General features: G+C 42.2%; 49 protein-coding genes (1 of these 49 running past the window's edge). 42 read left to right on the forward strand and 7 right to left on the reverse strand.

Annotated elements, in window-relative coordinates; translation table 11 throughout:
* On the forward strand, positions 1–225 hold a 225-nt coding region (locus GC093_RS11265), incomplete at its 5' end, for a tyrosine-type recombinase/integrase (protein ID WP_171651978.1).
* Between the two features lie 464 nt (positions 226–689).
* Here the strand turns inward: GC093_RS11265 and GC093_RS11270 are convergent.
* Positions 690–1,028: a helix-turn-helix domain-containing protein gene (locus GC093_RS11270; protein ID WP_171651979.1), complete on the reverse strand. Its 339-nt coding sequence runs from the start codon at positions 1,026–1,028 to the stop codon at positions 690–692.
* A 370-nt stretch (positions 1,029–1,398) separates the two neighbouring features.
* Between GC093_RS11270 and GC093_RS11275 the strand changes: the two genes are divergently transcribed.
* From GC093_RS11275 to GC093_RS11335, 13 genes are all read left to right on the forward strand, one after another.
* The gene (locus tag GC093_RS11275; protein ID WP_171651980.1) at positions 1,399–1,680 is read left to right on the forward strand and encodes a hypothetical protein; all 282 of its coding nucleotides are present in this window, start codon (positions 1,399–1,401) and stop codon (positions 1,678–1,680) included.
* A gap of 419 nt (positions 1,681–2,099) precedes the next feature.
* Entirely contained in the window at positions 2,100–2,981 is an 882-nt protein-coding gene (locus GC093_RS11280) for a TnsA endonuclease N-terminal domain-containing protein (RefSeq protein ID WP_171651981.1), read from the forward strand.
* Between the two features lie 12 nt (positions 2,982–2,993).
* The gene (locus tag GC093_RS11285) at positions 2,994–5,180 is read left to right on the forward strand and encodes a TnsB C-terminal domain-containing protein (RefSeq protein ID WP_171651982.1); all 2,187 of its coding nucleotides are present in this window, start codon (positions 2,994–2,996) and stop codon (positions 5,178–5,180) included.
* A gap of 19 nt (positions 5,181–5,199) precedes the next feature.
* Positions 5,200–6,879, forward strand: a complete 1,680-nt coding sequence (locus tag GC093_RS11290; protein WP_171651983.1) for an ATP-binding protein — start codon at positions 5,200–5,202, stop codon at positions 6,877–6,879.
* A 232-nt stretch (positions 6,880–7,111) separates the two neighbouring features.
* Entirely contained in the window at positions 7,112–8,920 is a 1,809-nt protein-coding gene (locus tag GC093_RS11295) for a TnsD family Tn7-like transposition protein (protein WP_171651984.1), read from the forward strand.
* 419 nt (positions 8,921–9,339) lie between these two features.
* Positions 9,340–10,329 carry a hypothetical protein gene (locus tag GC093_RS11300; protein WP_171651985.1) on the forward strand — a complete coding sequence of 330 codons (990 nt, stop codon included), beginning with the start codon at positions 9,340–9,342 and terminating at the stop codon, positions 10,327–10,329.
* A 51-nt stretch (positions 10,330–10,380) separates the two neighbouring features.
* Entirely contained in the window at positions 10,381–12,666 is a 2,286-nt protein-coding gene (locus GC093_RS11305; RefSeq protein WP_312886507.1) for a hypothetical protein, read from the forward strand.
* 62 nt (positions 12,667–12,728) lie between these two features.
* Positions 12,729–13,400 carry a TadE/TadG family type IV pilus assembly protein gene (locus GC093_RS11310; RefSeq protein WP_171651986.1) on the forward strand — a complete coding sequence of 224 codons (672 nt, stop codon included), beginning with the start codon at positions 12,729–12,731 and terminating at the stop codon, positions 13,398–13,400.
* A complete protein-coding gene (locus tag GC093_RS11315; protein ID WP_171651987.1) occupies positions 13,400–13,915 on the forward strand; it encodes an A24 family peptidase in 516 nt (171 codons plus the stop codon). Before GC093_RS11310 ends, GC093_RS11315 begins: the two co-directional genes overlap by 1 nt.
* A gap of 18 nt (positions 13,916–13,933) precedes the next feature.
* Complete coding sequence (locus GC093_RS11320) at positions 13,934–15,616, forward strand: DUF6382 and FHA domain-containing protein (RefSeq protein WP_171651988.1); 1,683 nt, start codon at positions 13,934–13,936, stop codon at positions 15,614–15,616.
* A gap of 2 nt (positions 15,617–15,618) precedes the next feature.
* Positions 15,619–16,491 carry a PP2C family protein-serine/threonine phosphatase gene (locus GC093_RS11325; RefSeq protein ID WP_171651989.1) on the forward strand — a complete coding sequence of 291 codons (873 nt, stop codon included), beginning with the start codon at positions 15,619–15,621 and terminating at the stop codon, positions 16,489–16,491.
* Between the two features lie 81 nt (positions 16,492–16,572).
* Positions 16,573–18,135, forward strand: a complete 1,563-nt coding sequence (locus GC093_RS11330; protein WP_171651990.1) for an ABC-F family ATP-binding cassette domain-containing protein — start codon at positions 16,573–16,575, stop codon at positions 18,133–18,135.
* Positions 18,136–18,158: 23 nt separating this feature from the next.
* Positions 18,159–18,449 (forward strand): Dabb family protein, encoded by a 291-nt coding sequence (locus GC093_RS11335; RefSeq protein ID WP_171651991.1) that lies wholly within the window; start codon positions 18,159–18,161, stop codon positions 18,447–18,449.
* 37 nt (positions 18,450–18,486) lie between these two features.
* On the opposite strand, the gene GC093_RS11340 is transcribed toward GC093_RS11335, so the two are convergent.
* Positions 18,487–18,918, reverse strand: a complete 432-nt coding sequence (locus tag GC093_RS11340; RefSeq protein WP_171651992.1) for a DUF2269 family protein — start codon at positions 18,916–18,918, stop codon at positions 18,487–18,489.
* Between the two features lie 111 nt (positions 18,919–19,029).
* The gene (locus GC093_RS11345; RefSeq protein WP_171651993.1) at positions 19,030–19,359 is read right to left on the reverse strand and encodes an ASCH domain-containing protein; all 330 of its coding nucleotides are present in this window, start codon (positions 19,357–19,359) and stop codon (positions 19,030–19,032) included.
* A gap of 160 nt (positions 19,360–19,519) precedes the next feature.
* On the opposite strand from GC093_RS11345, the gene GC093_RS11350 reads away from it, so the two are divergent.
* From GC093_RS11350 to GC093_RS11360, 3 genes are all read left to right on the forward strand, one after another.
* Complete coding sequence (locus tag GC093_RS11350; protein WP_171651994.1) at positions 19,520–20,587, forward strand: M42 family metallopeptidase; 1,068 nt, start codon at positions 19,520–19,522, stop codon at positions 20,585–20,587.
* A 3-nt stretch (positions 20,588–20,590) separates the two neighbouring features.
* Complete coding sequence (locus GC093_RS11355) at positions 20,591–22,534, forward strand: ABC-F family ATP-binding cassette domain-containing protein (RefSeq protein WP_171651995.1); 1,944 nt, start codon at positions 20,591–20,593, stop codon at positions 22,532–22,534.
* Positions 22,535–22,825: 291 nt separating this feature from the next.
* Positions 22,826–24,439: an ABC-F family ATP-binding cassette domain-containing protein gene (locus tag GC093_RS11360; RefSeq protein WP_171651996.1), complete on the forward strand. Its 1,614-nt coding sequence runs from the start codon at positions 22,826–22,828 to the stop codon at positions 24,437–24,439.
* 152 nt (positions 24,440–24,591) lie between these two features.
* Here the strand turns inward: GC093_RS11360 and GC093_RS11365 are convergent, their stop codons facing one another.
* On the reverse strand, positions 24,592–24,804 hold the full coding sequence (locus GC093_RS11365; RefSeq protein WP_171651997.1) for a hypothetical protein: 213 nt from the start codon (positions 24,802–24,804) through the stop codon (positions 24,592–24,594).
* A 103-nt stretch (positions 24,805–24,907) separates the two neighbouring features.
* Between GC093_RS11365 and GC093_RS11370 the strand changes: the two genes are divergently transcribed.
* The 9 genes from GC093_RS11370 to GC093_RS11410 all read left to right on the forward strand — a co-directional run bounded on the left by GC093_RS11370 (position 24,908) and on the right by GC093_RS11410 (position 31,859).
* Positions 24,908–25,432 (forward strand): hypothetical protein, encoded by a 525-nt coding sequence (locus GC093_RS11370; protein ID WP_171651998.1) that lies wholly within the window; start codon positions 24,908–24,910, stop codon positions 25,430–25,432.
* A gap of 83 nt (positions 25,433–25,515) precedes the next feature.
* Positions 25,516–25,830: a thioredoxin family protein gene (locus tag GC093_RS11375; RefSeq protein ID WP_171651999.1), complete on the forward strand. Its 315-nt coding sequence runs from the start codon at positions 25,516–25,518 to the stop codon at positions 25,828–25,830.
* A 101-nt stretch (positions 25,831–25,931) separates the two neighbouring features.
* Entirely contained in the window at positions 25,932–26,315 is a 384-nt protein-coding gene (kapB, locus tag GC093_RS11380) for a kinase-associated lipoprotein KapB (protein ID WP_171652000.1), read from the forward strand.
* A 90-nt stretch (positions 26,316–26,405) separates the two neighbouring features.
* Positions 26,406–27,776 (forward strand): ATP-binding protein, encoded by a 1,371-nt coding sequence (locus GC093_RS11385; RefSeq protein ID WP_171652001.1) that lies wholly within the window; start codon positions 26,406–26,408, stop codon positions 27,774–27,776.
* Positions 27,773–28,426 carry a response regulator transcription factor gene (locus GC093_RS11390; protein WP_171652002.1) on the forward strand — a complete coding sequence of 218 codons (654 nt, stop codon included), beginning with the start codon at positions 27,773–27,775 and terminating at the stop codon, positions 28,424–28,426. Before GC093_RS11385 ends, GC093_RS11390 begins: the two co-directional genes overlap by 4 nt.
* A gap of 117 nt (positions 28,427–28,543) precedes the next feature.
* Positions 28,544–29,620, forward strand: a complete 1,077-nt coding sequence (locus GC093_RS11395) for a Gfo/Idh/MocA family protein (RefSeq protein ID WP_171652003.1) — start codon at positions 28,544–28,546, stop codon at positions 29,618–29,620.
* Between the two features lie 7 nt (positions 29,621–29,627).
* Complete coding sequence (locus GC093_RS11400) at positions 29,628–30,290, forward strand: trimeric intracellular cation channel family protein (protein ID WP_171652004.1); 663 nt, start codon at positions 29,628–29,630, stop codon at positions 30,288–30,290.
* Between the two features lie 36 nt (positions 30,291–30,326).
* Positions 30,327–30,821, forward strand: coding sequence for a hypothetical protein (locus GC093_RS11405; RefSeq protein ID WP_171652005.1), 495 nt, complete (start codon positions 30,327–30,329; stop codon positions 30,819–30,821).
* A gap of 303 nt (positions 30,822–31,124) precedes the next feature.
* Positions 31,125–31,859: a YhcN/YlaJ family sporulation lipoprotein gene (locus GC093_RS11410; RefSeq protein WP_216624595.1), complete on the forward strand. Its 735-nt coding sequence runs from the start codon at positions 31,125–31,127 to the stop codon at positions 31,857–31,859.
* Between the two features lie 179 nt (positions 31,860–32,038).
* Here GC093_RS11410 and GC093_RS11415 read toward each other — a convergent pair whose 3' ends face one another.
* On the reverse strand, positions 32,039–32,725 hold the full coding sequence (locus GC093_RS11415) for a response regulator transcription factor (RefSeq protein ID WP_171652006.1): 687 nt from the start codon (positions 32,723–32,725) through the stop codon (positions 32,039–32,041).
* Positions 32,726–32,942: 217 nt separating this feature from the next.
* Between GC093_RS11415 and GC093_RS11420 the strand changes: the two genes are divergently transcribed.
* On the forward strand, positions 32,943–33,131 hold the full coding sequence (locus GC093_RS11420; protein WP_171652007.1) for an aspartyl-phosphate phosphatase Spo0E family protein: 189 nt from the start codon (positions 32,943–32,945) through the stop codon (positions 33,129–33,131).
* Between the two features lie 176 nt (positions 33,132–33,307).
* Here GC093_RS11420 and GC093_RS11425 read toward each other — a convergent pair whose 3' ends face one another.
* Positions 33,308–33,643, reverse strand: a complete 336-nt coding sequence (locus GC093_RS11425; RefSeq protein WP_171652008.1) for a winged helix-turn-helix transcriptional regulator — start codon at positions 33,641–33,643, stop codon at positions 33,308–33,310.
* 313 nt (positions 33,644–33,956) lie between these two features.
* Here GC093_RS11425 and purT point away from each other — a divergent pair, with 313 nt between their 5' ends.
* From purT to GC093_RS11490, 13 genes are all read left to right on the forward strand, one after another.
* Entirely contained in the window at positions 33,957–35,129 is a 1,173-nt protein-coding gene (purT, locus tag GC093_RS11430) for a formate-dependent phosphoribosylglycinamide formyltransferase (RefSeq protein ID WP_171652009.1), read from the forward strand.
* 61 nt (positions 35,130–35,190) lie between these two features.
* Positions 35,191–35,979, forward strand: coding sequence for a TIGR00266 family protein (locus tag GC093_RS11435; RefSeq protein ID WP_171652010.1), 789 nt, complete (start codon positions 35,191–35,193; stop codon positions 35,977–35,979).
* A 111-nt stretch (positions 35,980–36,090) separates the two neighbouring features.
* Positions 36,091–36,363: a hypothetical protein gene (locus GC093_RS11440; protein WP_171652011.1), complete on the forward strand. Its 273-nt coding sequence runs from the start codon at positions 36,091–36,093 to the stop codon at positions 36,361–36,363.
* Positions 36,364–36,463: 100 nt separating this feature from the next.
* Entirely contained in the window at positions 36,464–38,176 is a 1,713-nt protein-coding gene (locus GC093_RS11445; RefSeq protein ID WP_171652012.1) for a sensor histidine kinase, read from the forward strand.
* 3 nt (positions 38,177–38,179) lie between these two features.
* Positions 38,180–39,757, forward strand: coding sequence for a response regulator transcription factor (locus GC093_RS11450; RefSeq protein ID WP_171652013.1), 1,578 nt, complete (start codon positions 38,180–38,182; stop codon positions 39,755–39,757).
* Positions 39,758–39,849: 92 nt separating this feature from the next.
* Entirely contained in the window at positions 39,850–40,560 is a 711-nt protein-coding gene (locus tag GC093_RS11455) for an ABC transporter ATP-binding protein (protein WP_171652014.1), read from the forward strand.
* Positions 40,544–41,587 carry an efflux RND transporter periplasmic adaptor subunit gene (locus tag GC093_RS11460; protein WP_376768643.1) on the forward strand — a complete coding sequence of 348 codons (1,044 nt, stop codon included), beginning with the start codon at positions 40,544–40,546 and terminating at the stop codon, positions 41,585–41,587. Before GC093_RS11455 ends, GC093_RS11460 begins: the two co-directional genes overlap by 17 nt.
* A gap of 11 nt (positions 41,588–41,598) precedes the next feature.
* Positions 41,599–44,514: an FtsX-like permease family protein gene (locus GC093_RS11465; RefSeq protein WP_171652016.1), complete on the forward strand. Its 2,916-nt coding sequence runs from the start codon at positions 41,599–41,601 to the stop codon at positions 44,512–44,514.
* 2 nt (positions 44,515–44,516) lie between these two features.
* Positions 44,517–45,410: an ABC transporter ATP-binding protein gene (locus GC093_RS11470; protein ID WP_171652017.1), complete on the forward strand. Its 894-nt coding sequence runs from the start codon at positions 44,517–44,519 to the stop codon at positions 45,408–45,410.
* A 19-nt stretch (positions 45,411–45,429) separates the two neighbouring features.
* Complete coding sequence (locus GC093_RS11475) at positions 45,430–47,550, forward strand: hypothetical protein (RefSeq protein WP_216624596.1); 2,121 nt, start codon at positions 45,430–45,432, stop codon at positions 47,548–47,550.
* Between the two features lie 141 nt (positions 47,551–47,691).
* Complete coding sequence (locus tag GC093_RS11480; protein ID WP_171652019.1) at positions 47,692–48,189, forward strand: metallophosphoesterase family protein; 498 nt, start codon at positions 47,692–47,694, stop codon at positions 48,187–48,189.
* 144 nt (positions 48,190–48,333) lie between these two features.
* Positions 48,334–48,675 (forward strand): bacillithiol system redox-active protein YtxJ, encoded by a 342-nt coding sequence (gene ytxJ, locus GC093_RS11485; RefSeq protein ID WP_171652020.1) that lies wholly within the window; start codon positions 48,334–48,336, stop codon positions 48,673–48,675.
* Between the two features lie 9 nt (positions 48,676–48,684).
* Positions 48,685–49,485: an alpha/beta hydrolase gene (locus GC093_RS11490; protein ID WP_171652021.1), complete on the forward strand. Its 801-nt coding sequence runs from the start codon at positions 48,685–48,687 to the stop codon at positions 49,483–49,485.
* Positions 49,486–49,608: 123 nt separating this feature from the next.
* Here GC093_RS11490 and GC093_RS11495 read toward each other — a convergent pair whose 3' ends face one another.
* Complete coding sequence (locus tag GC093_RS11495; RefSeq protein ID WP_171652059.1) at positions 49,609–54,681, reverse strand: AAA family ATPase; 5,073 nt, start codon at positions 54,679–54,681, stop codon at positions 49,609–49,611.
* Positions 54,682–54,981: 300 nt separating this feature from the next.
* Here GC093_RS11495 and GC093_RS11500 point away from each other — a divergent pair, with 300 nt between their 5' ends.
* Both GC093_RS11500 and GC093_RS11505 read left to right on the forward strand, forming a co-directional pair.
* A complete protein-coding gene (locus GC093_RS11500) occupies positions 54,982–57,123 on the forward strand; it encodes an S-layer homology domain-containing protein (RefSeq protein WP_171652022.1) in 2,142 nt (713 codons plus the stop codon).
* A 162-nt stretch (positions 57,124–57,285) separates the two neighbouring features.
* Positions 57,286–57,671, forward strand: the beginning of a protein-coding gene (locus GC093_RS11505; RefSeq protein ID WP_171652023.1) for a TIGR01777 family oxidoreductase. 514 nt of this gene lie beyond the right edge of the window; only the first 386 of its 900 coding nucleotides appear in the window; the start codon lies at positions 57,286–57,288; the stop codon falls past the right edge of the window.

Consider the following 57,671-nt stretch of genomic DNA (forward strand, 5'->3'; position numbering starts at 1 on the left):
CCAACGATCCGTCACTCATTAAAACTATTGGCAGCACGAGGTGAAGTAGCTGCAAATGTATACCCACATCGGTTTCGGCATACCTATGCTTGTCAACTGTTAGATAATGGTGCTCCATTGGAGTTTATACAAGGGATGCTTGGGCATGAAAAAGCATCAACCACTCAGATATATGCTCAGTTGCGGGGTGAACGACGGAGAGAATTGTATCGACGTTATTTTTAGGATACATGTGAGGATAACGGAAAAGTAGTAATTTTACGAATAAATTCCTTGTGTTGATTGCAAAAGATGACAGGTATCGGTCATGTACTATTGTAAATAATGCGGACTCATTTTTATTGTCCCAAAGATATAGAAAAAAGGATGGAACATCAAAAGTCCTTAACTCTCAAGGGATTTTTCATTTTGGAAGCATAAGTTTGCCATGTTAAATTGGAAGCATAAGCATTCCAAAGCGGCAAAGTTATGGGTTAAGTCACACATGTTCCCATAAAATTATGAATTCATTAAGGTGGTCCATCACGGCAGCAAAACAATTTACGTTGCTTCGTGTTCACAACGTCAAGAGGCTATGTACAATTGCCAAAAAGTTAATCAGAAGATAATTAAAAATTTATATCACGTTAAGTTGACCCAATAATTCGAAAAGAGGTTATCCCACAAATTAGGGATAACCTTATGCAAGCTTATTTACTTCTATAAAACTCAGATAAAATAAATTTTGCCCTCTTTATCTCCTCATTTGATTGACGCATGAGTAAATTAAGAACTTCTTGAAGATCTCTTTGTTTGCTTGTTTGCCCTAAGTCAAGCCCAGCATATCTAAACAGTTCCTGAACTTCAGTATTTAATGCTTCAGCCATTTTTTCAAGATTAAGTAAAGTGATGTTCTTTTCACCACGTTCTACTGCCCCTACGTAAGTAAAATGGAATCCAGACACCTCGGCTAATTGTTCCTGAGTTAAACCACGATCTTTACGAATATCTCTAACTCTAGCACCAACAATTTTTAAAATGTCGCCCATATATTTTACACCTCAATAAAAGTGTAGACAACGGGTAGCAATTGAAACACGATCGTATAAGTATTATAAAACAAAATACTATTTATAAGTATAAAAATGCGTTTGTAAGGGTATTACTATTACTAGATTCATAGAATGTTAATCCAATTTAATGAGGTGATAGGAATGAGCAAAGGTATTCAAATTTGCATTTATTAAATCGAGGGGAATAATAGTTAATAATTTGTTTTACTATGCAATTAGGGAACAGTAATTAGTTTTAACAGGTGAAAACAAATGGACCATGGTTGTTTTCGCTTTGCTGAAAAGTCCTAATCTTCTTTTACTAGATTAATAGAAACCTAAATTCATATAATGAGGTGATTTTGAGATGAAGAAAATATTTACATTTGCATTGGTCACTCCAATGGGTATTTATATCAATGAGCTGTTTTACACATGCCCTAAAGCAATTGAAGGACAGTGGTTCTATCGAGCAGCACTATATGGAACTTGGTTACTACCAGTTATTTACTCAAAGGAGGCTGAAGAAAGCATCAAGGTTATATATGATGGGGAAATATTTGTTGCAAATGTTGTACCGGATACATCAAAGATTTCAATATTTATTATTCGTTCTATTGAGAAAGGGATCTCTCTAATTGGAAAGTGAAACCAACAATGAACTTTTTCCCTAACCTTTATCCAGATGAATTACTATATAGCGTTCTCGCAAGATATCATCATTTAAGAGGATTTATTCACATCCATTTCTTGAGTTGTTGAGATGCGATAATAATATTCCGGCATGGTGAAAAGGATGTATCCATGCTGAACATGCAATACATCCATTAAAGCACTTGCTACTAACGAGACTTTATATGGTTTACTTAATAAATTGAGTTCATTTGCAAATCACAAAATTAAGAGGAGGCCATCAATGTTGGTGGAAATGCTGAATGTCGTCCTCGATAATATAAAGAAAATAAAATTAACTTTGCAAGGGAAAAGATACTTTGATGATCCGTTTACGAGAAATTGTGTTCATTATTATAAACTGATTCTCTTACACAGTCAGGCTAAAAGGCGCACATGAATAAAATTATTTTTACTGGAAAAATTATTCAATATGCACGTATAACAACTGGAGGGTTGACTGCAATGGCAAAATTCAAGTATGCAGTTGATGAAAATACCATAGCGAAGCGATTAAAAGAAGGTAGAGGTAGCGGGACAGGCTCAGCTTATCTCCCATGGATTCGTGTTCATGAAGTACCATCTATAGGGAAATCAAGTATTCGTAGCAGTTGGAAAACGGAACGGGAGCATCACTTCTTATCAAATTTAGAAGCGATGTATTTTTATTTATTGGAATGGGACGATAGTGTCGTCGATATGAGAGAGCAGTTCCCACTTCTACCTAGAGAAGAAACGCAAGCTATTGCAGCTGAACTTGGTATCAAACACCCCGCAGATCCGAAAACCAAGGTCGATATTGTTATGACAACAGACAATGTAATAACCAACTTATCTGAATACGGTCAAGTAATTAAAGCGAGGTCTATTAAATATGAAAATGCACTTAATAAGCGTCGGACTGCAGAAAAGCAATTGATTGAAAAGATTTATTGGTCAAGAAGAGGCGTGGAGTGGAATGTTGTGACGGAAAATTCTATTCACATACCCTTGGTTCAAAATATTCAAATGTTGCATAAATCCAAGAGCAAATTTGGCTTGTTTCCTAATATAGATGAAGTTACTTTGAAATCAATGGAGGAGAAACTAATGAAGCTTTTGCCAGGAAGTAATAAAATTATAGCAAATTTAACAGATGTTATGGACAAATATTATAATGTTCCAGCTAGTACTAGTCTTACACTTTTGAAGCATTTAATTGTTAACAAAAAATTAAATATTGATATGCTTCAATTGTTTAATCCCTGCAAACAAGTCAAAATAACAATTCCGTGCTAAGGGGAATATTAGATGCAATCATTAATTACGAACCAAGTACTGCAATGGGCACCATTTGAAGATAATAACTCTACGTTTGAGCGAATTATATATTTATCTCATATATCAGATCTACTTTATGTAATCGATTTAAATAAGGATGACTTTCCGTTCAAACGATCAATCGAAGATGTAACCACTGCTTTAGTGTCTGATGAAGCTCGAATTGTGAATTACATATCTGAAGCAGAAAAAATGACGTACGAGCTTTTGCCGATTAAACGGAAAAAAGAGTTAGATGAAGCATGGAATTTCCTTAAGGAATATGTAGAAAATGAGCCCTATATTTTCATGAGTGACTATCGTGGTCCTATGGTGAACGAATGTGTTGAAAAATCGTCTTATTCCATGCCTAAGGTGCACAGACTTTTAAAAAAGTATTGGAGGTCAGGGAAGCTAAAGATAGGAATGCTTAATCGATACGATAAAAGTGGGGGGCCTGGAAGTAATAAATTAGCGACTCAAGATACGAAAAAAAGGGGCCGGAAACGAAAAATCACAAAACTCGAACCCGAGAAAGTCGGAGTTAATACGGATGCCACCATTCATAAGCATATGATGGTGGCATATAGGAAATTTCATCTTAGAGAAAAACTTTCATTGCGTGAATCCTTTAAAAAGATGTTACGTACTTTTTTTATAAGCCATTATGAAGAAGAGAACGGGAAATCTAAACCGATTCTCTTGCCAAGGGAACAAAGACCAGAGTTCAAAACTTATTGTTACCATGTAGATAAAGCTAAAAAGTCTAACTTTATCGGTTCTTCATTAGCACTGATTGGTGAACGAAGATTTAACTTGGATAAAAGGGCGAAAATTGGTAATCAGACCAAACAAGCGTTGGTTCCAGGTTCTATATTCCATATTGATTCCACAATTGCTGATTTATATTTAGCAAGTAGCTATCGCGAATTCTTACCAATTGGACGGCCGGTAATTTACAGTGTTATTGATTTGTTCAGTCACTATATTGCTGGACTCTATATTGGATTTGAAAGGTCATACATAGGGGCTGCAATGGCAATATATAACACAGGTTCTTCGAAGGTTGATCTCTGTCAGAGGATTGGAATGACAATTACACCAGAAGAATGGCCCTTGGCTTGCTTACCGAGACAATTTACTGCAGACCGAGGAGAATTGTTAAATACGAAAACAACCGGACTTCGAACTTTACTAGGTATTGATATTGAGTATATGGCGCCATATCGTGCTGATTGGAAGGCGTTGGTTGAAAGTTTTTTTAATGTCTACAATGTCAGTGCAATTTCTCGTTTACCAGGCGAAGTTTCAATTGAAATGCGGCGGAGGGGAGATCCGGATCCAAGATTGAAAGCTGTTTTAACACTAAATGAGTTTTCACAGATCATCTATGACTTAGCCATTTGGCATAACAACTATCACTGGATGGAGGGGTATGCACTAGATGAAGATATGATTGCTGAAGGAGTAAAGCCAATTCCGTGTGATTTATTAGAGTGGGGAATGAAACGAAAGGGGCACTGCTTCAGAAGTTTCGATGAAGAAATTTTAAAGAATAATTTATTACCAACTGAAACAGGCAGAATTACGAATCTAGGTATTAAGTTTAAAGGTATTCACTACAAATGCGAACAAGCAGTTCGAGAAGGATGGTTTGTAGACGGAAATCCTCGTATGGGAAAAAAACTTAATATAGCATTTGATCCGAGGTTTACAGATAAGGTCATTTTAAAGGGGGATAACGGTATTGGTTATCTTCCACTCGATATGGTTGATTCTAATCATCATGCTAAGCAAAAGACTTGGGATGAATTCGAACATATTGAAGAAGTAATTAGTCTAGAAAAAGAGCTGTATAAAGAAGTCGAAGAACAAGCTGAAGCGGAGCGGGGCTATCGCAGGGACAATGTTGTTGAAATGGCTAAAGCGCTTAAACAGGAAAGTGGTTTGAGTAATGCAAAACTAATAGATGGTATTGCAGAGCGTACAGCATTTGAAAAAGAAATGCTACGAAGAACAGAAAACTTTTTACATGTTGAAACGAATAATGAATTACCTGAACAACAAGTTCAAGTTGACAGTACTTCAATTGAACAAGCCGAAGTGATTGCTGAAAATCCAAAAAGGCAATCTTCAGGAAATTCACGACTTCAAGCTTTGTTAGCAGCACAAAACTAAAAATTAGGTGGTGGTAATTATGGAGTCTATTAAAGAAAGGATTTCTTATCTTAGAGGAGCAGATGTTGTAGCCTCCTATAGAAAGGCAGAAATTGCTAAATACCGTGAAAACCCTTTAATCGAAGCGCTACAACCGATACACGATGTTCCTGTGGTTATTAAGAAACTTACCAAGAAAGTTGCATTCCACGATCGTGATAGATCTAGAAATCCAACATTAAGGCTTCATTGTATTTATGATCTTCCGAGGCTCGTACAACCACTTGAAAATCATCTCCGAATAGAGCAAAGCATATCTATATTGATTCGAGATGGTTATGTTGATCGAAATCCTCTCACTGTAAATGGTGTGAGAATTCGAAATGAAGCGGCAGAGAATGTCTCCAAAGCGATGGAAGCCTTTAAAGAAGCAAGGTTAACTTCTCAATCAATATCGTTTGATAAGAAATCTTACAAAACTTCTGGAGGGGGGCTGTCAATAATTGGAGTTTCGGGAATGGGGAAAACAACAGCTATCAATAACATCCTTATGACAATGTATCCCGCACAGGTTATTAGACATGGTCAATATAAGGGACAAAGCATTACCTCCACACAGATCGTTTGGTTAAAACTAGAATGTCCACCAAAAGGTTCGATTAGGGGTCTATGCCTGAATTTCTTTCAAATTCTTAAGGACCTCGTAGGGGATGATCATTATGATATATTCGTAAAAAGAGGTACTGTTGACCAAATGATTCCTACAATGGCCCAATTATGCGCGACATATATGATTGGTGTTCTAATTATTGATGAGATTCAGCACTTAAGTGGAAATACGGATGAAGAAGAACACATGCTAAACTTTTTTGTTACTCTAAAAAATATGCTTGGTGTACCTATTGTCCTTATTGGAACTAACAAAGCATGGGAAATGTTATCGAAAGAATTTAGACAACTCCGGAGGGCTTGTGAGCATTTTGGAGTACTCTTTTGGGAGCGTATGGATTATGGATCATTAGATGCGCCTGTTGATTCAGAAGTAGGTCTTGAATGGAAACTCTTTTTAGGGGCATTGTGGAAGTATCAATGGACTCGTCAGCCAGTTGAATTGAATGAAGTATTAAATCAAGTTATGTACGAATATTCCCAAGGCGTAACGGACATCGCCATTAAGTTATTTATGATTGCTCAGTGGAGGGCAATTAACTCACATGTGGAATCACTTACCCCTCAGATTATCCGAGATGTATTTGAGAATGAACTAAGTGCTTTAAAACCAGTATTGTTAGCGCTTAAGCTTAATGAATATGCAAAGCTTGAAGCCTTAAAAGACATTTATATTAAAGATTTCAAAATTGATAAATTTTTCAATTCGGCTCTCGCTGAATTAGCTAAAAAGGAACTAAAGGCTGGCAAAGCTGCAAAAGAGATTAATTCAAAAATGGATTCTGTAGATATATCATATGAAGCAACTAAATGGTTGATGGAAGCACAAGTTCCTGCAAATCATGCTGAGATAATTGTACGTTCGCTCATTGAGGAAAACAAAAATATTATATTGCCTGAATTAAAGAGTTTAGCTCTTCAAGCTTACGCTAAGATTAAAGTTAAGGTTGAGAAGAGGCAAAGAGTTGAAGTTAAAAATATTGATAAGAAGAAAGTTAGTCAACTGAACTTTGATATCAAAGAAGATGTTTTAGCAGCTGGTAGCTTATAAGATGTAAGAGCGAATGAAAAGCTGGATTGGCCATATTCAATGTCTTCGAGAAGCTGGGTAACATACATCAAACGTAGATGGGCCACCAATAAATGAGTGGTCTCTTTTAATTTATCGTTCTCAAGGCATGGCATGTATCTCAAGCCGGTGCAAGTTACAAACCGGGGATAATCTCCTGGAAAATGGAAATAATATGAAGGGAGTTTATTGCTAAAGGAGATATTAAGTTAAGATGAATTTTTTTGTAACGACTTACAATGATGAAGATATTAGAAGTATAGTTATAAGAATGCATATGCTTTCAGCAAAAACTCAATTTAGTGATACCATTAGGTCATTATTTAATCGGAGCTCTGGTAAAACTACTGTGTTTCCAGAGAACTTAGATTATTTTGTGAATAACATTTTTGAAAACAATAATTCTAAATATACTTTAGAATATTTTATAAACCGGCATACTTATGTTCCTATAATAAGAACTTTCAAGGATAAAGAAGTATATATAAAAATTTTGAGTTATTTTCAAGGTAAAAGATCATCTACTATCTTTTTTAGTTTATTGTTTTCTTTCCTTAAAGATGAAATTTCATTTTGCCCGCAATGCCTTATTGAAGATTATCATAATGGGGATATATATATACATCGGATGCATCAGTTTAAAAATATAAACAAGTGTGCTATCCATGGAATTGATTTAAAATCGAGATGCCCCGGATGTAATAGGATGCTAGCCACAGAGACTTCACAAATATATAAGTTAGAATGTCAGTGTGGATTTGATTTTGAGAATTCCAGTCAAGTTAAAATGTGTACACTGAGTGAGTATGAAAAAATACTATTAGATAAAGTGGATTACTTGTTGAATAATGAGAAATTATTGTTTTCGGAAGATATTTCTGACCGATATCGCGCATTTGCATTTGAGAGAGGTTTCATAAATAGTTCAGGCAAATTTCTTAATAAGTTGATACTTCAAGAAGTGAATTATATATTAAGTAAATTGAATATGGATCTACTAGATATTTCGAATAAAACGCAATATTTAACTCATATCTCAGGAGATTTAATTGTACATTTGTGCATAATGGAAGTTTTATTCGGAGAAGCTGCTGGTTTTTTTGAAAATAATCTTCCCGAAATTGCAATGGAAATTCCGTATGGTAGTGGACCATGGAATTGTCAAAATAAATATTGCGATTTTTTTGAGGAACCAATTATTAAAAAATGCAAACGTAGTAAAACTAAATCGAAAGATATAAATACAATATTGGAATGTCCAATTTGTAAATTTACATATTCAATTCTAAATATTCCAAAAAGCCCAATAAAAATACTTTTTTATGGACCTAAATGGAAAAAAGAACAAAGTAAATTGAAAAATTCAAAAGCTAAAAATAAATATTATAGAAAAACTTTGACTAAGGTTGAACAGAATGTAGGTGTTAAGAAAACATATACATTTGAATGGTTCCTAAAATTAATTGTAATTTTTGAAAGAACAAAATCTATTAATCAAACAGCAAAAGAACTTGGAGTTCGCCATGAGACGATAAAAAGATATGTAAATTTATATCAGAAGCATGGGGATGCCGAAATTTTCAAAAGTTTACCCGTGTATTCTGGTTATGTTAAAGAGAAATTGAATACGATTAAAATCCAAATATTACTAATAATGGATAACAATGAATCTATAAACAGGTACAGCATTAGCGAGATCATAGGCTACAACTCATACTATTACTTACTAAAAAATGATTCAAGCTGGGCTGAACATAATCTTCCTCAAAAGCGGGCAATCAAGAAAAAAAAAGATTGGCAAGAAGAAGATAATGTATTGTCTTTGAAGGTTTTGAATATTATCGATCAATTAAAGCTAAATCCTCCGAAAGGACGTGTTGGTCGGAATACTATTTTTAAACGATTAGGAGTAAACGATCGTGTTAATCTAGGTAAATATTGGGATGGAATGCCAAATTGTACTAAACTTATTGATGAATTTGTTTCTTGGTATAAAGAGTATAAAAGATTAATAAATGTGTAAATTCCCATCCACTTAATTATTTAAGAAATACATACTTCCGACCAATAAAACATTTTTTCACTAGGACACTCCACGACGAATAAACACTTCGCATAAAATGACCAAGACATATATATAGTCTTGGTCATTTTTATGTTGTCATTAATATTTGTTATGAAGGATGGCTTTACAAAAAGTAAACAGTAATAACAAACTTTATTTTCCATTTTTCTGAACTCATTATTGAAAAAGACATTTAATTAACGAACTTATTTATCTGCTTTAATTTTTTAAAAACCGCGGAACTATTGGATTTGACTAACAAACTTTATTTTCTTGCATCATTAACGTACAAACGGGTACCATTGGTACGGATGCAAATTCAATCAGTCCATAGAGAATGGAGAAGTATCGTGGTTGTTCGGTTGCCATGTTGCAGAATGAAGCCGTGGCTTAAAGATACCCAAGGAAGCTTTACAATCGAAGCGAGCTTTGTTCTTCCGCTTATCTTATTGAGTACAATCTCGCTGTTGTTTTTAGCGATGTTTGTATTCCAAACGTCATCTGCTTATCAAACGGCAGGAATTGCGGCAGATCGTGCTGCGTTCGTCTGGGATAACAGCAAAAAGAATCCTATCACAGGTGCTTTCACTCTTGGAGAGAACGATGGTTTGTATTGGCGTCTTCGTAGTGATAGTGTATCCGATCTATTTTCATTTTTGATCCCCAACCCAGCGGCACAAATAAAGCTGCCTGTCTCGGGAAAACAGAATGCGGACGCTGGACCAGTGGAGAAGCTGCGGCGGGTGGGTTCTGTTGTTTCATCGGATTGGACTGGCTGGATGCAATATAGAAATAATGGGATTAGTCGGGAAGTAAGCGTTCAACTGGCCAAACCTTTTCATTCACCTGACTATGTAGAGCATCGACTTGCTAGCGATGTGCAATCTACAGCTGCTGCCCAAGTGGTAGATCCTGTAGAAACAATCCGTGTTATTGATCTCACTCGTACCTTTATTCAAGAAATTAAGGGCCGAATCAAGCCGAGTGCCGCGCTTTTAACGTTAGTTGAGCCCAAATCAACACCTTCGAAACCGGTGGTTATTAACAGCCATAAAACAGCGGTTGCCTATTTGCAAACACTTGTTAATGGCAGTGAGCGAACTATTAAAGTAAATGCAACTACGCAGCGTGTAGTGGATGCTATGGATGCTAATCAGGTTGCGCATCAGGCCATCTATACGTTTAGTGAAAGCCAGCTTCGCAATGAACAAATACCGAAGGATGCTCAATTACTACAAGATGGAACTGCAGTTAAAGGAGTTGTCTGGCACTTTTTTAAGCAGACCAAAAATAGTGAGGTGAAGCTATCAGCAGGCTTGAGGCAGGACCTGGAGAGGAAAGGGATTGTGATTGTCATTCATGAATAATTGACGGAATTGCCCGTGAATTGACTTTTCTAATGAGAGGAGTGAGATTACGTGATTCGTTGGAGGGAGCTGGTCCGGGAGCAGCACGGAGCGGTTTCGTTGTATTTGATAATGATTTTGGTTCCGGTCTTTTTGTTGTGCGCCCTCTTGATCGATTTTTCACGTCTTAAGGTGGCGGAGAAGGAAGCGGAAAATGCGGTGAAAACCGGAGTTCGCTCAACCCTCTCTGCTTTTTCCCCACAGCTGCACAATTATGGTCTGTACGCGCTGGAACAGGAAAAGGAGAAATCCGAGGCATTGTTCATGAAAACCGTCTCAGCCAATATGTCCGATTCTGTTACAAAGGGTGGCTTCAGCTTCATAGATCAAAGGCTGGAAACGAATGGGTCGAGCATAACCTCGATGTATACACTTGCGAATCACACTCTTTTTAAAAAGCAAATTTTGGAGGAAATGAAATACCGTGCGCCAATGATTTATTCTTTGGAGATCGCAGATAAATTTAAGAAAACAGGCTTGGCCGCTACTATGGGACAGGCCTCCCAATTTGCGAATAATGCGGTAAAAATTGAAGCTTTGATCGAAGAACGTGACGAGCAGCTCGATCGAGCATGGGATGTATGGATTTTAATCCATCAGAAGGCATCATCGTTACATCCTTACTATGAGACCCAATTAGCCAGATTGAACGAGCTCAGCGGTAAAGTTGGAATTAATACAGTTAATGAGGTTAAGCAATCACTTCAGAATGCTAGAAAGGATCTGACTGAACTAAAGGATCAGGTAAAAAGGATTGACAGAAGAATAAAATCATTAATGGAAGCAGGGGCGGGCGCAGCAGCTGCGATTGATAGTTTGTACGACACCAAATCCGAATTGAAATCTCAAATCGCAGATCTCAATGATAAAATTAAGGATTTAGATCAATTACTAGAGGATGTAATTAAGTACACAGAGCTGTTAGTTCTACTGAAAATAAAATCGACCCAAGATTTTTCTGATCTTAAAGCTTCATTGAAATTATTTGAAGAAGCACTGGCAAAAGCAAAAGCTGCTAACGATCAGTTGAACGAACAATTACGTTCGGTAGATACTCAGCAGACAGCTGCCTCTTCTGTATATCTGGCTAATCAAGCATTTCAAGGGATACATACTATTCAAAGGCAGGAGCTGGATGAATACGGGAGTCAAGCAGCGGGAGCCGTTGCGGTCTTTTCAGGACTGGAGGCTCAGCTTGGCAGCGTTTTGCTGTTTGACGCAGACAATTATAGGAATGCAGACAGCGCGAACCAATTGTTTTGGAAGCAGGCAAACCAGTTGTATGTGAAACAAGGGGCAGAGGAAACAAAACGAAATAAGAATAAGTCCGCTATAGCTACTTCCAAACGTGAACAGCGCAGTAAAGCACAGCCTTACTTGGATCAAGTTACCAAGGCGATGGGTAGCTGCAGTCTTGTTAGTGTAACGGATCCGTTTAAAGATCACTACGTTACTTTACAAGGAGATCCTGCCAAAGGTAGTTCAGGCTTCTACCAAAGCTACATGAGAGCAAACCGAGAAAACGATTTGGCGCAGCCTTTGCCAGAGCTTAATCTTGATAACGCAGATAAAGCTGGAATGAGTGCAATGAACCTGATTTCTTCTATTGAGTCTGTTCTAACAGATGTTAGAGATGAATTTTATTTGGATGAATTTGCTATCAGTAAATTCAACTATAGAACACTGGGCTTGGAAAAGGATATTTCCGGTCAACTCAAAATCTCCAAAGAATTGTCGCAGCCTGATAGCCACATCTTAGTGAATCAAGAGCTGGAATATCTGTTATACGGAGCAAATTCCTGCCTAGGTAATTATTCTGCCGCGTATGCGGAAATGTTTGTTTTTCGTCTGGCTGTCGGTACTGCTGAAGCCCTCACAGAACCGCATATTCAATCCTTGAATGTGGGCTCTCCATTGCTTGTGTTTCTGGCTGCTGTTGCTGAAGGTGCGGTAAAAGCTCAAATGGATATGATCAAACTGGTGCAGGGAGAGCAGGTACCGTTGTCTAAAAAATTAGGCAGTATGTTTAGCTTGTCGTACAAGGATTACTTGCGTATATTTCTTTTGCTGCATAGCCGCGACAAGGTACTGCTTTCACGTATGCAATCATTGATTGAATTAAATACTGGAGTACCATTAGAGCAAAGTGCTACTTATTTGTCAGGAACAGCGACTACTTCAGTAAAACTATGGTTTTTACCAAGTCTAATGAAAATTTTAGGGGCTGCAGGTTTATATTCATGTGAGGTGATTGGGGGGCGATGTCACATCACTAAAACGGGTGTAATGGCTTACTAACTTCCCAAAGTGTGAGCATACGAAGCAAGTTTCGCGAAAGCGAAACTTTTAGGAGGTGGGAAATGAGGCTTATCCGAAATCAGGAGGGCGGAATCGTACTGGAGGCTGCCCTAGTGTTACCTTTGTTTTTATCTTTTGTTCTTATGCTTATAGCCTTTATCCAGATATCGTTGACTGAAATGGCATTACAGTCGGCTGTGTCGGAGACGACTAAGGTTTTGGCAGTCAATATGTATCCGGTTGATTTGCTGTATGCTGATGCCAAAAGCAAATGGAATCAAAGCTCCGCAAGTGGTTGGATCGATCAAGCTTTGGGGAAAATTCAATCGGTGAAACAAACTGCGGTTGATACAGAGCAATTTGTCGATGAGTACGAAAGATGGATTCCAGAACCGGTGATGATACTGATGAGTTGGGAGAAAACGCAAAGGGAGCATCTTGAAGAGCTTGCACAAGCGGGTACAGATGAAACTAAACAGAAAATAGAGGCCATCTATAAACCCTTATTGAACAATGCTTTTGTTCCTATTGTTGCGCTGTACGCTAATCCTACACGGCTAAAGAAGGAAAGACTCAAGGTCATTAATCTTACATTGCCTGACTTTAGCAATAAAGAAAATGTATTTATTGGGATCGAAGCAGAGTATGAGCTATTGCTGAATGTCCCCTTTTTCAGAAAGAAGATTTTTATTCGTAAAAAGGCTTTTGAGCGTGCATGGGTAGGGGGAGGCTGATGATAGCTGCTGTATTGAGTGGAGGGCTGATTGTAATTGCTTTTGCAACGGACATTATTAAACAAAAAATTCCAAATCGTATAACTGCTGCAGGGTTAATAATAGGAATTTTGCTGCATATAGCGGCTGAAGGTTATTCAGGAGCAAGTTTTGCGTTGATGGGAGCGGTATTAGGATTTATCCCTCTATGGCTATTGTATTGGATACATGCGGTAGGAGCGGGTGACGTTAAGCTATTTGCCGCACTTGGAGCATTAACAGGCGCGGAATTTGTACTGCAGAGTATTATGTACTCGATTGTATATGCCGCTTGCATCAGTTGTCTGATACTACTGTGGAGATGGGAATGGAAGAGTAGGGGTATTTTAATTGCTAGAATGCTGCTGCTTTTCTTTATTTGGAAAGATACGAAACAATTGAAGGACTTCGGAAAATCAGCACAAAATCTACGTTTTCCTTTTATGTGGGCAGTGCTCCCTGCGGCTGCTACCGCCGCTTACCTACAAATTTCATAATGTAAGGAGGTGTAAACGATGAATTCTCAACTGTATGGTTTGAAAGTGGACTTTGTTACACGTAATGGACATTTTATGGTGTTATCTTCACATGAAGGAATACGCAGGGATGAACTATCCGAGTTCCAGGTTAACATGCTGCAGGTCAACAAAATTCCCCAACTGCTTGAATTGCAAATAGAGGAAATCAATCAGCATATCAAGCTTTATTACAACATTACAGGCAAAAGAATGCTGACACATTGGCTGAGGCTTGAAAGCTTAAATTTCAAACAGTTTTTTACCTTACTATATCGGATTGTTGATACTGTTGCTTCGAGCAACATTTACATGCTGCAGGAGGGAAGGTATGTATTAAAGGAGGATTATATTTACTGCAGCGATGATTGGAATGAACTGTTTCTTACTTATATTCCCAAAGAATTGTTAATTGAAAAAAACGCCGTATCTGCGGATTTACAGCATTTGGCCTCAAGATTGATCCATAAAGTTTCTGAGTTGTCCGGTAACGGATATCAAGAGTTGATGAATTATTTGATGGATGAATCCTTTAATTTGCCTGTGTTAAAGCAATTACTCCAAAAACATATGAATCAGCATTATAGTAGTTCTAATAACAATGTATTAGAGAATGGAGTGACTGCCAAGCGGTTGGAATCTTCATTACAAGCACCCGAAAAAGAAAAAAAGCAGATGACTATGGAGCAATCTGTTAGTTATGTTGGAAATTATGCAAATAGTCCTGCTCCTACCGAGCAGGAGAAGGATGCCCAAGCAAAGTTATCTGCACCGCCTAGTGGAGCCACCGTAGAAGCGAAGCACTCAAGTGCTCCATCTTCAACTTTTTTATCGGATAAAGGAGAAGAAGTATTGCCGCAGGCAGAACCTCGAAGAAAACTTTTTATCCCAGTTATGCTGGTTGGCTTTCTTGGTCTATGCCTAATATGGAAGCTGTATTTGGATCATTCGGGCGAAGCATGGTTAATGATATGTTCCGGCTTATCGTTGTTTGCTGTTGACACAGTTTATTGGATTTTGTGGGTGCGGAAGCCGTCATTGAAGGACGATGAAGATATAGAATTAGATTTCTGGAAATCTGGACGGGTTCAGGATAATGAAGAGGAACAATGGGGAAATACCGCGGATGGAGGCAGTTTGGTACCTTTTTTTGTGCCAACGCGAGAACCGACTACAAATCCAAGCTTTCCCCCAGTAGATGCATTTTTCCCTCCCGTATCAAGACTGGAATCAAAATTAGTTGCCAGTAAGCCAACAGAGAGTTCGGCTCCGATATCAAGTACATATTACAGAAGTCTTGAACAGCGAACAACGTTTCTGGCGCCTTCTGGTGCAACTGTACTTTTAAAACATAAAACACATGAGCAAAAATCTCAAGGTTTAGCTCCTTATTTGGAATGGATTAGTGAAGGGGTTCCTAGGAAAGCTTTAATCAACAAATCAGCTTTTGTAATTGGTAGACCTGGAGGTCAGGTAGACCTTGAACAAGATGAAGAAGGTATTTCACGACTTCATGCGGAAATTGTTCGCGAGAATGAAGGGTTCTGGGTGAAGGATCTTGGTTCACGGAATGGAACCTGTTTAAATGGAGAAATTTTGGTGCCGTACCGGATGTATTCTTTGCAAGAAGGTGATATAGTAAAAATAATAAATTCAGATTATACGTTTAAAATGGGGTTGTAGGGTTGAAAACAACATTTGCCATTAACTGGCAGTATGGAGTCGCTACCCATTCAGGTTGGTTTCGGATGGTCAATGAGGACCGCTCATTGTTACGCATCGGCTCCACTGATAAAGGGGAACCGTATGCTGTAGCCGTTATTGCTGACGGTATGGGTGGTAGCGGTGATGGAGGCCAAGCCAGCGAGACAGCGCTCGAGACGGTTAAGCAATGGTTGGACGAGCAGCTTCCTGCTTTGCTTCGTTCAAAAAATATTTGGTTAGCTCTTGCTCCTTCCACGGATCGTTTATTTCATGATATAAATAATCAGCTTATCGAATTGGGTAAGCTCTTCGGAAGTCGGATAGGGACTACTCTGACCTTCGTTTTCTTGTTTAGTGAGACCTACTTTATTTGTCATATAGGTGATTGTCGAATTTACAAGATAAGTCGTAAGAACAGGATCTCACAGATAACAAAAGATCAGTCATGGGCTGCTGAACAAGTTCGTAAAGGCAGACTGACTCGACTGCAAGCGCTCAAGCATCCGAAACGTCATGTGCTACTGCAATGCCTTGGCATGCAAAAGGAACTGAAGCTTATCAAACGAACCGGCTTCTATACAAAGCACAACACATTTCTTCTTTGCAGCGATGGCTTTTACAATCGTGTGTCTGATATGAGCATTGAGCGTTTATTACGTGAAGGCGAGCAAATGCAACCCGATTTGCAAAATATTTGCGATTTGCTGATCGACAAAGCGTTGGACAAGCGGTCAAATGATAATATAAGCATACTTTTGCTTCGTTCGGCAGCATCGACACTTACGCCATGGAAGCGATTGTATCATCGATGTAAAAATTTTAACATTCTATTCCCTGTCGAATGGAGAAAGTGATATAATAAAATGTCTTGTTATTATTTCAATTTCTACGAAAAATACATTTATTTACAATAGACAGGAGATAATCGAAAAGCAATGAGTTTGTTGACAGTAGAAGATTTAAGTCATACGTTTGGTGACAGAGTTTTGTTTAAGCAGGTTTCTTTTCGATTGCTTGCTGGTGAGCATGTTGGTTTAGTAGGTGCTAATGGTGTTGGGAAATCCACGCTAATGAATATTTTGACAGGTCAATTGTTAAAGGACGAAGGCAAGGTGGAATGGACTCCTAGGGTTCAATACAGCTATTTGGATCAACATACCAAGCTGACTCCCGGAAAAACCATTCGTGATGTTTTAAATGATGCTTTTCTTCCGCTTTTTGAACAAGAAGCAGAGATGATGCGCATAACCGAGCAAATGGGGGATGCAGATTCAGAGAAGCTGGAGAAGCTTCTAGAGCAAATGGGCGAAATTCAGGATCGATTGGAGAACAGCGGATTTTACCTGCTTGATGTTAAAATAGAAGAGATGGCTAATGGACTTGGGTTGGATGCTATCGGCTTGGACCGAGATGTAGCACAGCTAAGCGGTGGTCAGAGGACCAAGGTTCTCTTGGCGAAGCTGCTGCTGGAACAACCTACTGCACTGCTCCTGGATGAGCCGACCAACTATTTGGATGTTGAGCATATCGATTGGTTGACTAACTATTTGCAAAATTATCCGTATGCTTTCATCTTGATTTCCCATGATACTGAGTTCATGAACAAGGTGGTAAGCATTGTTTATCATTTGGAGTTTACTAAGCTAACTCGTTATACAGCTAACTACGAGAAATTTCTGCAAATGGCAGATATGAACAAACAGCAGCACATTGATGCGTATGAAAAACAGCAAGAATATATTAAAAAGCAAGAGGATTTTATCCAGAAGAACAAAGCTAGAGCTTCCACCTCAGGCCGCGCAAAAAGCCGTGAGAAGCAGTTGGATAAAGTAGACAGGATAGACCGTCCTGAATCTGCTGTTAAACCTACGTTCCAATTTAAAGAAGCTCGCGCAAGCGGCAAAACGGTTTTTGAGGGCCAGGATTTGGTGATCGGGTACAATTCTCCGCTGCTGCCCAAGATGAACATGACGATTGAACGCGGGGATAAAATCGCTGTTGTCGGCTGTAATGGTGTAGGTAAATCCACCCTGCTGAAGACAATCATGGGTAAGATACCCGCATTTGGCGGTAAAACGTATTTAGGAGATTATTTATTCCCCGCCTACTTTGAGCAGGAAGTAAAAGCTGCAAATTTGACACCAATCGATGATGTCTGGAATGAATTTTCAAGCATGAATCAGCATGAGGTAAGAGCCGCTTTGGCCCGTTGCGGACTGAAGAATGAGCATATCACACGTCAGATGAGCATGCTGAGCGGTGGGGAGCAGGCTAAGGTGCGTCTTTGTAAGCTTTTGATGCTGGAGAGCAACTGGATTCTGTTTGACGAGCCGACGAACCATCTGGATGTCGTTGCTAAGGAAGAGCTTAAGCGTGCATTGAAAGAGTTCAAAGGAACGATTCTTCTCGTATGCCATGAGCCTGACTTTTATGAAGATTGGGTTACTAAAGTATGGGATGTTGAAGAATGGTCTAACCAAGCTGTTACAAACACTTAACATAAGAGAGGACGATTATTTAAATGATAACTCATATCGTATTTTTTAAACTGAAAGACCGCAGCCCGGAAGCCGTTAAAGCGACAGCTCAAGTGCTGACCAATATGGAAGGCAAAATTCCTGTTTTAAAATATATTGAAGTAGGTCTTGATGTGCTTCATTTGGAACGTTCTTATGATATTGCACTGATTACAAAATTCGAATCGCTTGAGGACCTTCAAGCTTATGACGTACATCCACTTCACCTGGGCGTAAAAGAACACATGAAACAAGTGCTTGACGGTACTAGCGTTTGCGTTGACTTTCAATCTTAATATTAGACAAAAAAAACCGGCTCCTGTGAATGCACATTCACCAAAGAGCCGGTTTCATCATCATCATCCATAACATAATTAACAGAATGGACATGTAGTAATATAAAGAGCGTGACAGTTTGTTTACCAATGCTTTTCGGTCATGCTCGGGTTGTCTAAGTCGACGGATCGTGGGCGAAAAGGCGCGGGCCATAAAAAATAATGAAGCAATCAGTACAATGAACGTTCCCGCAATCCAAGGTGTAGTCCATGGCCATCCACCAAGCCAAAGCAGCAGAAGTCCTGAGAATACGAGGACGTGACCTGAATGTTTAGATAAGCGGACAACGAAATGAAATGAATCCAAGTAGGAATGCAGCAGAGCTCCTTCCGCGGTACGAAGCTTGGAAAGCATAGGGATAAGTACAATAAAAGGTCCGATAGAAACTAATGAGCTTACTGCGTGGATAAAGACAAGCCAGGGATACAAATTTAAAGCCTCCAAACTTGAAAAGGTTAATAAAACAGTGTAGCATTCATTTTATTGAAGACTACACTGTTTTTGTTTCGTTGAATAGAAGGTATAAGGTTTATACCTTAATTATACTGCGCGGAATTCGTGTACCCAGACCTTCATGTGCGGAAGCCAAGGCATACCGGCATGCATGGATAAAATGTGATTTTTATAGCTCTCCACATTATCGAAGCCTTCAGTTTGAACAGCCTCGTCTGTCAGTTCACCAAGCGATTGCTGGTAGACCTTATGTACTTCGAACTTTTGGCCTTTTAATTCCATGATTTCACCGATATCGGCATAACGGCCGTTTCGACGAGTGGCTGTTTTTTCGCCGCGGATTACTTTTTCTACATCATCTTCCTTAGTAACTAAACGCTCAATTGTACAGGTTTTTGGTGGTAAGTTTTCAGACATTGGGCAATAAACCTCCTTCATTTTGTCATTTGTAAGCTTACATGAAAAAATTGTCGGAAGCAAATACTTATAGGTTTTCCGAGGTAGCTATTTCGAAGCCTCCATTGGATTTCCTCCGGAAGACTAACTTTGAACGCATATACTAAAGAGGGGGATTCCATTGAAATCCAAGATTAATCAAGCTTATGTGCACCGTATTCTGGAACAATTACTGCAAACTCCGAGTCCGAGCGGTTATTGCCATAATATTATGAAGTTAGTTGCTTCAGAAGCTGAGAAACTAGGTTATTCCTTAAGCTATACTAAAAAAGGCTGTGGAATAATCAGCGTGCCGGGTAAGCAGAAGGAGCGCGTAATCGGATTGTCAGGCCATGTCGATACTTTGGGGGCCATGGTCCGCTCAATCAAATCCAATGGTACCCTTCGGTTTACTTCGGTAGGCGGGTATATGATGGGTGCTGTTGAGAATGAGTACTGCAAGGTACATACTAGGGATGGACGCAGCTATGACGGTACTATATTGACTACGAAGCCTTCCGTACATGTATACAGTGACGCAAGGGAACTGAAGCGGGAAGAAGCTGTAATGGAGATTAGACTGGATGAGGCTGTTAAGACGGTCGAGGATGTTAAGCAGTTAGGTATCGAGGTTGGCGATTTTATCTCATTCGACCCACGAGCAGAATTTAAGCGAAATGGTTATATTAAATCGCGTCATTTGGATGATAAAGCCGGTGTTGCGGCATTATTTGGTTTATTAGAGCTGTTGAAGCGTGAAAGCATTACTCCAGCCTTTACACTTCAATTGTTAATAAGTACCTACGAAGAGGTGGGGCATGGTGCGGCTTTCCTCCCACCGGAAATAGATGAGTTAATTGCTGTTGATATGGGGGCAATGGGAGATGATCTGTCTTGCACGGAATTTGATGTTTCCATTTGTGCGAAAGATTCCTCAGGACCCTATGATTATCAAATGACCAGTAAGCTGGTGGAGTTGGCCAAAAGGGAGCAGTTGTCTTATGCTGTAGATATCTATCCACAATATGGCTCAGATGCATCCGCTGCTTTACGTGGAGGAAGCAACATTAGAGCAGCATTGGTTGGACCAGGAGTGCACGCTTCTCACAGTATGGAGCGTACACATAGCGAAGCGATATGGAACACCATTGCTCTGCTGGCGGCTTATGTAATGGAGCCTTGTTTGACTAACGAATCAAAGGGGATGTAATCATTGAGTTTAGTAGCGATAGAGCATTTTAACAAAAGCTATGGAGAGAAAATACTGTTCGACGATATCTCATTTCATATTAACGAAAGGCAACGAATAGGTCTTGTTGGGGTAAATGGAACAGGCAAGTCATCACTGCTTAAGGCAATTGCGAAATTAGAAAGTGTAGATTCGGGCAAGCTGGTGCATGCCAATCATTTCCGAGTTGAATATCTTCCACAAAATCCTGAATTTGATTCCAGCTCTACCGTTCTGGAGCAGGTGTTCTATGGAGATACACCGCTGATGCAAACATTACGGGATTATGAAGTGGCGTTAACAGCGCTGCAAGAAGCGCCTGAGGACGAAAAGCGGCAATCGCGTTTATTTGCGGTACAGCAGAGGATGGATACACTCAATGCTTGGGAAGCTAGCACAACAGCAAAAACAGTACTGACAAAGCTCGGCATTCAGGACTTCACACAAAAAGTTGGTGTGCTGTCTGGAGGTCAGCGTAAACGTGTAGCCATGGCAAGAGTTCTGATTCAACCTGCTGATCTGCTTATTCTGGATGAGCCAACTAACCATATTGACCATACAACAGTGGAGTGGCTGGAGGAGTTCCTGTCGAAGTGGAAGGGAGCTCTCCTCATCGTGACGCATGATCGTTATTTCCTGGACCGCGTTACTAATAGAATACTTGAGTTGGATCACGGAAAGTTATATAGCTATGAAGGTAATTATGCGATTTTTTTGGAGAAAAAAGCCGAACGCATGGAGCGCGAAGCATCTGAAGAGGACAAGCGTCAGAACTTGCTTCGTCGTGAGCTTGCATGGCTCCGCCGCGGGGCCAAAGCAAGGTCGACTAAACAAAAGGCGCGTATTGACCGGACAGTTGAACTGCGGGATCGCAAGGTCAATGGACCGTCTGAGCAGCTGGATATGGCGCTTGGAGCAAGCCGACTTGGTAAAAAGGTAATGGAGCTGGAGCATGTTTCGAAAGCTTTTGAGGGAAGAAATATGGTTATAGATTTCAGTTATATTGTAATGCCGGATGACCGAATTGGTATCATCGGGCCTAACGGCAGTGGCAAATCCACATTTTTGAACATGCTGGCGGGTCGACTTCAACCGGATGCAGGTACAATAGATACTGGCACAACCGTAAAGCTCGCTTACTACACTCAGGAGAATGTAGAAATGAATGAGAAGCAGCGGGTTATTGAGTACATTAAGGAAGTCGCTGAGGTGATCCGTACGGCTAATGGTGAATCCATCACAGCAGGGCAAATGCTGGAGCGCTTTCTGTTCTCACCTTCGCTGCAATGGACGCCTATTGGTAGGCTGTCAGGTGGAGAGCGTCGTAGATTATATTTGCTGCGGACTCTGATGGGGGAGCCGAATGTTCTGCTGCTCGATGAGCCTACCAATGATTTGGATATTCAGACTTTGACCATTTTAGAGGAATATTTGGATGATTTCCCGGGTGCTGTAATCACAGTTTCGCATGATAGATACTTTTTGGATCGGACTTCTGATCATCTGTTTGCATTTGAGAATGGCAGCATAAGGCGTTTTCAGGGTAATTATTCTGAATATTTGGAGACGGTCCGTTCTGAGGAGCAGACTGAGGCAATCGATCGTAAGCAGCAAGCTTCTGCAGCACAGTCTAAGGATAACGCTGTAACATCCTCAGCACCGATTGATTCAAGTCGCAAGGAAAATACGCGTCCTCGCAAGCTTTCCTTCAAGGAACAAAAGGAATGGGATGAGATTGAAAGCAAGATGGCAACAATCGAGAATCGGTTGGCAGAGGTAAAGCAAGGAATAGAGCGAGCAGGCAGCGATTACGGAAAAGTGCAGGAGCTGTTCGCAGAAGAGCAGCTGCTGACTGGACAGTTGGAGCAGACTATGGACCGTTGGGCTGAATTGTCGGAGCTAGTTGAGCAAATAGAGGCCAATAAATAAGAAAAGCTTCTATTTGCAGCTCTTTCAATGTAAGTACATTAGGGTCTTAGAATAGCTTTTCTTGCAACGTCAGAATGGTTCAGCGCTCCGCTGAAAACGGTTATAAATTCTGATAAATTATAAGAAATTGCTCTTAAACGGTGATTCTGCTGCAGTAAATCTTGTATTTTACTTAAAAACATTCAAAATTTTGCATTTCCATTGGGAATAGACAGGCTTCTTATGCTATAATTTATGTTTGGAAGCAATTAATGCGTCAAAGCAATAATTTAAGAGAGTAGGGAATAATTAATGATTACAGTTTCAAATGTAACTTTACGATACGGCAAAAGAGCGCTATTTGAGGATGTTAATATCAAATTCACTCCAGGAAATTGCTACGGTTTAATCGGAGCCAATGGGGCCGGTAAATCGACTTTCATTAAAATTTTATCCGGTGAAATGGAAGCCAATAAAGGGGAAGTCAGCATCACCCCAGGTGAACGGATGGCAGTTTTAAAACAAAATCATTTCGAATATGATGAAGTAGAAGTATTGCGAACTGTAATGATGGGCCATTCGCGTCTATTTGAAATAATGGAAGAAAAGAACGCTTTATATGCCAAAGAGGATTTTTCTGAAGAAGATGGTATGCGTGCTGCTGATTTAGAGGGCGAATTTCAGGATTTGGATGGCTGGCAAGCGGAGTCGGATGCCGCTGAGCTATTGATCGGACTTGGTATTAACAAGGAAATGCAAGAGCAAAAAATGAAGGAATTAAGCGGTAACGAGAAGGTTCGTGTATTGCTTGCACAAGCCTTGTTCGGAAATCCGAACATTTTGCTGCTGGATGAGCCTACCAACCATTTGGATATTGAATCGATCAATTGGCTGGAAAATTTCCTTGCTCGTTTTGAAGGTACTGTAATTGTAGTATCCCATGACCGCCACTTCTTAAACCAAGTATGTACTCACATTGCCGATATTGATTTTAGCAAAATCCAGCTTTACGTGGGTAACTACGATTTCTGGTATGAGTCCAGTCAATTAGCGCTCAAGCTTACAAGAGAATCCAACAAAAAGACAGACGAGAAACGTAAAGAATTAGAAGCATTTATTCAACGCTTTAGTGCTAATGCTTCCAAATCTAAGCAAGCGACCTCGCGGAAAAAACAGCTGGAAAAGCTTACTTTGGAGGATATCAAGCCGTCTACCCGGAAATATCCGTTTATTAAATTTCAACCTGAACGCGAAGCGGGCAAACAGCTGTTAACTGTCGAGAAGCTGTCCAAATCAATTGATGGAGAGCAAATATTCAACAACATCAGCTTCACGATTAACAAAGGTGATAAAATTGCTTTTGTAGGACCAAATGGGAATACTAAATCTACATTGTTCCAAGTGTTGATGGGTGAAACTCCAGCTGATTCTGGGGAATTCACTTGGGGTGTAACAACCACACAGGCGTATTTCCCGAAGGATAATACTTCTTATTTCAACTCGGATATGAGCCTAGTAGATTGGCTGCGTCAGTATTCGAAGGAGCAGGATGAGTCGTATTTGCGCGGTTTCTTGGGTCGCATGCTCTTCTCTGGTGAAGAAGCACTGAAAAAAGCAAGTGTATTATCAGGGGGCGAAAAGGTTCGCTGCATGCTGTCCAAAATGATGATGAGTGGTGCCAACGTTTTAATTCTTGATGAACCTACCAACCATTTGGATTTGGAATCGATTACGGCTCTTAACAATGGTATGGTTGATTTTGACGGGACGATGCTCTTTGTATCTCATGACCATCAGTTTATCCAAACCGTAGCGAATCGCATCATGGAAATTACGCCGAATGGCCTGATTGACAAAATGATGACGTACGATGAGTACCTGGCAAGTGATGAAATAAAAAAACAACGTGAATTGATGTACACTTAATTGCCTTTAACTATTAAGGATTAACGGCTGCTCCGACCCTTAGGAACGAACGTGAGCGCGTTTCTCAAGGATGAGCTTATACAAGTGAACCTCAGCTTCTATTGAACCAAAGAAAAAAGGATGAGCTTGGGTTACGTAGCTCATCCTTCTTTTTAACTCCCGCCAGTACGGCGGCGCTGATTGTTTGGCTTCTTGTTATTTTGGCTTCTCATTACGGCGCTGTTGCCGCCCCGTTGCTGCGAATTTGCCTTAGCATCAGCTTGTTCTTGCTTCTTTTGGGCAAGCTTGTTCTTAATTGCATCAGCTAAACTGACCTTCTTAGGTTCTTGAGTTTCTACATTCGTTGTTTGGTTCTCATCCGACATGTTGTACACCTTCCTTGCTCTAGATGATATCATTGTACTGATTTGTCCAAGAGGAAGCAAGTTAAATATAGAGTTGACTTTAGAGTGAATTAGGAGAAGCCGAATGTTTGATCCAACTATTTATGATAATTTAAAGGTTGTCTTTGAAGGCGCGATGTATGATATGGATTTAGACGGATCCGTTCAAATTATTCAACGTACGGATCGGGTTGAACTTTCTTCGATGTCTCGATGCTTTGGAATGGAAGCGGTTCGAAGGCAGAAAGGGCTCGTAATTGGCCGTATAATGCTGACTGCGTCACTTGCAGACTTGGCAGCTGAATTGCTGTCACAGCCTGATGAACAACCAGGCTGCGGCCTGGAGCTTACGTTTATATTCCCAATTCGAGAAGTGGAGCCTGATTGTGCATTTGCTGCCAAGCAGATGATTGACATATGGGGAGACAAGGTTAGTGTCGCTCAAAGCATCCATATGGAGTACGGCAAGCAGCCTTTAAAGCTGGAAAATCATCTGACCATTCAATTCTCAAGAAAGCTGGATGAGAGACAGATAGACGATATTCCAAGCTTGTTAGAGCATTTTCTTCTAAGCTTGGAGCGGCTCGATCAACATTTCTTCACCGAATAAAATCGGTTATATCGGAGAAAATGCACTTGATTATTGAGTTAAGGAAATTCAGCAAGTAAAATTAAAAAAAGGAGGGTCAGACCTTGACAGAATGGTCAGAGTCGCAGCTGAAGGAGTGGGCGTTGAAAGGAACTGCAGAGCGTAAGTTCTTCTATTTCTATACCCCGCTTTGCGGTACCTGTAAAATGACAGAACGTATGCTGCAGGTCATTCTGGCCCTTGATCCGCAGCTGCCCATTGTAAAGTGCAATATTAACTTTTGTCCACAGATTTCTAGAGAGTGGCAAATTGAAAGTGTCCCTTGTATTGCGGGTATGGGGGAGGACGGGATCATACGCAAAAGATACCGTATGCAGGCTGTCGATGACTTACACCGTTGGTTTCAAGAATTCGCATAGTCTATGCCTATGCTATGATGCGGCCTTATGCTTACGCAATAACTTAGATAATGCTTACGATGCCAGTTTCTGCTAAGGCAGAAACTCTTAGGAGGAAACCCATGAGCGAACAGTTTGAAATTGGAAGCTTAGTTACAGCGGAATATAAAACAGGTGAGTATGCAGGTGAGGTTGTTGAAGTATCTCCATCCGGAAAAATAGCGGTGAAAATCTTGGCTGTGATTAAGCATCCGACGCAGGGAGATTTGCATAACCCGATGGATCCTAACGTTCCGTTCTTCCATCAGCGCCGTGCATTGGCATTTCAGGAGATTGCTTTAATACCTAGATACTCAATTAAGCCGTTTCATGGTACCGTGCAGGAATATCGTACTTCTTTGGAACGAGCGCTCCATTCAGAGATTCGGCAGCTGAAGCAAACGGTTCATTGGGCTGAGCGCAGCCTACAAGAGCTGGAGCTGCTACAGAAGGATTATTCCATTTAGACGATCAATAAATGACTGGGGCTTCTTAAGCTCAGAAGTATATGTGGTATCAACTTTATTTTTCTTTTGAAACGGATGTGTCGGATAGTTATGCTGTTTGTGCTGATAGGATTATGGACGATCGGGTTGCTGCTGCTGGTGACAGACCCGAGAAGGCCAACCACCCGCTGGATAGCTAGCATTGCCTTTACCGGTGGATCAGGCGGCTTATCGGCTGTGATTCATGATCAGTTAACTCCATACTTGTTCGAACAAGGGTGGTTGACTGAACCAGTTATTCGCATATTGGATAATGCTGAAGTGATTTTCTCACTGACCTGTTATTATGGACTGCCGTATACATTCGTTATGTTTTCAGTCATGTATCACCCGAATGCAGCTTTGTGGCGGTGGAAACGACCGCTAGCTTGGCTGCTTATCCTGCCTGCCGCAGCGTCCTTTGCATTTGATTCTGCGCCGGGAGATCCAATCCCATATCATTATGTTATTTTCTGGACGGCCCCCTACATTGTTTATGGAATCGCTATGCTGCTGCATGGAGCTATTAAGGAGCGAAACACCTTTTTGCGGAAGCTCCGCATGCTGACAATATTGGCGGCCGCTCCGACCTTGTTTTTTGCTTTATTTACAATGTATGTGCTGCCAGCTTTTTTCGGAATCTATGAATGGTGGCGCTACAATGCTGCTGTTATCGGCTTCACATTAGCGGTTATTTTGCTATCAAGCTTTCGTTATGGTTTCATGGGCCTGCAAATCTCAATCCGGAACCAAAAGCTCGACTATACCTTGCGCGCAATTACTTCAGGTACTTCGATTTTAAATCATGCCATAAAAAATGACGTCGGTAAAATTAGATTGTTTAGTGAAAAAATCAAATCAGAAGCGGCACAGCCAGATCCGCAGCAGCTAGTTAAAGATATTGAAGTCATTATGTATGCTTCCCAGCATATTTACGATATGATCTACCGTATTCAGGGTCAGACGCAGGAGGTTGTATTACACCAGGAAGAGCTAAAGCTATCAGTTCTGCTTGACCATTGTTTGATTATGCTGGAGCCCGGCTTCCTCAATATTGAGATTGTCAAAGATTTTCGCTGTGAAGGAGTTACATGGGCGGATCGGGCTCAGCTGATTGAGGTTTTTACTAATGTACTTACGAACGCGGCGGAAGCTATGCCTCAGGGGGGGCTCCTGACAGTAAAGCTTACGGAAACGAAACGCAATCTTGCTGTGGAAATTAAGGATACGGGAACTGGTATGGATAAGAGGCAGCTGAAGCGGATATTTGATCCTTTTTACACAACTAAATCGGGCAAGAAGCTTAATTTCGGGTTAGGATTATCTTATTGCTACAATATCATACAAAAGCATAAAGGCTCGATGGGAGTCGATAGCAAGCCTGGTCTTGGCACCTCAGTATTTATTCATTTTCCTAAAAAGAAAGGCGGGGCTGAAGGATGAACCGGATACGTGTTGTAATTGTGGAGGATGATCTGGATTGGCTTCGAGGATTAATAAGTTATTTGAGTAAAGAAACGGATTTGGATATAGTCGGTCAAGCCTCGTCAGGCCAAGATGCGGTAGAGCTGCTCGAACGTGTGGAAGCGGATGTAGTTTTAATGGATATTATGATGTCTGACAGCCCGGAGGGAATATGGGCCGCTGCAGAAATTGTACAATGTACGGGAGCACGAGTAATTATGCTAACCTCCATGGAAGAAAAAGAGCTCATCTTCGAAGCATTCAAGGTCGGAGCTGTCGATTACATGGTGAAATCCAACTTTACTGAGATCCCACAATCCATCCGCAATGCTTACGCTAACCGCAGCTCCATACACCCAAGTGTAGCAGCCAAAATGCGTGAAGAATTCCGTCGTTTAAAGGATCTTGAGCATGAGGTTCGAGTAAAAGAGCTGCGCAACCTGCTTACGCCAACGGAAATCCAGGTTCTGGATCTAATTGAAAAAGGCCACACTCAAACACAAATCGCCGATAAATTCGTAGTCTCAATTCGCACCATAAAAGTGCATGTCGGCAATATTTTACGTAAGCTCGGTGGAAAGAGCAGTAAAGAAGCGGCTCAAAAAGCGAAGGATATGGGCATTTTATAGCGGTTCATTCGCATTTATGGCGAGATAACCGTTTTTTTGTATTGGCGAGTTTTCGCAGCTTTGTGGTATAGTATTTTCAGTTTATACATAACAGTTAACCTTGGAGGAATTAGTGGGATGCCAGAAAATAAAATAATACAGATTGGCGTTATTGGTGCAGGTAACATTGGAAATGTACATATGAATGAGTTTAAAAAAGTACCTGAAGCTGCCATCGTAGCTGTAACCGATGTATATTTGCCATTAGCAGAGTCTAGGGCCAAAGAGCATGGGATTCCGAAGGTTCATGCATCTTACGAAGAGTTGCTTCAAGACCCCAATCTGGATGCGGTTATCATCGCGGTTCCTAATGAAATGCACGCACCTATAGCCATAAGCGCTTTGGAGGCGGGGAAACATGTTTTATTGGAGAAACCTATGGCGATTAATGCTGCCTCTGCTAAGCAGATTATTAGAGCACACCGCGCATCTGACAAAATACTGATGGTTGCACACCAAATGCGCTGGGAAGCTATTAATCTTCAAGTTAAGGAGCAAATTGACAAGGGTTCATTAGGACAAATTTACAACGTGAAAGCAGGCTGGATGCGTCGTAAAGGGATTCCAGGATGGGGTACTTGGTTTACACAAATGTCTAAATCAGGCGGAGGGCCCTTAATTGATATTGGTGTGCACATGCTTGATCTATCCCTTCATCTGATGGGCAATGCAAGACCGGTTTCTGTTTTTGGCACAACCTATGCAGAGTTTGGTCCAAAGCGTAAAGGCATCGGTACTTGGGGGAAACCTGACTGGAACGGCACTTATGATGTCGAGGATTTGGCGACGGCATTAATTAAGCTGGATAATGGAAGCACCTTGACCTTGGATGTCAGCTGGGCTGCACATACGGATATGTTGGATAATCAACCTTATCTGTATGTTATGGGCTCAGAGGGAGGAGCAACACTGCGTGGTAATAAGGGCAGGCTCTTTACAGAATTGTTTGACCGCACAGCTGAGGTTGAGCTTAGTGTTCCGGATAATGATGAAGGCGCAAGGGTTAGACAAAGCCGCCATTTTGTAGAATGTATCCGAGAAGGAAAGGAACCGATCACATCAGGTCTATCCGGGCTGGCGAACAATTTGGTATTAGAGGCCATTTATGAATCTTCCCGTACAGGCAGTGTAGTTACACTGGATTGGAATATATAAAATTGACATGGAACTGCTTGAATTTAACCTACAATTATTCAGCATTATCGGCACAATAGCCTTTGCAGTCAGCGGTGCGGTTGTGGCGATGGAAGAAGATTATGATATTCTTGGAGTTTTTGTACTTGCACTTGTAACGGCTTTCGGCGGCGGGGTGGTTCGGAACTTGCTCATCGGTGTTCCTGTAACTACATTATGGGAACAAGGGATGTACTTGAAGACTGCGCTCGTCGCTGCGGGGCTAGTGTTTATTGTGCCAGTCAGCTGGATTCGCCGTTGGAAAACGTGGGAATCTCTCTTTGATGCTATAGGACTTGCTGCCTTTTCCATTCAAGGTGCACTTTATGCTGTTAATATGAATCATCCGATTAGTGCAATCATGGTTGCTGCTGTGATGACGGGAATTGGCGGGGGTATTATCCGTGATGTTCTGGCTGGACGGAAGCCTCTTGTGCTTCAAGATGAAATTTATGCGGTTTGGGGAATGTTTGCCGGACTGATGATAGGTCTTGGATGGTTTCAGGGGCCCTATCATCTAATAACCTTATTTACATTGATAGTTGCTTTAAGAATGCTCTCTGTTCTGTTCAAATGGCGTCTGCCGCGCCGTTCCCTAAGGCTGCCAAGCACTAGGGTTATCGGCACGAAAAATGGCGGAAAATCAAAATAAAAGCCGGATAAGGCATGGAGAAAGAGGCTCACGGTTATGGAAATGTCGTTCAAGGAGTTTAAACGAATCCCCTCCGATTGGCTTCAGCAGCGGCTGGAAACAGTCAAGGCGCTTAGCGGCGATGAACTGGAGCTATATGAGGTTGCAAAGGACAAGCTGACTGGAGAGCATTATCTTCATTATGCATACTTGCATAAGCAAGTGTCGGCGATCGGTCCGGAAAGTACAGGGGAAGAGAACTTCCATCATTTATTGCCATTGAATAGTGATGATGTGCTCGGTATTATTTTTAGTGAGCAGTCTTATTTATACCCGGATGCTTGGAATAAAACGTTTTTGCGTAATGGACCTGATGGTGATTATGTGTGGTTCGATCCATCTTACACAGAGGATGAAGCTGAGAATGAAGAGATCGGTCAAAATATAAAAGAGCAATTGCTGCGGTTCAAGCAAGCCGGAGAGCTGTCTCCTGAAGCAGTTCGCAAATTGCTTGAAGAAATAGACCGAACCGGCGAACCGGACAAAGATTAAATTGCGTCGTTACTGGCATCGCACAATTAATAAAGAGTGAGCTTCTATTGAAGCTTGCTCTTTTTTTCAATATTTTTTCAACATCAGTTGGAATCCCAAACCCATACCCATGCCTTCCCAACGCACAAACGTGTAGATTTCCATAAAAAATGACATACCGGAGATCTGCTAGGTATTTCTTAATTCAGGTGAGCGCATATTTTCCTGACTTGGAAACCATCCTAAGAATACATCGATGAGTTGATATAGATCATGCTTACGAAGTAAACTTTCCTGAAAGGAAAGTTCTAGGAGGGGAAACCTTTGAGAATAATTCCATTTCGCTGGACGATATGGAGGTTTGGCATTTTAAGCGGGTTACTGCTAATAACAGCCGCTTGTAGTAATGAGAAGCATAATGCATCCGGAGGTGGTGTGGAGTCCTCAAAGCTACATGCCCAATTTGACCGCGATAGCCGCAATAATGAAAATGACACACTTGGCGTGAAATCGAAGTGGCTGAATGACCAGCAAGGGAAGACAAAAGCTGCCAATCCTGGCTCATTCCAACAGCTCGATATGACGAATAGCCATTTGACTAAAGCATTTCGTTTTTCACCTGAAATGGCTAAACCTTTGGAGAGGAACCAAGGTGTCCAAGCCGTGACTGTAATGCTAACGGAAACGAACGCGTACGTAGCGGTTGTGATGAATGGGCATGATCTTAATGCCGAAAGTCACCCTGATATGATGGCGAATCAAGTGACGTCTAAGGGCGGAATCGGCCTATTCGGAACGGACAAAGGCAATGCGAGAATTAACTGGGGGGATACGGGTGGATTAAGCATGACCATGTCATCTCAAATTAAAAGTCAAGTGTTGGCTATGTCTCCACCCAATATTCAAAGGGTATTCGTGTCTGCGAACCCTAATTTTGTCCAACGTATCCGTTTTTATGAGAAAGAAGAGCTAAGGGGCGTCGATTTATCGGCGTATTTGAACGAATTTAACACAATGGTACAACGCGTATTCCCTAATGATCATAATACAAGAAAATAAGACACAAAAAATCCTGCAAGTGATTATGTGATACCTCACATAATCACTTGCAGGATTTTTTTGATTATATCAGAATTTAATTTCAGCGGAGCTGAACCATTCTGATATTGCAAGAAAAGCTACCGTTATTACAACAATGTCTCTTCATCGAAAGGGCTTCGAATGGAAGCTTTTCATAATTAAAGTTCAAATTTGTAGCCAACGCCCCAAACCGTTTTAATGTGCTTGGGTTCTTTTGGATCGGCCTCTACTTTTTTGCGAAGGTTGGTAATATGTACGTCTACAGAACGCTCGGTCACAAAGGTATCTATACCGCGGATATTGTTCAAGAGCTCTTCTCGTGAAAAAACTTTGCCAGGATGAAGCCAGAAATGACGCATTATCTCAAATTCGGAGAAGGTCGTTTCAACGGCGTGATTTTGTAAATAAATGCAACGCTTTTCCAAGTCTAATTTAATTGTGTGAGCGTATACTTTTTCATTTACTTCGGCAGGAGCCTTCTCCATGGTTGATCTGCGCAGAAGCGCACTAGTTCTAGCCGCAAGCTCCCGCATACTAAACGGTTTGCATAAATAATCATCCGCACCAATTATTAGTGCTTTGACACGTTCAGAAACCTCACTTTTGGCGGAGATCATCATAATGGGAACTGAAGATTCGGTACGAAATTGTCTACACAAATCAATGCCATTCATATCGGGGAGCATAATATCCAAAATTATAACATTCGGTTCTACGGAGTGAAACAACTCGGTGCCTTGTTTTCCATCGGCAGCCCAGTGAACAACATAGTCTTCCTCTGCTAAATATATGGAAATCATATCTGCGATACTTTGATCGTCCTCAATCAGCAATACTTTAGACATGAATTCCCTCCTCTAGTTGTTAGTAAAGTGTTAGAAAACTAAATGACAAACAAATGGCAGCCTGCAACTTTTTTAAAATGATTAATAGATAATAACTATATAAACACATATTAAATAATACTAATTAATGTAACTTAAAATGGAAGATGAGACAAGCCATTAATTGGAAATTCAAGCTGACTCTACTACGAAAAATCAACGCAAGGAGGCAATTACTATGATCACATCTACCCAATTGGAAAGTAGAATTCATTCGTATGTCGGAGAACTTAATAAATTAGTAAATGTCCTAGGTTATGAATTATCAAGCCCCGAGGTTGTGAAAAAGAGCATGGAGCTCGATTTATTAATACTTGAAGCCATGCGTAGCCAAAAGAAGCGTTTTCATCAAAATGAAGCCTCATAAGGTTTTTGCATATATAAATATAGGGACGATTCGATTGGAATCGTCTTTTTGTTGTTGTTAAGGATTATGAACAAAACGAGTCCGGTATCTGTGAAAGGTCCGAAGTGCGTTCAATCATTACTTATGGTTCCGGTTATCAGTAATGCCGAACCCGTCATGTTTATATGTTTCCATTCCTATTCCTTCGCATCTGGGCAGCCCGTATGCATCCAGTTATCGCCCCAATGCTTAACAGCTTCCATAACAGGCTGAAGTGCGCTCCCTTTATTCGACAGCTCGTATTCGATACGCACCGGAGTTTCAGGGTATACATGGCGGAGGATTAGTCCGGCAGCCTCAAGTTCTTTGAAGCGTTCTGCCAACATTCTGTCGCTCATGCCGGGAATCATTTCCGAAATATCTTTGAAGCGTCGCGGCCCATTCAAAAGTGAATGGATGATGAGGCCTGTCCAACGTTTCCCCAAAATCTCGAACGCTGCTTCAAATTTCGGACAAAGTGAATGATCGCCCATAATTATCATCTCCCTCTATATTTATAGTGTATCATAAGTTACTTGATAAAAGTAAGCCTTTAGTTTTAATCTGCACTGTTTATCCATTATTATACATCTAGTGCCATGATTTGGCATACTTTCTCTAAAAAAAAGTAACTCAAACCTAATGATCATTTTTAAAAGGCATAGATGCGAAAATTCAGCAAATAAGCTATAATTTATGGCAATACTTACTATTGAAGCAGCCATAATGACTACACTTTTGATTAAACGCAGCCAATGCTTGCGCTGCCAGCTTTTCAGCGCAAAACCCTTAGGAGGAAAATAATTCATGTATGGTTCACCATTATCAGGCCAAGCCAAGAAAATGATGCTGCTCGGCTCAGGAGAGCTCGGGAAAGAAGTTGTCATCGAAGCCCAAAGACTAGGGGTAGAGACTATTGCAGTGGACCGTTACGCAAATGCGCCGGCTATGCAGGTAGCTCACCGCTCCTATGTGATTAATATGTTGGATGGAGACCAATTGCGTGAGCTGATTAAAAAGGAACAGCCGGATTGGATTGTGCCTGAGATTGAAGCTATTGCGACAGATGTACTCGTGGAGCTGGAGCAGGAGGGCTTCAGGGTTGTACCAACCGCAACTGCAGCCCGTCTAACGATGGACCGAGAAGGAATCCGTCGTTTGGCGTCAGAAACGTTAAAGCTGCCAACGGCTAATTATGCTTTCGCGGACAGCTTGGAGGAGCTTAAGGCTGCTGTTGAGTCTATTGGTACTCCTTGCGTAATTAAACCGATTATGAGTTCTTCTGGTAAAGGACAAAGTGTTTGTCGTACACCGGAGGATGTGGAGACCTCCTGGAATTATGCCATGGAGGGTGGTCGGGCTAAAAAAACACGGGTCATTGTTGAGCAGTTCATTCACTTTGAATCTGAAATTACACTGCTTACCGTTCGTTCCGTTTCCGGTACTGCATTCTGTGCTCCTATTGGTCATGTCCAAAAGGATGGCGACTACATTGAATCCTGGCAGCCGCATAATATGAGCTTGAAGCAAATCGAACAAGCGCAAGCTATTGCCAAAACGATTACCGATGCTCTTGGTGGAGCCGGTATATATGGTGTTGAGCTATTTCTAGGCAAAGATCAAGTGTATTTCAGCGAAGTTTCTCCGCGACCGCATGATACCGGAATGGTAACGATGGTGACTCAGGATTTATCCGAATTTGCGCTTCATGTCAGAGCTATATTAGGTTTTCCGATTCCTACAATCCGCTTGCTGACACCAGGTGCCTCTCATACTCTTAAAGCATGGGATGAACAGCAGCAGTTCCGAATCGAAGGAATAGAACAAGCTCTGGCTCTGCCAAATACACAAGTAAGAGTGTTTGGTAAGCCCGAGACAAAAGTAGGCCGCCGGATGGCTGTTGCCTTAACTTCAGCCGATGACGTGGAAGAGGCTCGCAGGGTAGCGGCGGATGCAGCAGGTTTACTGAAGCTGACATAATGTAAAATTTAGCGAAATAGGCTAAAGATGATATATTTCATGATAAGGAGGGATTCTGAATATGAATGCACATGAAATTGATTATCAAATTGTAGGCTCCGAAATGCAGTATGTCGAAATAGAGCTTGATCCGAATGAAAGCGTCGTTGCAGAAGCAGGAAGTATGATGATGATGAGCGCTAGCATTCAGATGCAGACGATCTTCGGGGATGGCAGTGACCAGAATAAGGGATTTGTAGGCAAGCTGTTTGGTGCAGGAAAAAGGCTTCTAACGGGTGAAAGCTTGTTTATGACCGTGTTTACGAACGATGGTTCCAGCAAAGAGCATGTATCGTTTGCTTCACCGTATCCTGGACGTATCTTACCCATGGATCTATCCGAGCTAGGCGGAAAACTGATCTGTCAAAAGGATTCGTTTCTATGTGCAGCGAAAGGAGTCTCTGTAGGTATTGCTTTTCAGCGCAAGCTGGGTGTTGGTTTCTTTGGCGGTGAAGGCTTTATCATGCAAAAGATCGAAGGAGATGGGTTGGCTTTCGTTCATGCAGGCGGCGCCATATGTGAAAGGGTGTTGAAGCCTGGGGAAATGCTGCGAGTCGACACAGGCTGTTTGGTAGCTATGACGCAGGAAGTCGAATACGATATCGAGATGGTAAAAGGCATTAAAAGTGCGGTATTTGGCGGTGAAGGCTTGTTCTTTGCCACTCTTCGCGGTCCAGGGCGTGTGTGGATTCAATCCTTGCCGTTCAGCCGCTTAGCGGATCGCGTATTATCGGCTTCTAGAGCTGGCGGGCGCAAAGAAGAAGGAGGCATCCTCGGCGGATTGGGCAATTTACTTGACGGCGATAAGTAAAACAAGCTATTATTCAAGAAGAGTACGAGCAATTCGTGGGATTCCAGTTTGATTGCTAAGCGGTATTCATGAGGTAACAAGACATTTACATAAAGAGAGGTGCTGAAAACAATGGCTTATCAACCACAGGTTGTCGACGCCAAGATTGTCAGCAACAACCCGAAAAACGGATTGTTTGAAATTGTAGTAAATTTAAAGGACCGCACATCCTGCCGTCTTATTTATGAGAAGGACGCAGCAACGGGCGCTACTGTAGCGACACATGTTAACCGTTTGTTGAATGAACCGTGTCCTATTTGCAGAAAAGATTTCTTGTGTAACTGCATGACTCGTTTTAAGGATGAAATTTCATCTCAAGCACTACAAATGGCCGGAACGCCATAATGTCGCTTAGAAACCCATGAGCTTCCGGCTCATGGGTTTTTTTCTCTAAATGTCCGTGTTTAACTTATAAAATAAAGCTGTTCCAGGTGGTTATATTCTCATGTTGCGAATGATGCTCTACATTGTTCTGGTTTGTTCAGTTTCTATAGCAGGGTCTGTCGTATTTATCTTTTTCCAATCTTCGAATCAAGCGACGCGTGAAGTTTCCAGCCATGTGCTGCAGCTGCATGAGCAGTCGATACAAAGGCTGCAGCAAACGTTCAATGAGCTTGATCATATGGTGAGTACCGTGATTAATGATTATGCTGTTCAACGGCTGGTAGAGGGGAAGGCTGCTCAGGGTTCAGCGGAGGAACGGGGATTAAGAGAATATATTGACTTTTTGATCCGAGAGCAAACGTCGCACCTGCCTTATTTAGCGGAAATGTGCATAACATTCGATGGGATGAGTTATTCAATCTGTACCAAGTCTCAGAAGGGCGCAGCTCTTCTTGATCTGCCGCGGCCGTCGTTGAAGAAAAATGAACGTTCATTAATACCACTTGCCGACAGAGAGGGACAGCGCAGCGAGTACAATGTTGCGTATACAGTACCCTTATCAGATCAGACCCATGTTATCAAAGGCTCCGTCCAATTAATGATTGAATTGGATAGGGTGATGAAGGATATTTACGGAAATTTACCTTTGCTGGGTAACCAGCTTACCGATTCTTCGGGTGCCCTGGTCTATGCAAGGACAGCAGCTGATCAAAGTATAGAGCCTTTGGGTTACGATGGTGCTGCGATTATCCCTTTGCAATGGAAGGATCGCACCTATATTTTACAAAAAAGACTCGACCTTCCGGGAGCTGTTTGGTTCTCACAAATTACCGTTCCTCAATCGCTTGCGGGTGAGCAAAGCAATGCTTTTTCCCAGATAGTACTGCTTGTGGTCTTGGTACTTCTAACTTTGAGCATATTTAGCGCATTATTGTTCCGACATTATTTTATGAAGCCGCTGCAGATGCTGCGTAAGTTAATGAACCGAGCTGAGCTGGGTGATTTTAAAGCTTATTGGGTTCGCCAAAGCAGCCGTGAATGGAACGAGCTTGGTGAGAGCTACAATCAGATGCTCAATAGACTTGAGGAGCTTATCAAGCAGGTAAAACGTGAGGAGTCACTAAAAAAAGAAGCGGAGATGGAAGCGCTGCAGTACCAGCTTAATCCTCATTTTCTGTATAACACACTAAACACTATTAAATGGGTAGCCAAAATGCACCGTACACCGCAAATTGCTGAGGTTGTTACTTCACTCGTGCGGTTGCTGCAGGCTAGTTTGGGGAAAAAGGGCGACTTTATTACCATCCGCGAGGAAATGGAATTAATTCGTGACTATATGGAAATTCAAGCATTCCGTTACGGAGATAAAATTCGGCTGGAAAGTGAAGTGGATCCACTTGCAAAAGGCTGCTTGGTACCCCGAATGATTTTACAACCGTTGATTGAAAATGCAATTATTCATGGATTAGAGCCTGGTCGCCAAGAAGGTTGGATCCGCATTCGTATATGGCTGGAAATGGAGCGAGAGCTTTTGTATTGTCAGGTTGAGGATAACGGGGTCGGTATGGTTGTAGAAGAATATGGAGAACAAATGGGAAGTGGCAGTATCAGCGGCGGGATGCGAGAGAGGATGAGTGGAATAGGTCTGCGTCACATCCGTGAGAAAATTAATCTTTATTATGGAAACGGATACACAATGCACATCACCGGTAAACCGCAGCAAGGAACCACCATCCGATTGACTATGCCGGTGCATCAAAGTGAGGAAGAGTAAACAATGAACGTATTAGTAGTAGACGACGAGCCGATTATTAGGCAAGTGCTAAGAACGATGATCTCTTGGGAGGATCATGGCTTGAAATGGGCAGGCGAGGCTGTTGATGGAGAAGAAGCATGGGAATCACTGCAGCTGGGCGGAATTGATCTGGTAGTTACGGATATTCTAATGCCTCGGATGGATGGGCTTGAGCTTGTTAAACGGCTGAAACAGACTGAGATGGACGTAAGAGTTGTTGTGCTTAGCTGTCTGGATGACTTTGCCTATGTAAAGGAAGCAATGAAGCAAGGTGCGAGCGATTATATCCTTAAGCCTACGATGGAGCCTGAGCAGCTGGTTGCTACACTAACCGAGGCTAAGCTCGCGCTGCAGAAACAGCGGGATGAGAGGCGTAAGCAAGAGGAGCTGCAGGAGCAGCTTCAGCAATCTAACCAGGCGCAGCGGGGTATAAGACTTCAGAAGACTTGGACCAACCACCGTGCCGATGAGGAGTTGGAGGCTGAGATTTTCACAGGAGGTGCAGTACTCTCCAGTTGGATCATATATGTGACACCAGCGATGCGATTGTCGCTCGCCCATTGGAGTTGGCCTTCAGCAACTGCATTTGTAACGTTGAACGCTCATCAACAGCTGCTTTTGTTTGAAAATAGTGGATCGGATACAGATACGGATGCTTACAAAATGGCTTCTGAAATTACCGCATTTCTGTGTCATGAAGGTGGTTTGACCGCTGGTTCCTTCTGTATCACAGCTGTGTCGCCAATACAACATCCTGAGCGCCTTCGAACCCTTCTTCAAGAGCATGCAGGCTTGCGTCATACGTGCTTTTACAGTGGCCTAAGGAAGGAGATCTGGGCAGCCGATGTGAATGATAGTTCGGAGGCAGTTGGCTTCTTAGCCGAAGGTCAAGTTCCACAGGAGGAAAAGCAAAACTTGCTGCGCGCTATTGCTGGACGAAATGAGGAAGCGGCGGTTTATTGGTCGGAGCAGGTTGTGGATACAATAAAGCAGCAGGAACCTGCGGTTGAGCAGGTTTATAGCTTCATTTATGAGCTGCTGGGTTTAGCGGCTGCTTTCGCTGGACAGCACAGTGTGGGCGCTGGTACGGATGAATTTGAACGTAACTATGTTGCTGTAGCGGCTGTACAAGCCCATTTGCAAATGGATTCACTGGGTCCTTGGTTTATTCAAGCCATTCGTGAGCTAGCAGGGGGGCTGCCGGGATCAGGGGCTGGTGCTGTAGAGTCATACTCACGTAATCCGTTTGTACGTAAAGCGATGCAATATATGCAGCAGAATTATCACTTGCAAATAAGCACTTCGGATATTTCCGAATATGTGAAGCTTAGCCGCAGCTATTTAAGCGATCTGTATGGTAAAGAGAAAGGCGAATCTCTTTCTGAATCTCTTACTAGAATCCGCATTCAAGCTGCCAAACGATTGCTTGAAGCCGGGGATATGAAAGTTTACGAAATTGCAGGGGCTGTAGGCTTCAGCGATGCGAAAGCTTTTGCAAAGACATTTAAGAAGGCAGTCGGCTGCTCACCAAAGGATTACGAGGAGAGACAGAACAAATAGACACCAATTTCTAACAAATTGGTGTCTATTTTTATGTTTTAGAAAAGTTTACATTTAATATAGACAACGCTTTCAATAAGGAGGGCAGAATGATGTCAATTTCTATCGATAAATTTCCGGCAAGAGAACCGATTATCCAAGCGGTTAATGTAACCCGTACGTTTGGAAAAGGCTCCGCTGCCGTTCACGCGCTGCGCGGGGCCAATTTAAGTATAACCTCCGGACGACTTGTTGCGCTTAAAGGGCGCTCCGGATCAGGTAAAACCACCTTATTGAATATGCTTGGTGCATTAGATCAGCCGTCAGAGGGTGCGGTTTATTTCTTAGGCCAAGATGTAACAGTTATTTCTGACAAAAAGCGCAATGAGCTCCGAAGAACGCAGCTTGGTTTGATCTTTCAATCATTTGCATTGGTGCCTTACATGTCTGCATTTGAGAATGTCGAATTTGGACTTAGAATTGCCGGCGTACCCTCAGCCCACTACCGTGATTATTCCGAGCAGGCACTTGATTATGTTGGATTAAAGCCAAGGATGAAGCATAGGCCTTTCGAACTGTCAGGGGGAGAACAGCAGCGTGTGGCCATAGCAAGAGCGATTGCCCATAAGCCTAAGCTGCTGTTGGCGGACGAGCCCACTGCAGAATTAGACAGTCGGATGGGGCTGCAGGTTATGAAAGTATTTAAAGATTTAGTGCAGCATGAAGGAATGACGATTATTTTAACCACACATGATCCGGCAATTATGGAAATAGTGGATCAAGTGTACGCATTGGAGGATGGATACATTGTGGAAGAAAGCTAAACGCTTAGGGCCATTATTAGGGTCTATCGTATTTGGAGCTGCTCTTATTTCAATACTACCGGGCTGTAGTCTGCTGCCTAAGGAGGAGCAAGCGTTAAAGCCACCGCTTGTTAAGCCGGTGAAGGAAAATTTCGAGGTTTATGAGGTGAAGAAGAGTACAGTCACTAAGCAAATCAGCGGAGTGGGGACCTTTGCCTCCGACAAAATGCAGTATTTGTATTATACAGAATCCGGTGGCAGGCTTTCCGAGATGCTTGTCCAGATGGGTACGGTTGTACACAAAGGCGATGTAGTTGCTCTACTGGAGAAAGGTGAGGTTGAAGGGAAAATCCGTCAGCAGGAGATTGTTGTGGAAAAGGCCAAAGTGGCGCTTGAGTTGGCGAAGGATGAACAGCGAGGCAATGCTCTGGCTATTCGCATGAAAGTATTGGATGTGCAGAAAGAAGACATTCAACTGGACATGCTTAGACAGCAGCTCGCCAAGACCAAGCTAGTCTCTGAAGTAGACGGAATTGTTACTTATATCGATCCGCTCAAGCAAGGGGATCCTGTAACCGCTTATAGAACGTTGATCACTGTTTCTGATCCTAAGTCTATGAAGCTTGTCTATGAAACCACATCACCGATCGACCTGACAGGTATTCAAGTGGGAATGGATGCTACCATTAAATACAAGTCAAATAGTTATCCAGGTAAAGTGGCGCAAATTCCAGCAACTGCCCCTCAATCCGATGTGAAGGCAATCCAAGACAAAAATGCCAAATCGATTGTGATCGTAACCGAAGGGCTTCCGGAGGAAGTAGAGATCGGCAATAGCGGGGACATCACTATTGTTACAGAGAAGAGGGAGAATGTGCTGGTCATTCCGAAGCTGGGGCTGAGGTCTTACTTGGGGCGTGAGTATGTACAGGTACTGGAAGGAGAAAGCCGCAAAGAACTCGATGTTGAGAAAGGTATTGTATCCGCTACAGAGGTTGAGATCCGTAAAGGGCTGAAAGAAGGCCAGAAAGTGATATTAAACAATTGAGGTGATGGCAAGTGGCAATTTTTGTGATGATCATTCGTAAAATGGTCAAAAACAAATGGCTCGAATTCAGCCTGCTGCTTGGCTTGATCATTTCAGTGGGTCTTGTCAGCAGTATGCCGATATATACCAATGCTATTTTACAGAGGTTATTAATAAAAGATTTAGAGCAGCTGCAGGATGCTAAACAGCAGTTTCCTGGTATATTTTGGAACTCGGTCTACATAACCGGTGAGCTAACATCGGAGCAGGCGAAACAGGCGGTTCAAGATGCGGATCAGTATATGGGAAATGAAGCTCCACAACGGTTTCAATTACCTATCAAAGAATATGTTATCGAACGAGCGACTGACAGATGGAACATGGTCCCAGTAGACGCCGGTAAAATAGACTCGTCCATCAAGCGGACTGCAGAGGTTGCGGCACTCAGTGGGATGGAGGATCATGTCCGGTTGATTGATGGCAAGCTGCCCTCCTCAGAGCCGGTTGATGGTGTAATTGAGGCGGTTGTGGTCGATCAAGGCTTGACGAATTTGAAAATGGTGGTAGGCCAGGAGTATACCATACAGGATGAAGAGGTAAAAACACCAATCAAGTTTAAAATTGTAGGTGTGATCGATCGAAAGGATTACAATGATGTGTACTGGTACAATTCATTATCAACCTACAGCTCCAGTATGATCGTATCCTACGACTGGTTTGAAAAAGAAATTACACGCAATGAGCTGCTTAAGCTCCGTTCCAGTACTTGGTACTTGGCTGTGGATTACAGTCAAATGAAGCTCGAATCGATAGAACGATTCATTGGGACCTATCAATATACGGAAAGCTTTCTGGCTAATCATTTTCCCAATTACACCCTTAAGGCTCCGGCGCTACCAACTTTGAATGGGTATTTTGTGAAAGAAGAAAAGCTGCGATTGATGCTATGGTCCTTGAACGTTCCAGTAATGATCATGCTGGCTTACTATTTATTCATGGTTTCCAATCTAATCATTGATAGACAGAAAACTGAAATCGCCGTATTGCGAAGCCGTGGCGCAAGCAGGCTGCAAATTGTACTTGGATATGTGGTCGAGGGGATATTGCTCGGTGGAATAGCGCTAGCTTGTGGTCCATTCTTCGGATTGATTGTAACTAAGACGCTAGGTGCATCTAACGGGTTTCTGGAGTTCGTACAACGGGCCGCTCTAGATGTCAAATTGAACCGGACAGCCTTCCAATACGGTGTACTGGCTGTGCTCTGCTCCTTGGTTATGACATTGCTGCCCGTATTGTTTGCTACTAGGGCTACGATTGTTGGACATAAGCAGCAGATGGCGAGGCAAACCAATTTGTCATTTTGGCATAAATACTTCATAGATGTCATCTTGTTGGCCATTTCATTATATGGTCTGTATACATTCCGCACCAAAATGAGAGATATGCAGTCGTTGGGCTTGGACGTAACGGACCTGCAAATGGATCCGATGTTGTTCCTTATTCCTGCTTTGTTCATATTGGGTGCAAGCTTCCTGCTGCTGCGTATTTACCCTTGGCTGGTGCGACTCATTTATCAGGGAGGACGGAGATGGTGGCCGCCATCTTTATATTCCACCCTGCTGCAGGTTGGCCGATCTATTACGCAATATCAGACGATTATGGTATTTTTGAGCGTGACATTGGCTACAGGGCTATTTAGCGCAAGCGCTGCGCGAACCATCAATAAGAACGCCGATGAAAAAATCATGTACGGTAATGGAGCCGATATTACGATGACGGTTAAATGGGAGGATGATGCTCCTCCACCAAGCATGGGAAATGAAGGTGGGGGTGAAGGAGATCCGACCGTATTACTGGAGCCGAAAAAAAAGGTGCAATTTTCGGAGCCGCCGTTTTTTCCATTTACTCAACTGTCAGGAGTGGAGCATGCTGCCAAAGTATTTACAAAGCCAAACGCAATTTTCACATTTGGGAAGGAGCGCGGAACAGCCACTTTAATGGGAATTGACACGGACGATTTTGGAAATACGGCTTGGCTTCGCGAGGGGCTGTTGGATCATCATTTTTATGATTACTTAAATGTGTTGGCTTCGAGTCCTTCTGCAGTAATTATTTCTCGAACATTGGCGGATCAATATAATGTCAAGGTAGGAGACCATCTGTATGCTGGCTGGGATGGTGTACAGAGCACGATGTTTAATGTGTTCGCTATCGTCGATTATTGGCCATCATGGAATCCGAATCCCTTATTCAGCGATAAATCAGCTGTTTCAACATCTTCCGCGGGAAGTGCGGCTAATTCAAAAAATAAAAAGATAAAGGCGCCTATGCTGATTGTCGGTCACCTGTCTTATATTCAAAACAACATGGCTCTAGAGCCTTATGATGTGTGGATGACTTTGAAGCCGAACGCTAAAAGCCAAGAGCTTTACGATGCATTGGAGGAAAAGAAAATTCCGGTGACTAAGCTCAATGATGCGAAGCAAGAGCTTATTCGTTCCAAGAACGATCCTTTCCTGCTAGCGATTAATGGGGTTATGACATTAGGCTTTATTATTTCAATCGTGATCAGCTTTTTTGGATTTTTGCTTTATTGGGTGCTATCACTCTCTGGGCGAGTCTTGCAGTTTGGGATTCTGCGAGCCATGGGAATATCCTTTCGCCAGCTTATTATGATGCTCATCGGCGAGCAGCTGCTTACCTCAGGTGCTGCCGTCGTAATCGGCATGTTGACCGGCAACCTGACCAGCCGCTTCTTTGTGCCCATGTTTCAGCTCTCCATGCAAACATCAAGCCAGGTGCCGCCCTTCCAAGTCACGTTTGATCCGCGCGATCAAATGCAGCTGTACATCATTGTTAGCATCATGCTGACCGTAGGTTTGTTCATTCTAGGAACGATGCTTTCACGGGTAAAAATTCATCAGGCTGTTAAGCTCGGGGAGGACTGATCATGATCCATTGTGACAACCTCGTTAAAATTTATAAGGTGGCCGATCTGGAGGTCGTTGCCCTGCAGGGATTGGATTTACATGTTCAGCCGGGAGAGCTAATGGCTATAATCGGTAACAGCGGAAGCGGCAAGTCAACCCTTCTGAACATGCTGGGTGGGTTGGACCGTCCTTCCGCAGGGCAGCTTCATGTCGACGGTAAGGATTTGCTGAAGTTTAACGAGAAGGATCTCGTTAAGTACAAGCGTGAAACCGTTGGCTTCGTATGGCAAAATAACGGACGGAATCTCATTCCTTATTTAACGGCATTAGAGAATGTAGAGCTGCCGATTTTACTTCAAGGTAAACGCAAGCGTGAACGAGCCCTCGAGCTGCTGGAGGCAGTTGGTCTCGGGCATCGGACCAAAAACCGGCTAAACCAGTTGTCAGGCGGTGAACAGCAGCGTGTAGCCATTGCGATAGCATTGTCTAACAGTCCCAAATTGCTGCTTGCCGATGAGCCTACAGGATCAGTTGATACGAAAATGGCAAATCAAATCTTGGATCTGTTTCGTGACTTGAACCGTCGATTGGGGTTAACCGTTGTCATTGTTACTCATGACCCGTTGCTGGCCAAGAAGGTCGATCGAGTCGTTGCCATCCGTGATGGCAAAACCTCCTCCGAAATTATTAGGCGTAAGTCATACGCGGATGAGCTGGAGGAGCTGGAGCAAGGCTTAAAGCAAGACGATGAAGATTCACATGTGGAGTATGCGGTTCTCGATAAATCAGGACGATTGCAGGTGCCTGAGGAAATGCTGAAATCAATCGGACTCCGATCCTCGAATAAAGTAAGGGTTCAAGTGGAGGACGGACGTATTGTATTATTGCCACCGGAAGAGAAGGGGGAGCAGTGAGTTGAAGAATTACCATTCGATGAGACTATTTTTATGGTTAATTTTATTTTTTACGTTCGTGACTATTTCATTCGTGACTAGCACTACTGCTCATGCAGAAGGTGAAAGCTATTTAAGGGATGAGATCGAGCCAGCTCTACAATTAAACACAGTTGCAATTGGCAATGAAAGCTCGATTGATTTGAAAAGTGCGGTTGTATTACCTGCGGATGGCGGAAGAACGCTTTATTTCACAGTGACTGTAACGAATGGTTCGGGGAACAAATTATCTTTTTTGGATTACTGGGTCAAAATCATAAGTGCTTCAGGAGCTGAGTTTAAAGCTGAATTGATACCTCAAGACAAGCTGAAAAAGGAAATTCCTGCTGGACAGCGAGTTGATTACTCGTTCTACGCACCTGTTAACGACACGACGCTGCTGGAAGAGCTGACTTTTCGAATTACTCAATGGAATTACATGAGCTCAGAGCTTGAAACGAATTTAGGCGATATTCGGTTCCCTGATGCATCATCAGCTCTTATGGCCCCTATTACAAGCAGCAGAACGGTTCTTATAGGCGGTATGCCAGTTGATGCAGAGGTGTCCCGTTGGTCCGTGCAGCAAAACGACAGTACGCTATCCGCTAAGGTATGGCTGAAGCTGACGAACAAGGGTAAAGCCAGCATCCGCATGCCTGTATATCAATATGCTCTGCGCGCCGCTAATGGTGCTATGTACCCGCTTGAGAACTTATCGGATGGAGGTTCAGCTTCTCTGCTGTTACAGCCTGATGTGACTGAGGAATGGCAGCTGAAGGCAGTCCATCTTCCGTTGTCAGCAGCATCACAGGTATGGGATTTATTTATCAATCAGACGATAACTATTAATAATGAGTTAAAGCTTAGTTATCCCGTGGCCACTCTGCGTATACCAACAGATTCAACGGACGCTCCCCGACTGGGTGATAGCGTAGAGTATTTGAATCCACAAGGGACTTATTTGCTGAAGGCTGAGAAGCTAAGCAGGGCTCCCTGGGAGGATCAAGACATACTAACTACGGATGTGGTGATCTCTCATAAACAAGCGGACGCGTTACCATTTCCAATTATGAGAGCCTACTATGAGCTGGATGGTGGCGTTGTAGTGGAAGCGAAGGTGGTTCAGACGGACAGAGCGGTTGGCGTACCGCCAGGTATTCTTGTCCATCTCCAAGTGGTTGCAAAAGTCCCTTATACGTATCCATTTGCCCAAACCAAGCTTGTCATTGAAGAAAAAGTGAATGCAAACGTATCGGAGGAAATGGCAGCATTCAAGCTTCCGCCTACAAGTATTAAGCTTCCATACCTCACCTTTGGCGAGTCGCAGCCTATTACAGGTGCAGGACGTGCAGCCCAATATGCTCCGCGCGAGCTGAATATATATACAGATGGAAGCAGTAATGTGCTGGAAGCGCAGGTCGAAATAGTCAATCTGGAGAAACGTTCCAATGGAATACCGAGGCTGACAGCCTTTTTCAAAACAGAGGAAGACGCCCTGTATCCGACCAAGATTCGCGAGGTTAAACAGAAGCTAAATCCACAAGGAAAGGCACTTTTATCCTTCTCCAGCAAGATTCCTAAGGAATTAAGTACCAAAGGATTGAGGCTTGTTATTGGTGAATCTGTTACAGAGCAAAGACTAAGCGGCGCGGATGATAAGGCTGATGCTTATATTAACGCTGTAGAGATGGATTTGGCTGTACTGAACGATTCCATAAGTCCGTCTCTTAAGGATGTTTCTTTTTATCCTTATACGATTTCTCTTAGCAACATTCAGACTTGGTTAGATAACAAACAGCTGAGAGTTAATTTTACGTATAAATTGAGCAAGGACAGCTATTATGAAACAAGCAACGAAGGCAGCAAGCTGATTATTCAATTCACGGATAGTAACGGCAAGGTAAATATTGATGAAACCTTTTATCTAGAAACGGCTCCCGAGGAGGAGGATAAACGCGTTACTCAGGGTGAGCATGACTACAGGATAGTCCGTCAGGATGAAACTCTACTCTATAAAATTGAGTCACTAAAGCAGTATAAAATGAGCATTTATCACGAGTTTCAAGGCAAGCGCAAGCTTCTGGCTTCACAGACGATGGACTGGTTCGGAATTACGAAGTAAATATTATAGCGTGCTGAAAAGTAAAGCACCCTCGCGGTGCTTTTTTCTTTTCCCTTAGTTATGGTAAAATGAAGCAAGTTGCAGTTTATGCTTCCGAAGCAAGTTTTGCAAATGCAAAACTCTTAGAAAGGAGAGATCTCGGTGCGCATAGGGATTGTATCCGACACGCATATGTTCGGGCGGGCTAAGCAGCTTCCGCAAGCTTTAATTGCAGGGCTGCAAGGAGTAGATCAGATCCTTCATGCCGGCGATTGGGTGGATACAGAGGTTGTAGGTCTGTTTGAGCGGATTGCTCCGATCGATGGTATTGCAGGAAATAATGATGGTACTGACATTATAGAACGGTTTGGACGTTGTAAGGTGCTCCAAATGGGGAACTATCGAATAGGAATGGTCCATGGGGATGGAGGCAGGAAATCAACGCTGGAGCAAGCGCTGGACGTATTTAACGGCATGAGCGTAGACGTGATTATTTTCGGCCACTCCCATACTCCCTACCAAGACATGCACAATGGCATCCTGCTGTTCAATCCGGGTTCTCCTACAGATAAACGGCGTCAATCTCAATACTCGTATGGCATTATTCATTTAGGTAAGACAATAGAAGCTGAGATCTTTTATTACAATGACAAATCTTAAAGATATGGAATACTAAACAAGGGGGGAGATACCCAAAACTTCTTATAAGAACGTACTAACTTAGGTATACCCACCATGTATTGAACATGGGAGCTATATAGGAAATAAGCAATTACAGCAATTCAACCAATGGAGGGAATACAAATGACACAGTGGAAAGAAATTACAAGCCAGAATGAATGGAATGAATTGTTTGAAGGAAGCACACAAAAGCCAGTAGTAGTTCTTAAGCACAGTACTACGTGCCCCGTTAGCTCGAATGCGCTGGATGAATTTGAAAGCTACTTGCAAAAAGAACCAAATACAGGCGTTGAATATGTTTTGGTCAAAGTGATAGAATCTCGTCCCGTATCTAATCAAATTGCTGAGGATACAGGTGTGAAACACGCTTCTCCACAAATATTGTATGTCAAGAACAAAGAAGCTGTCTGGAATACATCTCATTGGTCAGTTACGCGGGCTCATATTACGGCTGTGCTTGACTAGGAGGAGCTTATGAGCGTTCGGCCACATCCATTTTTTTCGGGTGCATTGTTTGCACGTAAATCATGTTTTGTTTACTTACCAGAAGGTTATGAGGAAGATACGGATCTAAGCTATCCGGTCATCTATTTGCTGCACGGAATGTATGGCAGTGAATCTCATTGGCTGCTTAAAGGGAATGCAGAGCAGACCTTGGACCAGATGATAGCCGCTAGTCAGCTCCGCAAAAGTATTGTGGTGATGCCTAATGATGGAGGATATGGTCTGGGTACGTTTTATATGGATTGGTATGATGGCACCGGTAACTTTGAGCAATATTTCATTTATGATCTGATTCCGGAAATCGACAAACACTATCGAACCATCAATGCTCCTCACTCACGTGCTGTATGCGGCCTCTCTATGGGAGGATTCGGAGCCTTCGCTCTTTCTTTACGGAACCCTGGTTTGTTCGGCGCGGCAGCAAGCTTATCCGGTGCATTGACATCGACAGCTTATGTGGCGGAGAAATTTTCTAGGAGTGACATAGCGAGAATGATAGGGCCCCTTCAAGGACCGTACGCACAAGAGCATGATCTGCAAATATGTGCAAGTCAACGAGTGTTGGATGAACAGAGACCAGCTCTTTATTTTGACTGTGGGACTGCTGACTTTCTTTATAAAACTAATGCAGATTATCATGAGCATCTCAATAAGATCGGATATGCACATAAGTATCAGGAATTTCCAGGTGAGCATACCTGGGCGTATTGGACGGAGCATTTGCCGGATGCATTAAGCTTTATCGAGGGTTGTTTTGCTTCACAGAAATAGTGAAAAGGGAACCTGCCGCTGAATTTTGTCCGTATAGGAAAAGCCTTAAAGCCTTGGAAATCAAGGGTTTAAGGCTTTTTTATGTGGAAATTGTATGGTGAATTAGGCAGCTGCATGATCGGATTACTTTTTCATAAAATGAACCGTGAAGGTTGTGCCGGAGCCTTCCACGGAATTGCACTCAATAGAGCCTCCATAATGAAGCAAATAGTTTTGCGCGATATGCAGTCCTAAACCAGAGTTGGTAGTTTCGGGCTTGGTAGAGAAGCCTTTGTCAAATATATGACTACAATGCTGCTCCTCTATAATAGATCCTGAGTTAAACACAGAAAGCTTATAGGTCTGATCATGCTCTTCAATTGTTAGTCTGACCGTTCGCAACAGATCCTCCTGCGGAACAGCTTCAACAGCATTCTTAAGCAGGTTATTCATAATGCTGGAAAAATAGCTGATCGGCAGCGTCAAGCGTTCAAATGAACACTCTAGATGGCCACTGACCTGCAGATCGATTTTGTTGGAAATGCAGGAAAGGCTAATATTGTTCAATACGACGCCAAGAACAGGAAATTTAATGGAGTTTACAACAGACTGTTGAACGATTTCTTTGCACCATACCGAGATATAATCCTTCGCCATGTCGTATTTGTTCATCATTAATAAGGCATGAACGGTTTGCACATTATTGATAAGCTCATGCTGAGACTTGCGAATGTTCAACATAGTCGCCTCGGAAGATTGAACCCACCGTTCCTTCTCATCAAGCTGCAAACGGATATTCTTCTCCTGCTCCTCTAGCAGCTGAAGCTTATAATCCTTGTACTCCAAATTCGAATACAGCTTGGCATTTTCAATAGTTCCGGCAATTTCTGCTGTTAGCAGCTTCACCGTATCTAAGCGCTGCTCTTGAAAAACATGGCTGGCCAGGTTGTTTTCTAAATAGAGCAGACCGATCATTTTACCTAATTTCATGATGGGGAGAATTAATAGTGATTTGGGTCGGCATCGCTGAATATACTCATCTTTGCCAAACATTTCCGAGAGGGCAGCGTCGTGGAGCAGTACGGGTTGCTCCATGCGGATAGCATATTGGATTGTGGTAATAGCCGCTTGATTGTATGCATCCAAGGGAATGGAATGCAAGGCTCTAAATGACTGACCCGGAATTTTCTCGACCTCAATATACAAGCTTTGTTCCCGCATTAAGAGCAAGAGACCCTTTTCTGCGCCTGCATTCTCGATTACTATGCTCATAAAGCTTTCCAATAGCTTAAGGAACACAGCTTCATTAGAAAGTGCATGTGATGCCTTTGCCATAGTAGAAGCATCGATAATAGCTTGGTCAGAAACACTTCTATTAATCAGGTAGGGGTGCTTCTCTTCTAGATGAGTGACTTTTCTTACAGCTCCCCATTGACTGTACAACGTTTTAGCTTCAAGTAAATACGTCTTAGTAATTTTTAATTTACCGGTTTGCATGTAAAACTTCGCAGCACATTCATAAGCAATTGCTTCGTATTGGATAAAATTGTGCTTATTTGCGTAAAAAATAGCCTGCTCATATTGCTCGGCTGCTAATAGATGATTCCCGTAGATTCGGTTTATTTCAGCCTCCATCAGCATTTTTAGATGCAAAAAGTTTTCAGGCGAATGATCGGACCATTTCTTGAAAAATTTCAAATAGCTGTTCAGCTTCTTATCATATAGTCTCTGCTCGGCTTTGCTCGCCGTCGAGTATAGAGCGGTCATAACAAGTGAGCTCATGAAGTAATGAAGATGGACATGAATCAGACCGAATACGGTTTGTAAGTTCTCTTCAGCGGCTTCCATAATTCCCCTGGCTTCCTCAAGGTTGTCCAGCAAAAAACAGGTCATTAGCTGCAGAGCGTAATAAGTATGAATAGGTGATTTGTTGCTAAAGCTTTGCAGCTGCTCCAGCTCTTCTGGATTAATAAATAGACAAGATTTGTTCACCGACAAAGTATTAGGGGAAAGATTGTCCTTATTCATTAAGAAGAGTATAAACCGCTGCATAGCCATTAGAATATATATCGTATCCTTATCCTGTGAGCGTAGGACAAAAGGGTGGTAGGTATTCGTTTCCTCATAAACGGCACTTAAAGGGTCACCTTTAAACAGCCGCAGAAAGAAGCTGAACGCAATAGAATAGCCAGCATATACAAAATCTCCGGCCTCTACCCCGAAGCTATGGGCTTGTTTCAAATAATCGATATGGGTTTTAATATGTTGTTTGATATTGCTTGAGAATGCCCCGTGACCAAAATACACTTTACTTTTTATTGGCAGCCTGTCATTTGCGTCACTTAACCGAAGGCCCACTTCGCCGTATCGTACACCGCCATCTAGATTACCCATAATCGAGCTGGTAATGACTCCGTAAGTTGAATAGGACAAGGCGGAGCCCTCCGAATTCCCATTCCGCAGTGAATAATTAAACATTTTGAGCATTAAGTACACGTACAAATTCGAATTTAAATAATAGGTTGGCGGGATCAGGTTAACCATGAGCTTCATTACGGCACACTGAACAAGATCCGTCATTGGCGGCAAATTGAAGAGCTCCTCTGGTTTCTTAGAACCCATATTCCATTTGGTTTTTGCCATTTCCCACATAATTAAGGCTTTGTTAGCTTTCGGATGGATGGTAATTCCGAATAAACGCAGACCCTCCAAGCCTATGTTCATTGCAAGTTCATGCATGCCCAAATTGGTATAAAGAACTATCATTAAATTATAAACATCAGCCTTCTCCAGCTGGGTGCGTGCTTGGTTGAGGATGCGCTGGAAGGAGCGCTTCGCTGCTTCAAAATGTCCGCATAAATACTCCAGCTCAGCTAGCTCTGCATAGACGGTATATGATGATTCATACTGACAGATCCAACTGTTTTTATCCAACAGCTGAAGGCTGTGGGTTACATATTTCAAGGCAGTTTCATAAGCCGTATTTGCTTTGGCCTTTTTGCTTGCTTGAATATTGAGATCTATTAACAGTTCTTTTTCACGGGTTAAAGTTAGAAGCTCTTTACCTAAATTCAAATGGTTCGTCATGACAAACAACTGATCGGATTGCTCCTCAGAATTAACAGACTGCAGCATTTGTTTGCCAATACGGTAATGGAGCTCTTGCTTCTGCTCCTTCGAAACAAGGGAATAAACGGCTTGATGTACACGGTCATGCAGAAACTTATAGGATGCCGTCTTGTAGTCAGATTCGGTTTTTTCCAATGGTACGACCAAGCCTTCATGAATTGCAGTAGTCAAATAGGCTTCCATTTGCTCAACAGACATGGAAGATATTAATGTCAGCAGCTCGAATGAGAACATCCTTCCTATGCAAGAAGCATGCATAAGCAAAGACTGCGCCGGAGGGGGCAGTCTGCGGATTCTATGGATCATGAGTTCGATTACATTATCTGCTATATGCCCGAATTCTTTCAATTGATGAATATTCCATTGCCACTGACTGTTCTCGTAATTAAATTCAAGCAGCTGTTGATCGTAAAGCGAATGCAAAAATTGTTTGGTAAAGAAAGGATTACCTTTCGTTTTTTGCATCACTAAGGAAGCGAGCTCCTCTAGTCCCTGCTTAGAATTAGGCTGAAGACTATCCTGTAGCATCTGCTTGATCTCGTTAATATTTAATAGCCGAAGATGAAGGTGAGTGACATGGATATTCGGCATACGATCCAGTTTATCAATCGTCCAACGAAGCGGGTGGGCATCGGTAATTTCCTTCTCTCGATAAGCGCCAATAAATAGGAGATAAGGAGAATATGAAAGAGCAGCCAGATCTTGAATCAACTGTAAGGAAGAATTGTCCGACCATTGTAAATCATCGATAAAAATGATAAGGGGCTGTTCCTTTACTGCAAAAACTTCTAAAAAGTGTAGCAAAGTATGTAAGAAACGATTATGTATTTCATCAGGAGGCAGCTTAGGGAGCGGGGGCTGCTTGCCGAGTATTTTCTCCATATCAGGGATCATATCAACAAGTACTTGTCCATTCGGGCTGACAGCATGCTCAAGCTTATTTTTCCAAACTACAAATTCGTCTTCAGGTCTTGTTAGCACATACTGGGTTAGCTGCTGACCAGCTTCATTAATGGCTTGAAAGGGCGTATCTCGGCTGTACTGTTCGAATTTACCAGAAATGAATAGGACATTCTCAAGTTGAATTGATTGTTGAAACTCATGAATAAGGTAGGACTTTCCAATCCCAGACATACCTGAGATAAGTACCATTTGGTTATTGCCTAATAAGGACCGCTTATAAGCTTCCTGTAGCTCCTCCAGTTCTGATTTTCGACCATACAAGGCTTCGGAAATTCGGAATGTATCGGAAACAGCGTAGGAGTCGGCCATATTATCAAAGTCAAGGTGACCTGCTTGAAGTAAACGTTCTTGACAGGTTTCCAGATCGCGTCTTAATTCGAATACGCTTTGGTAACGAGACTCAGGCTGTTTGGCTAAACATTTCATGACTATGTCAGAAATCGGCTTAGGGACGTTGTAAGGGAGATCTGAGGGAGCAGCAGGTTCCTTGGCCATATGATGATGAATAAGCTCGGATACATCTTGTGAAAGAAAAGGGAGTCTGCCGGTCAGCATTTCATAAAATACTATACCAATGGAATATATATCGGTCCGGAAATCAACCTGACGATTCATACGCCCAGTTTGCTCAGGAGCCATATAGGGAAGACGGCTATCTGGATACATCTTGGGTTCGTATACATAGGAATTGTCAGCAGGAATATGAAGCAGATCGTTAAAATCGGTGATTTGAACTTTCAGATTTTCTGAATCTACGATAAATGCATGAGATGTGAGATTCAAATGGATGTTTTTGGAATGATGCAATTTAAGTAAAACAGCCGCGCAAGAAATGGCCAAACGCAAAAAAATCTTAATTTCCAATTGACCGGAAGTTAATAGATGTGAGAGTGGTTTGCCGGCTGAATATTCCATGTAAAGGTGGAAGGTCTCGTTATAAGACTCTAATCGCAGTGGTTTAATCATGTCGTCCAAATGTAACTGTCGACTATTTTCATATTCAGCTGTTATCCATTGTACTTCTTGCTGTGAGGGATATTCGGTATTTAACATTTTGATCCAACAAACTTCTTGGGTGGCCGGATTACTACCTCGATAAATGATAAATGGCTCGTGATCGTACATTATATGTAATTGATATTCATTTAGTATTAATGACAAGCAAGTAGCCTCCGATACATTACGATTGCCTTCATTTTACTTTTTACTGGAATAGTAAGCAATATAAATTTACAGAATGTTACAAAAAACTACAAAAATCGTCACGAGGAGAGGTGCCGGAAAAAGAAGAGCCTATAGATTTCTAAATTGTGATATATTTCACACTATACGAAATATGTAATAAAAAGGATGTACTCTCTATTCGTAGTGTACTATAATGTCGAATGATTGAAAAATTATACATAGAGAGAGGATGGATGAGCTGTGCAGTTGAAAAAAACAATCACTTCCGCACTTATTTGCTGTTTATCGTTCAGCACAAGTTTGTCTGCAGCATGGGGGGCCGAAGCAGCGCCGAACACATTTGCCGACTTAAGCGGCCACTGGTCTAAAGCTGATGTCGAGTATTTGGTAGGTAAAGGCATTATTGATGGGGTGGAGGTAAATGGACAGCGATTAATTATGCCGGATAAGAGCATCACTCGTGCCGAGTATATTAAAATACTGGTAGGTGCATTAGGAAGTAAGAGTACGGATACCCAGACAGATTCTTTTAAAGACGTAAGCGCAGCACACTGGGCTTACAAGTACATTGAGACAGCTAAAAAAGGAGGCTTGGTTGACGGATATGAGGATGGCAGCTTTAAGCCTGACTCCCAAATCTCGCGCGCTGAGCTTGCAACATTGCTTGTACGGGGCTATCAATTAAAAGAACTTAAGGAAAGCGCAGTAGCGTTTGCCGATCTTTCTGCTGATTTTTGGGCGTTTGGCGCGATCAAAACGGCCGCTTCCAACAAATTGATCGAGGGTATATTAGAGAATGGTCAAATATTATTTAAACCTTCAGTAGCAGCTACTCGTGCCGAATCGGTTACAGTTATTGCACGATATTTAAAATCACAGGAAGGCTACGCACTTGTTCCCAAGGAAACACCTGAAATAACACCGGAACCGAATGAAGCAGGTAATACTGGGAATGCATCCGGGGGAACAACGAGTCGTCGCAATGACAATAGAAACTATGGAATAGAAGTTAATTTAAGTGGAGCAGATTTGATTGCTTCAATTGGCAAAGGCAGTCCAATTAAAAATACCGACGGTCAAGGAAACACCCTTGAATTGACAGGGTTGAATCTGGCCGGATTTAAAGGCTCTTCCTCAGACATTAAAATTGAGATGGAGCTTCCGGAAAATACTTTCAAATTGAGCAATACGGTTGTGCCCGGGGTGACTGGCCCTGTAATTGAATTTAGCACTAACGGATACTCATTTACGAATGCAACGCTCTCCTTTGATGTCGGATCCATTGCGAGTAAAGCCAATTTGATTGCAGCTTACTACAATGAAGTTACACATAAGTTTGAGTTCTTAAACTCCACTTATAACGCTGCCGACGACACGCTAAGCTTTAGCACTAATCATAATAGTAAATATGTATTGATCGACAAGCTGGGCTGGGAGCAGGCCTGGAAGAATAGCTTATCGGTAACCTCAGGTGTGTATAAACCGTATATCGACTATGCTTTTATTATCGATAGCTCTGGCAGTATGACGAGTACGGACCCTCAGAACCTTCGGAAAAAGGCGGTAACGGATCTTGTATATAAACTTAATCATAATCCGAGCTCGCCATTAGTACCTGAGAGCATCACTGTAGCTGATGTTGTTTATGGCAATATAGTCCATAACAACCATGTATATAGTGAGTCAGACCGTGCGGCAATCATTGATTTTGACAACTCAGCTCGGTTGGTTTCCACCTTTTCTGCGGATGGAGCTACCGTTGCAAGTGCCGTATACAACATTGACAGCTCTGGCGGAACGCATATTTTCTCTGGGTTGAAGCTTGCGTTCGATGAGTTTAACCGTAATGGGGATGCCGATAATCGCTGGATTGCTGTATTGTTAACCGATGGACAGGATGGCAGCAATGTTCCTCCGGATTGGAATATGATTCAAACTGCCTATGGTAAAGGAGTTACTTTGGTGACCATGGGTTTGAGCGGCTCGGTGGATAAAGTGTATTTGGAAAAAATGGCGCTGCTCGGTGGGGGACAATACTTCCATGTGCAGACATCAGCCGAATTGGAATCGTCCTTTAAAACAGTTGTTGAAACCACGAGACATAATGAGTTCATCGATGCGGATGGTGACGGAATTGATGATTACTATGAAGTCACTGGAATGCTGTTGGAGAACGGAATGCTTGTAAAGACAAGCATTGATCCTGCTTCAGGAAAAGATACAGATAATGACGGGGCTAGCGACGGTGAGGAGATGGGTCAACCAGTGGATGTGATTATTACCGCAGACATGGTGCCTTCAGGCAGTGAGCTCATCGGAAAAACGGTTAAAATGTTTAAAAATATCAAAAGCATGCCGACCGATGCCACAGATAAACCTTAATAAGACCTCTAGAAGCTGAATAAATTGAAAAAATACAAACCGTAAAATCAAGGTACGGTTTGTGTTTTTTTGTTATGTTCTTTTAAGGGGATTTGTTTAGGGAATAATTTGTTATATAATGCTTTTATATAATAGAGATAATCTGAAAGTGAGGAACCAGAGATGAAGATTGCCATAACTGGCGGTTCCGGTTTTGTGGGTCGCCATTTGACTCAATATTTTTTAGAACGCAAACATTCCCTAATCATAATCTCCCGGAAACGTCAAGCATCGAAACATCCATTAATTCGATATGCTACTTGGTCGGAACTCGAGAAGGATGTTAAAGTGATGGAAGGCACGAATGCCATAGTTAATCTGGCGGGAGAATCGATAAATCAGCGGTGGACGAAGGCGGCGAAGGAAAGAATTCTACAATCAAGGCTTGAAACGGTAGGGCAAGTCGCTGATATTGTGAACCGTATGCAGAACAAGCCATCTGTTGTCGTCAATGCATCAGGGATCTCCATATATGGTACTTCTGAGAAGGCTTCCTTCGTGGAACACAG

This window comes from Paenibacillus foliorum (assembly GCF_013141765.1).
Lineage (GTDB): Bacteria > Bacillota > Bacilli > Paenibacillales > NBRC-103111 > Paenibacillus_S > Paenibacillus_S foliorum.

Coding starts and splice junctions, on each gene's coding strand:
- GC093_RS11440 (WP_171652011.1), top strand. CDS start 36,091: ATGGCTTATCAACCACAGGTTGTCGACGCCAAGATTGTCAGCAACAAC.
- GC093_RS11285 (WP_171651982.1), top strand. CDS start 2,994: ATGCAATCATTAATTACGAACCAAGTACTGCAATGGGCACCATTTGAA.
- GC093_RS11420 (WP_171652007.1), top strand. CDS start 32,943: ATGATCACATCTACCCAATTGGAAAGTAGAATTCATTCGTATGTCGGA.
- GC093_RS11310 (WP_171651986.1), top strand. CDS start 12,729: ATGAGGCTTATCCGAAATCAGGAGGGCGGAATCGTACTGGAGGCTGCC.
- GC093_RS11395 (WP_171652003.1), top strand. CDS start 28,544: ATGCCAGAAAATAAAATAATACAGATTGGCGTTATTGGTGCAGGTAAC.
- GC093_RS11315 (WP_171651987.1), top strand. CDS start 13,400: ATGATAGCTGCTGTATTGAGTGGAGGGCTGATTGTAATTGCTTTTGCA.
- GC093_RS11455 (WP_171652014.1), top strand. CDS start 39,850: ATGTCAATTTCTATCGATAAATTTCCGGCAAGAGAACCGATTATCCAA.
- GC093_RS11495 (WP_171652059.1), bottom strand. CDS start 54,681: ATGTACGATCACGAGCCATTTATCATTTATCGAGGTAGTAATCCGGCC.
- GC093_RS11335 (WP_171651991.1), top strand. CDS start 18,159: ATGATAACTCATATCGTATTTTTTAAACTGAAAGACCGCAGCCCGGAA.
- GC093_RS11470 (WP_171652017.1), top strand. CDS start 44,517: ATGATCCATTGTGACAACCTCGTTAAAATTTATAAGGTGGCCGATCTG.
- ytxJ (WP_171652020.1), top strand. CDS start 48,334: ATGACACAGTGGAAAGAAATTACAAGCCAGAATGAATGGAATGAATTG.
- GC093_RS11405 (WP_171652005.1), top strand. CDS start 30,327: ATGGAAATGTCGTTCAAGGAGTTTAAACGAATCCCCTCCGATTGGCTT.
- GC093_RS11360 (WP_171651996.1), top strand. CDS start 22,826: ATGATTACAGTTTCAAATGTAACTTTACGATACGGCAAAAGAGCGCTA.
- GC093_RS11435 (WP_171652010.1), top strand. CDS start 35,191: ATGAATGCACATGAAATTGATTATCAAATTGTAGGCTCCGAAATGCAG.
- GC093_RS11445 (WP_171652012.1), top strand. CDS start 36,464: ATGTTGCGAATGATGCTCTACATTGTTCTGGTTTGTTCAGTTTCTATA.
- GC093_RS11290 (WP_171651983.1), top strand. CDS start 5,200: ATGGAGTCTATTAAAGAAAGGATTTCTTATCTTAGAGGAGCAGATGTT.
- kapB (WP_171652000.1), top strand. CDS start 25,932: ATGAGCGAACAGTTTGAAATTGGAAGCTTAGTTACAGCGGAATATAAA.
- GC093_RS11300 (WP_171651985.1), top strand. CDS start 9,340: ATGAAGCCGTGGCTTAAAGATACCCAAGGAAGCTTTACAATCGAAGCG.
- GC093_RS11450 (WP_171652013.1), top strand. CDS start 38,180: ATGAACGTATTAGTAGTAGACGACGAGCCGATTATTAGGCAAGTGCTA.
- GC093_RS11425 (WP_171652008.1), bottom strand. CDS start 33,643: ATGGGCGATCATTCACTTTGTCCGAAATTTGAAGCAGCGTTCGAGATT.
- GC093_RS11490 (WP_171652021.1), top strand. CDS start 48,685: ATGAGCGTTCGGCCACATCCATTTTTTTCGGGTGCATTGTTTGCACGT.
- GC093_RS11280 (WP_171651981.1), top strand. CDS start 2,100: ATGAATAAAATTATTTTTACTGGAAAAATTATTCAATATGCACGTATA.
- GC093_RS11385 (WP_171652001.1), top strand. CDS start 26,406: ATGCTGTTTGTGCTGATAGGATTATGGACGATCGGGTTGCTGCTGCTG.
- GC093_RS11275 (WP_171651980.1), top strand. CDS start 1,399: ATGAAGAAAATATTTACATTTGCATTGGTCACTCCAATGGGTATTTAT.
- GC093_RS11330 (WP_171651990.1), top strand. CDS start 16,573: ATGAGTTTGTTGACAGTAGAAGATTTAAGTCATACGTTTGGTGACAGA.
- GC093_RS11320 (WP_171651988.1), top strand. CDS start 13,934: ATGAATTCTCAACTGTATGGTTTGAAAGTGGACTTTGTTACACGTAAT.
- GC093_RS11475 (WP_216624596.1), top strand. CDS start 45,430: ATGAGACTATTTTTATGGTTAATTTTATTTTTTACGTTCGTGACTATT.
- GC093_RS11415 (WP_171652006.1), bottom strand. CDS start 32,725: ATGTCTAAAGTATTGCTGATTGAGGACGATCAAAGTATCGCAGATATG.
- GC093_RS11345 (WP_171651993.1), bottom strand. CDS start 19,359: ATGTCTGAAAACTTACCACCAAAAACCTGTACAATTGAGCGTTTAGTT.
- purT (WP_171652009.1), top strand. CDS start 33,957: ATGTATGGTTCACCATTATCAGGCCAAGCCAAGAAAATGATGCTGCTC.
- GC093_RS11390 (WP_171652002.1), top strand. CDS start 27,773: ATGAACCGGATACGTGTTGTAATTGTGGAGGATGATCTGGATTGGCTT.
- GC093_RS11295 (WP_171651984.1), top strand. CDS start 7,112: ATGAATTTTTTTGTAACGACTTACAATGATGAAGATATTAGAAGTATA.
- GC093_RS11270 (WP_171651979.1), bottom strand. CDS start 1,028: ATGGGCGACATTTTAAAAATTGTTGGTGCTAGAGTTAGAGATATTCGT.
- GC093_RS11400 (WP_171652004.1), top strand. CDS start 29,628: ATGGAACTGCTTGAATTTAACCTACAATTATTCAGCATTATCGGCACA.
- GC093_RS11365 (WP_171651997.1), bottom strand. CDS start 24,804: ATGTCGGATGAGAACCAAACAACGAATGTAGAAACTCAAGAACCTAAG.
- GC093_RS11370 (WP_171651998.1), top strand. CDS start 24,908: ATGTTTGATCCAACTATTTATGATAATTTAAAGGTTGTCTTTGAAGGC.